Below are 44,844 nucleotides of genomic sequence, written 5' to 3'. Positions count from 1 at the left end.
CGACGAAGTAACGGCCAACGCCCGGCATGTTGAAGGAATCGATTCGATGATGATGGTGCCGCTGATCGCGATACCCGCCGGAAGACCGATGATCGTGATGACGGGGATGAAGGCGTTCTTCACGGCGTGCCGGAGGATAAACGGGCGCTCACGCAGCCCCTTGGCACAAAGGCGAGTTGCGGATGTAGTACCAGCGAAGGACCTCGAGCATCATCGTGCGTGTCATACGCATGACGCTGCCGGCAAGGGTGACGCCGAGGAGCACGGCGGGGGTCATGTAGTAGTGGGGTGGTCGATCGGGCCTTCGCCCCGTGACTTACTGTAGATGAGTGGCGGCGTCCAGCCCACGCCCGGACCAAACACGATGAGGATCGTGGCGGTGAAGAAGTAAAGGGCACCGGAAATATAGGATCGCGAAGCTGCGGCCGAAGTAGTCGGCGAAGGTATCCTGGCGGATTGCAGCGGTGACGCCGACTGGCAGCGAAATCATGAGGCCAGCGATGATGGCGAAGAGGCCGAACTCAAGCGTGACGGGCGGCGCCGCCGCAACAGCTCTTCGCCAACGGAGCGCTTCGTGAGCAGTGAATCGCCAAGGTCGCCCTGGAGGACGTCCCCCATGGTGATGAACTGCGAATAGATGGGCTTGTCGAGCCGAGTTCCTTCTTCAGCGCCTCCCGGTTTTCTGCGAACTGCTGCTCCTGGAGCATGGAATCGATGGCACTTCCGGGATCATCCGGCTGATGGAGAAGATGGCGATCATGACCAGGAGAATGGTCGGGATGGCCAGGCGAAGCGCCGCATTATGTATTCGTGCATGGGTGGCTCTGGGAGATAGCTCGGGGGCGGCACTGCCGTCCCGGGGCTTGAATCACTGGACTCCTGCGGCTACGCCTTCTTCCAGGCGGTCGCCTTGCGGCCATCGTAGAGGTCAGTCGGCCAGAACCAGCCCTGGACGTTCTTGTCGACGAAGTTGTGGTTGTTCGGGGTGTACATGAACTTCATCGGGTGCTTGGCGATGATGTCCTTCTGGATCTCCTGACGAGCGCCTGGCGCTCCGGCGTGTTCACCGTCTTCGCCTGCTTGTCGATCTTTTCCCAGATCGCCTCGTCGTGGAACTTGAAGAAGGTCGAATTGCGCCCGAAGTAGGCGGAGAGGTTTTCGTCCGGGTCTGGATTGTTGAGCGGAACGTGGTGCGCCAGCGTGTAGTCCCAGGCGTAGATCTTGTTGTAATAGGGGGTCGTGTCCATCGGCTGGAGCGTCAGATCCCAACCGATCTCCTTCAGCTGCTGCTTGAGGACTTCGGCCGTCTGGTCGTTCACCGTGCTGCCCTGGGATGCCCAGACCAGAGGGTCTCGGTGGCCACCGCTCATGCCGGCCGCGCCGAGCAGTTCCTTCGCCTTCTTCAGGTCGGTCTGTTGATAGTTGTCCTTGAGCGCCCAGAGCGGGTAGATCGGGGAGGATCGGGCCGTTCGCCAGACACCGTCGCCGGAGTGGACGAAATCGAGCGCCTGCTTCAAATCGATGGCGCGCACGACCGCTTCCCGGACGCGGACGTCGTCGGCCCCGGGCCGCCTTCGCTGCGGTACCCTTTGCCGAGTCGGCCGCGAGCGTCGGCGGCATGCGGAACTGGCGCCAGAACTGGGACGGCACTGCCCGGTAGGCCGAATCGCTCTTTCGCTTGTCGTTGACCTGGGAAAGCTCGTTGTAACCGACGATGATGGCGTCGATCTTCCGGTCGATATAAAGCGTGGCTCGCACCTGGGCATCGGTGGCGATCAGGTAGGTCAGTTTGTCGACATACGGCAGTTCCTTGACCTGGTAGTCCGGGTTGCGGTCCAGCTCGACCTTCACGTTCTTCTGCCATTCCTTGAAGATGAACGGCCCGGTACCGATCGTGGTCTCAGTGAGATCGCCCCACTTCTCCACGCTCTCGCGGTTGATCATCATCGTCCACGGACTGGCGATGTAGCTGAGGAACGGCGCGTAGGCGGTGTTCATCTTGACGCGCACGGTGTAATTATCCGGCGTCTCGATGCTGGCGATGCGCTTGAGGAAGAAGTAGGCGTGCTGGAACTTGCCGGCCTGATCGGTGGACTGGCGCTCGATCGAGTACTTCACATCTTCGGACGTGAATTCGCGGCCGTTGGCCGGCTCCACGTTCTGGAATTTCACACCCTGGGGATCTTGAACACGTAGGTCAGTTCGTCCGGCTGCTCCGGCATCGCCGTCGCCAGTTCTGTTTCGAGGCCGGTGAGGTCCGCCTTGAACCTGAGGAGGCCTTCGTTGGTGTTGTTGGTGATCATCGTGTTGGCCGGGAACGTGTCGAAGTGCACGTCCAGCGTCCGCGGTTCGCCACCCGAAACGAGCGTCAGTGAACCGCCGCGGACCGGCTTGAGGTGGTGTCCTGCGTCGGCAGTGCTTGCGTCGCTTCGGGAGTACCGCCGTCATCGTCATCATCGTCGTCCCCGCACCCTACGAGGGCCGCGGTCGCCAGGGCGCCGGAAGCCAGGCCTGCGCCCCTGAGCGTGGCGCGGCGGCTCAACCGGCGCTGCCAATAACTCCGTTCGTCGAGCATGGTCCTTTTCCCTCCATAGCCAATGCGCATCTCACACATCGAGGTTGCGAGATGGACGCTGTTTCGGGGCAGAATCTATGCTCCGGGTTTCAGGCTGTCAATGTTCGCAATCGGCTAAATGCTGATAGGTGTGACCGATTCCATCCATCGACAAGAGGCGCGGAAAACACAAAGCGGCCACTCTTTCGAGTGGCCGCTTTGGGATCCGAAACCGGGGCTGAGAATCAGACGTCGAAGTAGAGGTGGAACTCGTACGGGTGCGGGCGCATCCGCACCGGGTCGACATCGTTCTCGTACTTCGAGGCAAGCCACGTCTCGATGACGTCTGGGGTGAACACCCCTCCCTTGAGGAGGAAGTCGTGGTCATCTTCGAGCGCGTGGAGCGACTCATCGAGAGACTGGCCCACCGTCGGGATGTTGGCGAGTTCTTCCGGGCTCAGGTCGAACAGGTTGGTCTTGTCGAGCGGCGCGCCCGGGTCCCACCCGTTCATGATCCCGTCCATGCCTGCCATGAAGATCGCGGCGAACGTGAGGTACGGGTTGCCCGCCGGGTCCGGCGGACGGAACTCGACGCGCTTCTGGCGCGGGTCCGGGCTCACGAGCGGGATGCGGCATGCGGCCGAGCGGTTTCGAGCCGAGTACACCAGGTTCACCGGCGCTTCGTAGCCAGGCACCAGCCGCTTGTAGCTGTTGGTGGTCGGCGCGCAGATGGCCATGAGGGCCTTGCCGTGCTTGATGATGCCGGCGATGTAGGCGAGGCACATCTTCGAGATACCGGCGTACTCATCGCCCGCGAACAGGTTGCTCCCGTCTCGCCAGATGGAGAGGTGGGTGTGCATGCCCGAGCCGTTATCGGCGAAGAGGGGCTTCGGCATGAACGTGGCTACCTTGCCGTGGCGCTTCGCGACGTTCTTCACGATGTACTTGTAGAGGAGCGACTTGTCGCCCATTTTCGTGAGCGTGTCGAACCGCATGTCGATCTCGCCCTGGCCGGCGGTCGCCACTTCGTGGTGGTGGAGCTCGATCTGGATCCCGCTGGCTTCCATGATCTCGACCATCTCGTTGCGGATGTCGGTCTGCGTGTCATGCGGGCTGACCGGGAAATAGCCTTCCTTGTAGCGGGGCCGATAACCCTGGTTCAAGTCGCCGCGGAGCGTGGATTCAGCGCCGCTGTTCCAGATACCTTCGTCGGAATCGACCGAGTAGAAGGCCGAATGCTGGTCGCTGGCGAAGCGCACTTCATCGAAGATGAAGAACTCCAGTTCCGGCCCGATGTAGACCGTGTCGCCGACGCCGGAGTCCTTGACGTACTGCTCGGCTTTTTGCGCGACGTAGCGGGCATCGCGCGAGTACCGCGCACGCGTCACCGGGTCCTCGACGTTCGCGATCACCGAAAGCGTCGGCGACTGGATGAACGGGTCGATGAGCGCCGTCTCCGGGTCCGGGATGAGGAGCATGTCAGACTCTTCGATCTTCTGGAACCCGCGGATCGAGGAGCCATCGAAACCGTAGCCGCTCAACCAGGGGACCGGCTGTAGTCCGACCAGTCGTTGAGTTCGTGGATCGGTCGCGTGATGTGCTGCCACTGGCCGAAGAGGTCGACGAACTTGACGTCGACGAAGCGGATGGCGTTGTCTGCGCAAAACGCCTTGATTTCCTCGGGGGTCATGAGTGCTCCTCTGGTGATGGTCGCGGGGACACTGATTGTGACGCATTTCACGGCTACAGCCAGCGGCACGATCTGGAGATGGATGAAGATCGTGTTACGCGTCCCAACGCGAGTTGCCCTGCGTTGTCAGCCTAAAGCCTACGCTCCGGCCATTTCCGGCGGGTTGCACGAGTGTTACGAACAGATTTCGAGCCGGGCAAGCTCGCTGGCCTACCCCGCGGGCGAGCGTTCTGCCGCCGGAGCCTGCTCTGGTTCGCGGGCAGCGCGCCAGAGCAGTGGACCCCCGAACACCAGCACAGAGAGCAGCGTCATGACGCTCCCGATCGTGAAAGCTTCTCCAATGCCCCACTGGTCGGTGGCATAGCCGAGCCCGGGTGCGAGCGCGGCCAGGACCAGGCTCCGGAACATGCTCGTAATCGAGAGCACCGTGGCCCGGCGCTCCGAGCCGATCCGGCGGTTGATGTAGCCCGTCGCGATAGGTTCCACGCACGAGCTGATCCCGATGAGCAGTGGCAGAGCCGCATAGGCTGCCAGTCCGGGCGCCCCGGCAAGGGCCGCGAAGCAGCCGGCGCCCAACAGCGGTCCAGCGACCAGTGCCTTCGTGCCGGCGCCCCTCGAAACACGCCCGGAGAGCAGCGCTCCCCCGAGGCCCGCCACGAGGATAGGCACCTGCAACAGCGAGAAGAACACCCCGACTTCCACATTGCGGTCCACCAGGTACGGCTGGATCAGGTAGTGCACCGCCTCGATGGCCGCGAAGGCCGTACCCGCCAGGAAGATGAGGATGCGCACGTCTACAGCCCCCCACGCCTCGCGGAACGCGGCCCGAATCGATGCGAGGTAGGGCTGCTTCTCTCCCAGGTCCCGCTCATGCGGCGGCTCCCAGATGGCGAGCGCAACCGCGGCCGTGGCGAGGCATGTCGCGGCGCCGATGAATACGGTCGCCCTGGTGTCGAGCAGCGCTGCCACCGGCCCGCCGAGAAACGTCGCGATACCGACGCCCGACCAGGCGAACGCCATCCCTCGCCCGGCCAGCCGCTCGTACTGTGCCTCGCGGCCGGCGGCCTTTCAACGTGTCGAACAGGAGCGCCATATCGGCGCCGGACATGAGGGCGCTCGCGACCGACCAGAGCAAGAACGAGGCGAGCAGGACCGCGAATGACTGCGTGAACGCGAAGATCAGCACCGCCCCACCAAGCACCGCCGCCCCGAGTGCCATCGATTTCGAACGCCCGTAGCGGTCCGCTACCGCACCGGTCGGGACCTCGAGGATGAGCACGCCGATGAGGTAGAGCCCTTCCGCCGCCGTCACCTGCGTGAGACTGAAACCGCGCTCGATGGTCAGGAACACGATCCAGGCGGGTATCCAGAGCTGGAAATCGCGCAAGAACCAGTAGACGAAGAGGTCGGATGTTGCGATCGGGATGCGCGGCGTGCATCCGGGGAGCCTAGCAGGTGTCGGCGACCGAACGCCCGGCAGGCCACACGCTGCCCAGGCCCAGGGAGCGCGAAGAGGGCCCCTTGCGGGGCCCTCGCGTTGAACAGGGGGCGGATCGGGCCTAAACGGCGACGTCTCCGCGCTCGCCGGTGCGCACCCGCACTGCCGTTTCCACCGGGATGACGAAGATCTTCCCGTCGCCGATGTTCCCGGTCCGCGAAGCCGCGATGATCGCATCGATCACGCGGTCCACCGCCTGGTCCGGGACGACGACTTCGAGCTTCACCTTGGGCAGGAGGTCGACCGTCACGGTTTCGCCGCTGCGACCCTGGTGGACGATGCCGCGCTGGGCGCCCCGACCAGTCACCTGGAGGAAGTTCATACCGTGGAAGCCAAGGTCGTCGAGCGCCTGCTTCACGTCATTCACTTTTTCGGGCCGGATGATGGCCTCGATCTTCTTCATGAGTACCTTCCGGGTTCAGATTTGGGTGGGCCGGGCGTCCACGTTCCCGTGGACGCCCGGCGTCGAGGAGAGAGCCCTGCTAAGGGGCCGACTGGCCCTTGAGCGAAGCGGCGTACATCGCTGGCGGTGCGGGAAGGACGTTGCCCACGCCGAGGGGCACGCCGGATTCGTCCGTGGTGTAACCGCGTTCACCATGCTGGGTCAGGTCGAGCCCGAGCTCTTCCTCATCTTCCGAGACGCGGATGCCCATGGTGACATCGAGCAGTTTCAAGAGGATGAACGTGACGATGAACGAGTAGGCGCCGATCACTCCGATGCCGATCAGGGCGTCAGTGAAGCGGCCCCATTCGCCTTGCATGATGCCCTCGGCATACGGGATGCCGGAGACTGCCGAGTTGGCGAAGATGCCGGTCGCCAGGGCGCCCCACATACCGCCCACGCCATGGACACCAACGACGTCGAGTGAGTCATCGAAACCGATCTTGGCGCGAAGGCGGACCGCGCCGTAGCAGAGTACGCCGGCGACGCCGCCGATGATGATCGCTTCCATCGGCATGACGTAGCCGGAAGCCGGTGTCACCGCGACGAGCCCGGCCACGGCGCCGGCGGCCGCCCCGACAACGCTCGGCTTGCCACCGAACTGCCACGACGCGAGCGTCCAGAGGAGGCCTGCGGTGGCCGCGGCGACCGCGGTGTTGGTGAAGGCGTAGACGGCCTGGGAGGTGGCTCCGCCGGCGCTGCCGGCGTTGAAGCCGAACCAGCCGACCCAGAGGATGGCGGCGCCGAGAACGACCATCGTGATGTCGTGCGGCTCCATCGGCTCCTTGCCGTAGCCCTTGCGCTTGCCGAAGACGACGACGGCGGCGATGGCGGCGAAGCCGGCATTGACATGAATCGCGAGACCGCCCGCGAAGTCGAGCGAGTTGAGCCCGATGTCCGGGGCGTCGGCGTTCGTCGAGAACGCGCTCAGCCAGCCGTCATAGGCGAAGACCCAGTGGGCGACCGGCACGTAGACCAGCAACGACCAGAGGGCGGTGAAGATGAGGAAGGGGCCGAACTTCGCGCGTTCCGCGAATGCTCCCGTGATCAGCGCCGGCGTGATGATGGCGAACATCATCTGGAACGACATGAAGAGCAGATGCGGGATTCCGAAACCGTAGACGGAACCCGAAGCAAGGTTGCCTTCGGCATCGAATGAGACGTTCGGCCCCCCCGGGAGCGCGCCCACGTCCTTCAGCCCGAAGAAGTCGAAGTTGCCGATGATCCCACGGCCCTGGTCCGGACCAAAAGCGAGAGAGTACCCCACGACACACCACAGGATCGCCACCACACCCGTTGTGATGAACGACTGCATGATCGTCGCGAGCACGTTCTTGTTGCGGGTCAGCCCTCCGTAGAAGAAGCCAAGCCCCGGCGTCATGAACAACACCAGCGCGGATGCCGTCAGCATCCACGCGACGTTGCCGCTATCGAGTTCCATAGTGCCCTCCGGTCGTTTCGGGGGCCCGCCACTTCCTGCGGACGTCCCTTCGGACGGAAATTACGCTGTCCGAATTTCCGGTTCGTTTCCCATCCATTTCGCCGGTGTGTCGTGTGTGTTACGAACAGATTTCCGGGGCGAGACCACCATGGTGAGCAGCGGGGCTCCATACGAAGACCCGAACCGGGTTCGGGACTGTTGAACATCCGTTAACACTCTGCGAGCATCGCCCAACACCGGAGGGATGCCCGCATTGACCGAACTGACCCCACTGCCACCGTCGATCGAATCGCTCACGCCCGAGTGGCTCACCGCTGCCCTGCGCAGCGGCGGTGCACTCCCGGAAGGCTCGGTCACTGCGTTCGGGCACGAGATCATTGGGGAGGGTATCGGGTTCATCGGCACGGTCGCCCGCCTCAAGCTCCAGTACTCGGGCGCAGGCCCCGAAGCACCGGCGACCGCGATTGCCAAACTGCCTTCGGAAGACCCCGGCTCGCGCATGGTCGGCGTTGCCTTCGGCCTTTACGAGCGCGAGGTCCGGTTCTATTCGGACCTCGCGGGTGACTGCGGCCTGCCCGCACCGAAGCCGTACTTCTCGCACTACGATGCAGGCGCCGGACAGGCGGCCATCATCCTCGAGGACCTCACCGGCGGCGCCTTCGGAGACCAGGTTGCCGGCGCCTCCTGGCCGAGGCCGAACTCGCGATCGATGCGATCGGCGCCTTCCACGCGCGGTGGTGGGAGAGCCCGGAGTTCGCCCGGTACCCCTGGATCACCTCCGGCATCGAGACCATCCGCCAGCCCATCCAATTGATGTATGCGGCGGCCTGGCCAGTCGCCATGGAGCGCTTCGGCTACGTCTTCCCGGAGGAACTGCGCCCGCTGATCCCGGACTTCGGCCGCCGCACGATGGCCGCGCTGGACCAGATGACGCTCGGGCCGGAAACGCTCGTTCATGGCGATTACCGACCGGATAACCTCTTCTTCGGAGCCCCCGGCGGCGCCCGCCCCCTGGTTGCCTGCGACTGGCAGAGCCCGGGCAAGGCGACCGGCGTCGTGGATGCCGCCTACTTCATCACAGGCAGCATGGAGCCGGCGGACCGCCGCAAGCACGAAGACGACCTACTTCGCCGCTACCACAACCAGCTTCTCGAAGGCGGCGTGAAGGACTACTCCTTCGACCAGTTGAAGACCGACTTTCGCGGCTACTTCGCTGGTGTCATTGCCGGCGGTGTCGTCCTCCTCGGGACCCTCCCCGAAGGGAACGACCGCGGCCGCCGGCTGATCGAGTCTTCGATGAACCGCTTCATCTCCGCGATGCAGGATCACGACTCCCTGGCCTTGTTGCCCGAGTAGTCACGGCCCGAGGATCCTGAGATTTCACACAGCGCCGCGCCCTGCGAGTGCTATAGTCGCCATCTGATGCGAACCGGCCAGACGGGGTCTCTTTGTGGCTGAACCGAGCCGGGCGAGTGAGCCGCAGCAACCAGCCGTCGTGCGGAGCCGCGCCCCGGAGCGAACCCCCGGCGAGATGTCCTCCGTCGCACCGATCCTGACCGGCGATTCCCGCACTCGTTCCGTCATTGGCCTCCGCGGCGTTGTCGGCAACCAGGCCGTGACCCGGCTCATCCACCGTCGCGCTGACAACAACCTGCGGACCACCCGCGACACCATCCACCGCGCGAGTTTCGTGGGCGCGAAGGCGGCGCCTTCCAGCGCCGAATCCGCGGGATCGGCCTGCATCCAGCGCCACAGCGCATACGAACACTACCTTCTCGGCCAGGTGACCCCCGCAAAGCTCGCCGAGATCCCGCAGGTCCGCGAAATTCCGGACCTGAAGAAGCAACTGGTTACCCTCCAGGCCGAGGTCAAGAAGGCGAAGGTCATCAAAGGGGTCGACATGTCAAACGTCGCCGCTCTCGAACGCCGGATCGCGGAGGCCGAAGGGAAGAAAGAAGAGGTCCGCCACACCATCACCCAGGAGATGAACCGGCTCCTCGCCTGGAAGGACAACCCCGAGGCAGCGAGCATCGCGGAGGGTGAGAAGGGCGTGGCCAAGAAAGTCGACGATCAGTGGCAGGTGCCGTACGTGTCCATCCCCTGCCGCGATGGCGCGATCGTCGTCGCTTACAGCGAAATCAACACGCTGCCGGACCTTTTCGGCAATCCCGAGGCGATCGCGAACACGCCGAGGGCGAAGGTGCTCGGCCTGCTCCAGGGTGTGCGCCAGCAGGCCTACATCGAACTCGACAACCTCCAGCAGGAGCTCTTCGGGAAAAGCACGAACGCCCTCCACAACCGTTTCACTCCCGATGACGACTTCGAGGGTGCGCGCGGCCCTCGTGCCCAGGCCGTGAACGAGAAGGCGTACGAGATCCGGATGGAATCGCAGGTCAACTCCGATACGACCCGCAAGGGTGAGGAGAGCGACTCCTACTTCGCCGCGCTCGAACGGAACGCCTGCCACTTCTTCCCGGAAAACCGCGTCCAATGGACCGGCTACCACAAGAAAGCGCGCGACCTCGCGGACGCCGCGGCCACCGAACGCGAAGCCGCCGAGATGCTGAAAGAATCGGGGAACGCGAAGGAGGCCGAGGCGCTCGAGCAGCGCGCCGCGGACCTCGGGAACCAGGCCATGCTCCAGAACGCGTTCGGCGAACACTACCTTCAGGACGCATACGCGGGCGGGCACCTCGTGAACAAGACGAAGATCATGCAGTGGTTCGTCCAGTGGCTGGCCAGCAACGGCGGCCTTGGATCCACCGACCTCGGCGAGGCCCAGTTCGCCATGGCGAAGCACGCCGCAAGCCAGGACCTCGCTTCGAACCCCCAGCGCCTGGACGACCGCATCAAGCGCGGCGAAATGGGTTCGATGCAGGAGGCCAGTTCCGAAGTCGGCATGGGCAACAAGCCCGAAATCGTGTTCATGATGAAGTGGCGCCGCGCCGCCGCGGGCGACGATTCGATGCAGGACCTGACGCCGAAGGCCGCGCAAGAGGCCGGGCTCGCGGATCGCGACACAGCCCGCACGCACATGCGCGCCCTTGTCTCGGCAGGCTTCGCGGAACGCCAGTTCGACGAAATCACCGGGGAACGTTACTTCCACCTCAAGGAGAAGATGGTCGACACGGCGAAAGGCGCCACTTTCGCCCCCTACCAGGCGACTCAGTCCGGGAAGGAAGCGCCGGACTTCGAGGAAGAGGCCGCCGAGTTCAACCTCGCCTCCTACAACCAGTTCCTCTCCAACGCCTACATCCAGGGGGCAACCAAGTTCTTCCACGACAAGTACTGCAAAGAAGGCCTGAACGTCGTGGCGGCCAACGGGGACGCCATTTACACCGTCTACGGCGACAACAACATGCTCAAGGCCGGCGGCCAGAAGGGCGTTACCTACGGCGCGACCACCTCGCAGTGGTCTCGCGAGGCGATCTTCGAAATCCTGGCGGGCAAGGTGGAGAAGGCGCACTCCCTGGTCGAGATCCTGGGGAGGTTCCCGGCGCAGGCGGTCGAAGCGGCCGGTCCGGCAATCTCGCTCGACGACTGGAACGAGCAACTCCATCAGCGCGGCATCAACGGGCTCTTCGCAGAAGCGCGCAGCTACGGCGCCAAGGTGCTCTCGAAGGCGAAGCCTTCCGGCAGTATCTCCGGCGGCCATGCGATCGATATCCAGGCGCTTGCATCCCAGATCGAGAAAGCGCCCGAGCACGATGAGGGCACCTTCTGAACTGCGGGAACCGCCGGGGCCATCCCGGCGTCTGAAGGTTTGTGAAGAACATGCACTTCCGCCCGATCCTCGCCGTGGCAGTCACCCTGCTGCTCGTGCCGGCGTTTTCGGCCTGCCGCGACGGCGACTCCGGTGACGCGCCCGATGAGTCCCGCCGCATCGTCGATGCCCCTATCGTGTCGATTGACATCCTCGTACGCGAGAGTTTCCCGCCGGGTTACACGGCTCATGTCACCTCCGGGCTGCCCTCCGGCTGCGCGAAGTTCCACGAAGCGAAGATCACCGGACGTCGGGAGGACCTGGTCACGATCGCGGTCACGAACACCCTCCCGACAGACCCGGACGTCATCTGCTCCGCGATCTATGGCTACTACGAGTCGAACGTAGACCTCGGCCAGGACTTCACTTCCGGCCGGACTTACACGGTGAAGGTCAACGACAACACGACGACGTTCGTCGCCCAGTGACCACCGCTGCATGCACGATGCGCGAGTAGACTGTGCCGATGACCGACCAGGTTGAGTTCGGACTGGGGAAAGGCAAGGTCTTCCCCCACCAAAAGGCGCGGAGCCTGCTGCACCCCGTGCGCCGGTTGATCCAGTCGCCGCAGGCGTTGGTGCGCTGGATCGGGCTTCGCGGCGACGAGACCGTGCTGGAGTTGGGCTGCGGGCCAGGGTACTTCAGCATCGCCCTTCGCGATGCCACGCCACACGGTCGACTGGTCTTGTTCGACCTCCAGCCCGAGATGCTCTCGATGGCTGTAGAGCGGACCGGCATCCGGAGCGGGCTGGCCGCGGTAACCGGCAACGCGGTCGCGTTGCCGTTCGCAGCCGGTGCGTTCGACCTCGTGTTCATCGCCGCCGTCCTCGGGGAAGTCCCGGACCGCCTGGCATGCCTGCAGGAAGTGCGGCGCACGCTGCGCCCGGGCGGGCGACTGGTGGTCAACGAAGTACGAGGGGACCCGGACTATATCAAGGCGACCGACCTGGACCGTCTCTGCGGGGAAGCCGGTCTGCGGTTGCTCCGGCGCCGTCGCGGACGACTGCGGTGGACCTGCGTGGCGGAGTTCGCTCCGGACTGACAGTCAAGGCGATGCGAGAGAAAAGAGGCCGCCCCCATCGCGGGAAGCGGCCCCTGATTTGGTACGAATGAACCAGGCTCTCGCCTACTTCTTGTGGACCACGATGCTTCCTCCACCAAGCGCCGTCGTTGGGTCCGCGTTCTCGTCGACGCCAAGCTGGTTGTCGTAAACGGGGAGGTCGGATTCGGCATCCCAGATGCGGATCCGGAACGTGTCGGGCTTGCCGACACCCAGCTCATTCCCGTCGATGGCGGTCAACATGAACCGGTAGTTCCCGGACCCGTTGATCGTCCCGAAACCCTTGTATTGCGCCTTCGCACCAGCGACGACGAGCCAGTCGTACGACGTACTCTTGAAGTCCAGCCCAGCCGCGTGGAACTGGAATTGTGTGTTTCCAGTCGGCACGTTGGCGCCCTTCTTGTATTGCGAGACGAACCCGAACGTCGCCTGCCCGGTCAATGACGGGTCCGGCGCGTACGCGCCCACCGGCGAAGTAATCCACCCGCCGCCCGTCACGAACCCCGCGGATGGGTCGTAGACAACAATGTGTTCGTACTGTTCCTCGTCGTAAGCGCCTGCCTCGTCGGTCACCCGAAGCATAACCCGGTAGACTCCAGACTCGTGGTACTCGTGGCTATCCGAGATGACGGCCGACAAGGCGACGCCCTCGGTCACCGTTTCATCGCCCCAGTCGATCGTCCAGGAGTGGCTGTCGTCGGGAAGGTCGAGGTCGCTGAAAGTTGCACTCAGGACAACCGCCGTACCAACCGGCACGAGGGATGGCGAGACAGCCGGGCCTTCGATGACTGGTCCCGCGGTCACGGCGAACGCCGTACCACCAAGATCGAAGATGTTGGGATGAACACTGGGATCGCTCCCGACGGTGAATTGTAGACAGGTCGCCGGTGGAGTGGCGGCTAAAAGCGTGACATTTTCGATGAAATCCCAGTTCAGACCGCCGTCCGGCGACCAGTAAAGCGCCGTGCCGCCTAGCGGGTCGCAGTAGGTAATAGTAGTCGTGCCAAAGGTGCTCTCTGGCGCGACGTAGACGTCGAAGTAGCCGTTGGCCGCTGAGAAAGTTGCCGGGGTCACGCCGCCCGGAGCGCCGTCGTAATTTGCTACAGCCACCGTGCCGGTGCCTTCGCCGGTGGTGGCCTCCAAGGTCTCCCCGCCCGTGCCGGTCGTATCGACCGTAGTCACTAGCGGCTCGACGACCGTTACTGCATCGATCGAATCGATCGGAGAAGCGACGGGCGTGACGAAGAACGGAAGGATGTTCGAGCCCGCATTCCATCTCGGATTGAATGCCGTGAGTTGAAGCGTGCCCGGAGCTGCGAGAGCAACTGCTGGAAGCGTCGCCGTGACATGCGTCGCATCCACGAAGGTCGTCTGCGAATCGACGCCGTTGACGCGAATAACAGTCGTGTTCAGAGGAGCGTTTTTGAACCCCTCGCCTGCAATCACTACAGTTACGTTTTCCGAACCAACCGGAGCACTTGAGTCGCCTAACGTGTCGATTCGCGGTCCGATGAAGAAGTCGAAGAACACCGACGAACCCAGTGTGGGATCGGCATGCTTCAGGAGGATGCTGAAGTTTCCCGGCGTGCCAAGTACAGAAGACGGTAGCGTCAAATTCGCCGTGGTCGCGGAAGTCGGCGAAAGCACGGCGAGCGGCTGAAGGTTCCCGTTGGTCACCAGTGCGACAACGTCGGCTCCATCGAGTCCGGCCCCGGTGATAGAGATGGTCGGATCCCCGATGCCAACCGGGACGCTGGTGGGAAAGGTCGAATCGATCCGTAGGCCCGGATCCAAACACCGTGAAAAACCAGACGTCGACCCGGATTGAACATGAGTTGCTGTCATGGTGATTCGTGAGCCGGGAGGCCAACCGCTGAGGGCCTGGGCGTCTCCGAAGTTCGGCCCGAATCGAACGACACCGTCGAGGCTCCCGTCGTCGGCGTCGGTCTTCGTGTACGACCCGAGGTACGTCTTTCCTTCGCCGAATCCGGACGTGTCACATGTTGGCGAAGCGAAGAACTCGAACTTTGCAGTCTGCCCGAGAGAGGTCGCGGGGAATTCCCGAATGAATGCCCCGCCAACCTCTACAACTCCACCGGCAGGTCGAGACATTGTGACGAAAGCAGGTAGCTGCAGACTGGTCGAAACAATCCCGGGGCCAGTGCCCCCCTGCGAGCCGTACGCAGTTCCTCCAACGTTGTCGAATATACTGTTCTCGCTGATCAGGGTGCCATTCGACGGATTCGCCAGCACACCGTAGCCGAGCCCACTCCCTGCATTGTTCTTGGCGATGACGTTCCACCGCACAGTGTTGTTCGATGGTCCGCTTTGCAACCGTACTCCCGTGGCGTTGGCCGCCGCGAGGCCCGCCGCATCCGTGCCTATATTGTTGCATTCAATCGTCAGGCCCCCGGCGGACGATCTTATCCCCGACCCGCCGCTGAAGTTCCCAATGGCCAGTCCTCGTACGGTTGACCCACTGCCAGACTGCAGGAAGATGCCGTCGCCGGCCCCGGAAGTTCCGGAGACCTCGACCAGCGGAGTTCCACAAGCGGTTGGCCCCTGAGTGAGACCGTCGATGACGACAGCATCGAGAATGAAAGGAAGAGCGGATGAAACGTTGATAGTCTTGACGCCACCACCAGGGATGGCGAAGTTGATTTGATCCGGACCGCCCGAGTTGAGGTGACCGTTAGCAGCATCAATTGCTTCGCGTAGGGTGCAGTCCTCGCCGCCGCACATGCCGTCGTTCGAGTCCTCCGCCGAGCCGACAACGTAAACTGTCAGCGCGGATGTCACAGAAGGCGGCGCCGCGAACACCGCCAACCCCGCGACTACAACCGCCACTAACGCCAGCGCCATGCGCCTCAGGCTCGTACTCATATCGTCACCCCGCAGGCCCCGCTCGACACGGCGCCCACACCATGAGGCGCATCCTGCGGATGCTTACCCCGTATCCGCAATGGAAACCGCGCATACACCTGTACGACTCCTGCGTACTCCAACGCAATCCATACAAAAGGCCCCCGGGCTACGGCAAGAGCACCAGAGCATCGACGTGCCGCGGGCGAACGGTGCCGAAGTGACGACGGTCCAGTGTGGCCACCTTCGGCTCGTTCAGCCGTTCAACGACCGCGATAACCGCGGCATCGACGAACCCAATGTCAGAATCCGCGTAGCGGTCGCACACTTCGCGCACCCGCCGGTAGTCGGAGGCAACCAGGTCCACCACTCCATACGCGCCCGCCGCGATGTCGTCGAGCAGCGCCACAAGAACTCCGGGATGCAGTCTCGTGTGTATCCAGTAATCCACTTCAACCAGCACGGGTGCCGGGATGACCAGAGGCTCGGACGTGTTCTCGATCAGCCGCCGGCATGCGGCGTAGTCGGCGTCACTACGGTCGAGCGATGCGTAGAGCGGACCAGTATCGAGGATCAGCGCCACGTGCGGGGCTCGGGGCGCTCGTCGACCGAACGCCTCGCCGTATCGGGGTAGCCCGATGCGCCAATCCCAAGGCTTCGCGGGCGCGGTCGATGGCTCGAGAGAGTATGTTCGACCGCCTCTCGAACAAGCGCCGCGATTGACACGCCGCGTTCAGCCGCGAGTTTGTGTAGCTCTCGAAGCATCGGATCGTCCAGTGAAATAGTGGTGCGCCTCATGTCTCCATGATAGCACTCATGATGCACCCTCGTGGGCAAGAAAGAGGCCGCCGACCTCTCGGCAGACGGCCCCCTCTGAAACGTGCTCCGTGAACCCGAAGAAACCTCCGTGTCCTCAGTGCCTCCGTGGTGAATCACACTTCCCGGAATTCGCCCTCGACGGTGCCTTCCTGGGCTGCTCCCGACGGTTCCCCGTCCGGACCCTCGGGCCCGGCTCCATCCACTCCGGCTGCACCGTAGACGGCCTCGCCGATCTTCGAAAGCGAGCTGCTGAGCGCGTCCAGCGCGGTCCGCATGCGGTCTGCGTCGTCCGCCTCAACGGCGGCCTTCACGTCGGCAATCTTCGCTTCCACATCGGCCTTCAAGTCCGCGGGGACCTTGTCGGGATTGTCGCGAAGCGTCTTCTCGGCCTGGTAAGCCATCGAATCGGCCGTGTTCTTCAATTCGATCGATTCGCGCTTCTTGCGGTCCTCATCCGCGAAGAGTTCGGCTTCGCGCTGCATCTTCTCGATCTCGTCCTTCGAAAGCCCGCCGGAGGACTGGATCGTGATCTTCTGCTCACGCCCGCTCCCCTTGTCCCGAGCGGCCACGTTTACGATGCCGTTCGCGTCGATGTCGAAGGTGACTTCGACCTGCGGAACGCCACGCGGCGCCGGGAGGATGCCATCGAGGATGAACCGACCGAGCGACTTGTTGTCGCCCGACATCGGCCGCTCACCCTGGAGGACATGGATCTCGACGCTCGGCTGGTTGTCGGCGGCGGTACTGAAGGTCTGGCTCTTGGCGGTTGGGATGGTGGTGTTGCGCTGGATGATGGGGGTCATCACGCCGCCCAGGGTTTCGATACCGAGGGTCAGCGGGGTGACATCGAGGAGGAGGACGTCCTTCACCTCGCCCTTCAGGACGCCGGCCTGGACCGCCGCGCCGATCGCCACGACTTCATCCGGGTTGACGCCCTTGTGCGGCTCCTTCCCGAAGTAGTCGGCCACGATCTTCTGGACCGAAGGCATGCGCGTCTGACCGCCGACAAGGACGATCTCGTCGATGTCGCCCGGCTTCTTGCCGGCGTCGGCGAGCGCCTTCTTCACCGGCTCGAGGGTGCCGCTCAGGAGGTCGCCGACGAGCTGTTCCAGTTTGGCCCGCGAGAGGCTGATGTTCAGGTGCTTCGGGCCGCTCGCGTCAGCGGTGATGAACGGCAGGTTGATCTCGGTCTGCTGCGCGCTGGAGAGCTCGATCTTCGCCTTTTCGGCTTCGGCCTTCAGGCGCTGAAGGGCCTGCCGGTCCTGCTTCAGGTCGATGCCCTCGGCCTTCTTGAACTCCTCGATCAGCCAGTCAATCACGCGCTGGTCGAAATCGTCGCCGCCGAGATGGGTGTCACCATTGGTGCTGAGCACCTGGAAGGTGCCCTCGCCGAGTTCGAGGATCGAGATATCGAACGTGCCGCCGCCAAGGTCGTAGACGGCGATGAGTTCGTCGTGCTTCTTATCGAGGCCGTAGGCAAGCGAAGCGGCCGTCGGTTCGTTGATGATGCGCAGCACTTCGAGGCCGGCGATCTTGCCCGCGTCCTTGGTGGCCTGGCGCTGGGCGTCGTTGAAATACGCCGGGACGGTGATCACCGCTTCGTTTACCGCTTCGCCCAGGTACGCTTCGGCGTCGGCCTTCAGTTTCTGGAGGATCATGGCGCTGATCTCCGGGGCGCTATACGAGCGCTCGCCGACCTTCACCGAGACATCGCCGTTGCTGGCCGCCGCGACGTTGTACGGCACGAGCTTCAGGTCACGCTGGACTTCCGGGTCGTTCAGCTTGCGGCCCATGAAACGCTTGATACTGAAGACGGTGTTCTCGGGGTTCGTGACGGCCTGGCGCTTCGCGACCTGCCCCACGAGACGTTCGCCGGATTTCGTGACCGCCACGATGGACGGCGTGGTGCGCGCGCCTTCGGCGTTGGGGATTACGACCGGTTCGCCGCCCTCCATCACCGCGATGCAGCTGTTCGTGGTACCGAGGTCGATGCCAATTACCTTTGCCATGGTTGCTCCTTTGCTGGCTGGTCTGGGAGTTGGTCTCAGGAACCTTCGCCGACGATGACCATCGCCGGGCGGATGACTTTGCCCTGCAGTTCGTACCCCTTCTGGAGCACGTGCAGGACCTTGTTTTCTTCGCCGGGCTGCTGCCCGACCGCTTCGTGGCGGGCTGGATCGAAGGTCAGACCCTCGGCCTCGACCTCCTTCACGCCCATGGCGTCGAGCAGGCGCCCGAACTTCTGGTGGATGGCACTCACACCCTGGACCCAGTTGAGGCCCGCGAGTGTCGAATCCACCGAAGTCACTGCCCGGTCGAGGTCGTCGTAGACGGGCAGGAGATTGATGACGACAGCGGCGTTGGTGAGCCGGGCGTTCTCGCCACGCTCCTGCTCAACGCGGCGCTTGAAATTGGCGAAGTCAGCGGCAGTCCGCTGCCAGTTTTTGAAGTACGTCTCCGTCTTCTCGCGCTCTGCGGCCAGCTCATCGACGGGGGCGCTCTCGGCCGCCGGTGCTGCTTCGCCGGGAGCCGGCACGTCATCACTCATTCGCGCCGCCGCGCGTTTGTCGACGAAGCGCTCATCGGTTGAATCGCTCATAGACACCTCCTGTCCAGGTTCCTGGCTGTTCAGTCTTCGTTGTTTCCGTAGAACTCGCGCATGAGCTCGGTGAGCACGGCACTGACGTAACGGACGTTGGCGACGGCCTCGCCGTACTGCATCCGGGTCGGGCCGAGGACGCCGAGGATGCCGCCGGCTCCACCGTGCGGCCCGTAGCGGGCGAGCACGAAACTCATGTCCTGGTAGGGGCCGGCCCGGTTTTCGTCTCCGATAACGACGGCGACCGCCTCGTCTTCGAGCGAACCCGAGGGGATGGCCTCGCGCAGGCGGCGCTCATCGACGGCTTCGAGCGTGTCGAGCATCCGGTCGCTGTGGCCGAACTCCGGCTGGCGGAGCATTTCGCGGACGCCCTCGATGATCGGTGACTCGACCCGGGCCGCCTGTTCGCGCAGCATCAGATCGGTGAGGCCGGCGATAATCGCCGATTCGACCGGCCCAGGCGGCTCGGCACCCGGCTCGGGCTGAGGGAACTCGCCAACCGTCTTCCCGCCAAACTCCCCGTTCAAGCGCACGGCCAGCCGCGTCAGTTGGTCCTGGTGAACCGGGACCGGGAAGTCGACCGTCCGCTGATGGACGCCGCTGTCACTGGTGACCGCCACGAGCAGCGCGCGGTTTTCGAGGAGCTCGACCAGCTGCAGCTGCTTAAGACGTACTTCAAGCAGACGCGGCTGCGTAACCAGCGCCACGTTGTGCAGGTTGTTCGCAAGCACACTGGCGGCAAGACCGATCCACTCCTCCAGCTGGCGCGAGGCCTGGTGAAACTGGTGGAGGATCGTGAACTGCTCCTGGTTCGTCAGGTTCCGTTCGGGCATCAAGCTCGAAACGTAGTAGCGGTAGCCGCGGTGGCTCGGGATCCGGCCGGCCGAGGTGTGCGGATGCGTGATCATGCCCTCCTCTTCGAGCGCGGCCATCTCGTTCCGGACGGTAGCGCTGGAGAGGGTGAGTTGATGTCGCTCGACCAAAGACTGCGAGCCAACCGGCTGGGCCGACCCGACGAAGTCATCAACAATGAGGGCGAGGATGCGCGCGCGGCGCTCTGATAACGACATTATCAACCCTATACTGCCACATTGGCACTCGCCTGTGAAGAGTGCTAACGCGGCTCCCGGCATTGTACCACGGGCTCGACGCTGCGCGGCATGTCCGCCACCACAGGCCATCCACGGCTGGACCGCGCTCTACGTCGCCTCGCCGATCTCCCACCGCTGGAGCGCCCGCACCGACAACCAGGTGGCTCCGACCGTCACCAGCACCGCGAAAAGGACCGCCGGGGCCACGTTCAAGCGCGGGTCGAAAATCTCGTCCGGGGCAGTGATGAACGCCTTCGCGATCCCGAGCGCGTACTGGCTGATCGAGAAGTACCGGACGCCCGAAAAGAGCGAAACCACCACGCCCTGCCAGATAAAGACGTACAGCAAGCCGACGATCAACGCGCGGCTCGTGGCGATGCTCAACCAGAGGAAGGCCGCGCAGTAGACGAGGCTCCCCACCACTGCCGCGGCGACGAACCCGGCGATGATACCTTCACCCGGTTCGCCCGAGAGGCCGATGGCGCCGGTCAGGGCCGCCGAAACCACCACCACCGCAGTGGTCGCGGCCCAGGCGACGACGAGTTTCGAAAACACGATCGTCGCCCTGGGAATGGGTTTCGCCAGCAGATACACGGCGGTCCCATCCTCGAACTCCTGCCCGAGCGCGGCCGTCCCGAAGACCAGTGCCGTGAACGGCAGCACCAGTCCGATGACGAGGCCGCCCAGTGCCACTTTTGCCGTCCACTCCTGTGCGTCGCTGCTATCGTTTTCAAGCGCGTAGAGCACCGCGAGCAGCACCGGAAGGAGGGCGAAGAGCACCATCACGATAGAGCGGCGCTGGCCGAGCAGCTGGCGCACCGTCAACCGCAGGATCGTGGGGTCGATCATCGCTTCACCAGGTACGAGAAAACACTCTCGAGCGACTCATCGGTCGGCCTGATCTCGTAAATGGAGACGCCGGCCCGCCGTGCGACTCCGGCCACCGCCTGCGTGAACGAGGCGAACTCGGAGGTGCTCACCCTGAGGTCGTCCCCTGCCAGTTCCACGCCGTAGACCGAGGCGTCGGCGACGAGACTGGCCGCGAGCCGCCGGTTGTCGCTCGCCCGCAAGAAGAACGAATGCGGCCGGTCGGTCATCAGCTTGCGGATCTCGTGGAAGTCGCCCGAAGCGGCCAGCCGCCCCGCCACGATCACGAGCACGTCATCGGCAAGCCTCTCCACTTCCTCCAGGATGTGGGACGAGAACACGACCGTCCGGCCCTCCTTCGCCATCGCCCGAAGCATGTCCATCAGCTGGAGCCGCTGGCGCGGGTCCGCGCCGTTGAAGGGCTCATCGAGGAGCAGGACTTGCGGCTCATGCACGAGCGCCGCCGCGATCTTGATCCGCTGCTTCATCCCCTTCGAGTAGCCGCCGGTAGCACGGCTCATCGCGCTCTCCAGTTCGACCATGTGGATGGCCTTCAGGGCGGCCTTCTCCGGCTCGGCGATGTGATGGAGGCGGGCGCTGTCGAGAACGAACTCGTACCCGCTCAGGAACGGATAGACCGACTCGCGCTCCTGCACGAGCCCGATTCGCCGGTACATCGCGGGGTTCTGCCAGGCGGGTTCGCCCAGCACTCGCACTCCACCCGCGGAAGGCCGCAGGAACCCGGCGAGCATGTGGAGCAGTGTCGACTTGCCGGCGCCGTTCGGTCCGAGCAGCCCGGTGATCCCGCCATTGAGCGCGAACGAGATATCGTTCACCGCGACGATGTTCCCGTACCAGCGCGAGACGTGATCGACCTCAACCGCCGGCGACTCCTGGGTCACGCTGATACCCGTGCGAAGCGGCGGACCACCAGCGCCGCCCCGGCGCCGATGTAGGCGAGGACCGCCACGAAGTAGGTCCAGAGGCCGAACCCGGCCTCTTCCTGGACGCTTTCGAACTCCGCGCCAACCCCGAAAATCCAGAGCGTGCACCCGTAGATGAAATCGAACGGGCTGGCAAAGACGGCGTAGCGGCCAACGCCACCAATGGCGAAGACGAGGATGTTGGCGATCGGGAACGAGATCAGGAACCACGCAACCACGCCCACCGTCGCATAGGCGCGCCGCGGCGTCTGGCTCGCAATCGCGAGTGACCCCGCCGCACACAGGACTGCGATCAAGAGGCCGGCCGCGAACGTCCGGGGGACATCCGCCCAGTTGTCCGAGATGTAGCCCGTGACGTCATTCGTCGCGAGGCCGTTTCCGAAGACCAGGAGCACCTGGGGCATCAGGGTCAGCAGCGTGAGCGCGGTCGCGAATGCGGCAAGCTTCGCGAGAGCGTAATCCCGCCGCTGGAGGGCCCGCGAGAAATACAGCGAGAGTGTCCGCTGGCGCATGTCGCGGCCGGTGATCTCCGGCGCGATCGCGGCACAGAACAGCGCGATTGGCACCTCGACGAACCCGAAGTATCCCTCGGGCGTGATGATGTCCACCTCATCGGATACCAGCGCGGCGATGGCGAGTTGCGCGACCGCCGGGAGGAACGCGATTACGGCGATCACGATCGGGATGATCTTGCTCGAAGTCCGCCGCCCGAGCCCGAAAGCGCCGCGGAGTGTGTAGAAGTAGAGCGCGAGCACGGCGTGGCGACGCCCGAGCCGTTTGCCCGTGTAGTTTCGATAGCCGAGGTCGTAGATGTTCCCCGTCCGGGCGTCAGCTGGCTGCATGGACGCCCTCCCCGGCCCGCTCACGGAAGATGTCTTCGAGGTTCCGGCGCAGCAGTTCGATGCGGACGAGCCCCACGCCGAGGTCGTCGCACGCATCGCGGATGATGTCGTAGGCGGCTTCACCATCCAGCGCGACAAGGACCTGGCGGCCTTCGTGCGCCGCTTCCAGGCCCGCCTCGCGAAGCCGCTGGTGGAGGGCTGAAACGTCGCCATCCACCTCCACGGCGAGCGTACCGGTGGTCGCCGTGAATTCGCGGATCGGGCCGCTGCGCATCAGGTGGCCGGCATCGATCACCACGAGGTGCTCGCAAACGCGCTCGATTTCGCCGAGCAGGTGCGAAGCCATGATGATCGAGATGCCGAACTCGTTTCCGGTCCGCCGGACCAGGTCCAGCATTTCGTCGCGCCCGGCCGGGTCGAGCCCGTTCGTTGGTTCGTCGAGGAACAGGATCCGGGGATCGTGGACGAGCGCCTGGGCGAGCTTCACGCGCTGTTTCATGCCGGTCGAGTAACCCCGCATCTCGCGGTAGCGCTCCTCGAAGAGGCCCACGTGGCGGAGCGTTTCGGCCGTGCGTTCCCGCGCCGCCGAACGCGACAGGCCATTGATCTGGGCCATATGCGCGACGAACTCCGTCGCGCTCACATCGCCCGGCAGGCAGTCGTGTTCCGGCATGTAGCCGACGAACTGGCGAAGGAGCGGACCCTGCGCGACAACGTCGTAGCCGATGACCTCGGCCGTGCCGGCGGTCGCGTCGATGAGGCCAAGCAGGATCTTGATGAGCGTGCTCTTCCCGGCACCATTCGCGCCCACCAGGCCAATCACGCCGGGTTCGAGCGAAAGGTCGAGTCCGCCGAGGGCGGTAACGCTTCCATAGCGCTTCACCAGGCCGCGCGTTTCGAGGATTGGCACGGGCACAGTCTACGCGAGGAGCCGTGAAGCGCCCCCCTCGCAGGCGAATCGGGGAAACGCCCGGTAAGAATTGGGCGGCGTCTCTCTGGCCACTCCCGTCCGGATAGCCGATTGTGAAGAGGATGCGCAGGCTGGTTGGGAGGAAGTTGCCGGGGACGCACGCCGTGCGGATCATGCTCGGAGCGACGCTGTTGGCAGGCGTTGCCGCCGTCGTCGCCGCGCGCACCCCGGGCGATGGCGCCGGAGACGAGGGAGTCGCCGAAGCGGCCGGCGTTCCCATGGGGCACGCTGTTACGGCAGCCAACACGGCCGGGAGCACTGCCTCCGCCCAGCCCTACACCACGGAAGAAGGCGCAGTCCCCGAGCCCCAGCCGGAGCAACTGCCGGACACAGAGCAGGTCTCGGCTGCGGCGAAGAACCGCTTCAGCATGCCCCTCCGGGCATGGAGCAAAGTGACGGACCGGTATGGCGCAAAGAACCGCGGGGCGGGGCTCATCCACGGCGGCATCGACCTGGCCCTCGACGGCCTCAGCCACTCGAACGTCTACGCTGCCTGCACGGGCACGGTTTCCGATGCCAGCTACTCTTCGGCCTACGGCAACCACATCTTCGTGGACTGCGGTGATGGCTGGAGCACGCTCTATGGGCACCTCAGCCAGATGCTCGCGAAACAGGGCGAGGCGGTAAACCCGGACACGGTCATCGGGATTACCGGAAGCACCGGTTTCTCCACCGGCGAACACCTCCACTTCGAGATCCGATGGCGCGACACACCGGTGAACCCCGAGGACTACCTGGAGTTTCACATCGCACCCGGCACCCCACTCAGCGACGGCCCGCTCTGGTTCCCAAATTCCGGCGCCGCCTCCACGCCTTCCGGCCCACCGCCCACACCGACCGACACGCCGACGCCCACGAACACTCCAACGATCACCCCGACGCCGACCATCACACCGACACCGACGTGGACTCCTACGCCCACGGCGACGCCAAGGCCTCCGACAAAGACACCCACGCCGAAGCCCGTCTCCAAGTAGTCTGCCCGGCTACGACGAACCGCGGTCGCCGGCGAGCGCTGCGTCCCCGTCCAGGTGCGAATGGTCGTTGAAGCCCGCGAGCGTCATCCGGCCGCGTTTCGAGAAGATCAGCCGCGTGATCGAAGTGTTGGTGACCGCGAACGACCAGCTGCTTTCGTTGGGGACGTTCAACAGCTCCGCGATCATCGCCATGATGGCGTTCCCGTGCGAAACCACGAGGAGCGTGCTCTCGGGGTGGGCTTCAACGGTGCGGCGCAGTGCCGCCGCCGTCCGCGCCCGGACCTGCTCCACCGATTCGCCCCCGGGCGCCGGCACCTTGCAGCGGAAGAACTCGCGCAGGAGGTCCGGGTCGCGCGCGCCAATCTCGCCGCCTTTGAGCGACTCCCACTCGCCGTAGTGCATCTCGCGCAGGCCCGGGTCCAGCACGGGTTCGATCGGCTCAGCATGGTGTTCGAGGGCATAGAGTGCGGTGCGGTGCGCGCGAGAGAGGTCCGAAGAGTACGCCGCGTCGAATCGCTGGCCGCGCAGCCGGCGCCCCAGGGCCTGTGCCTGCTCGACGCCTTTCGGCGTCAATTCTGTCTCCGAATGGCCGCAGAAGCGGCCCTCAATGTTGCCGAAAGTCTCGGCGTGGCGGACAAGGAAGACGGTGGTGGGCATAGGCGCCAGTGTAAAGGACACGCCGGTTGTCTATTCGTGAAGGGCCTTTTTACGAAGGTTTTACAGCGCGGTGGCAACTCGCCCGACTGCGCAAGCGTTTCTGTTGGTGCATGTATATGTCACGGTTGCTAGGGTAGTGAGACTGCGCCGCAGTGTTGCGCGGGAGGAAAAATGAGCTGGATTCATCGGAAAGCACTTGCGGTCGTCGTCGCGGGCGCCGCGATCGCAACGATCCTCGGGGCCACGCTGGGTATCGCCGTGGCAAAACACACGAGCACCGTCGGCGGTGTCTGCTCCGGCGGCTCGCCGGGCTGCAACATCCACTACGTGGGCGCCATCAAGTCCGGCAGCGTCAGCCCGGACCAGTTCACCAAGTGCATCCCGCCCGCCAACTGGCAGGCAATCTACATCTGGGACGGCCCCAACCAGCGCTGGCAGCACTTCTTCAACACTGCCAACGGCGTCCCGACCTACGTCAACTCCACTTCCGCCGGCGGTATCTCCGCGATTCCCGGCTTCTCCGGAGTCGTCCTCATCATGACGCCCGGCGCACCCACACAGGAAGTCACCCTGCTCGACTTGAACAACGAGTCCTGTAACTAACAACCCAATCCGGGATCACTTTCGAGAACCCCTCGCCGCCCGCGAGGGGTTCTCGCGTTCCCGGCTGGCCCGTTACTCGAGCCCGGCCGATCCGGCACAATGAGATCATGACCACTGCGGAGGCCGGGATGACGGTTGCCATACGCCTGAAGCGCGAGCACATCGATGCGATGGTGGCGCACGCCCTCGAGGACGCACCCATCGAGTGCTGCGGCCTGCTGGCTGCGAAAGATGGCGTCGTTGCCGCCGTCCGCAGGGCGAAGAACAAGGAAGCAAGCCCCTACCGCTTCAGCATCGACCCCCTCGAAACCCGCAAACACGAACAGGCGATCGATGACGCCGGCATGGAGCTCGTCGGCTTCTACCATTCCCACACCGGCAGCCACGCGGTGCCTAGCCCAACCGACATCCGGATGATGGGCCCGTTCTTTGGCCCGCCATTCGTCCACTTCGTCATTGGTGTCGCCGATCGCGAAAAGCCCGAGGTACGCGTCTGGCACATCGACGGCAGCGAGCGAGTCGAGCGCACATTCCAGGTCGTCGACTAATGGCCCCCAGGCGCTCCTCTGGTTTGCCCACGGCGCCGGCGAAGCGGCCGCGCTTCGAGTCCTGACGCGTGTCCTCCCGGGACGCCGCGCCATCTCTCGAGCTACGCGGCCGTGAGTTCCGCTGGGGCTCGCGCACCTTCATCATGGGCATCCTCAACGCGACGCCGGACTCGTTCAGCGGCGACGGCCTCGCCGGGGACCTGGATGCGGCCGTCGCTCTCGCAAGACGCATGGAGGCCGATGGCGCCGATTGGCTCGATATCGGGGGCGAATCCTCCCGCCCCAGCGCCCAAGAACTCGAACCGGCCGAAGAGGCGCGACGGGTCGTGCCCGTCATCGAGGCGGTGCGCGCCGCAACGCAGCTCCCAATCTCGGTCGATACCTGCAACGCCGCCGTCGCGCGGGCTGGTATCCGGGCCGGGGCCGACGCCATCAACGACATCTGGGGCCTGCGCGGGGACGCGGACATGGCGCGGGCCGCACGGGAGACCGGCGCCGTCGTCATCGCCATGCACAATCAGCGCGGGCGCGGCTTTCGCGACGTCGTGGGCGACATCCGGGCCGGCTTCCTGGCGACGCTGGCGATCTGCGCACGAGAAGGCATCCCCCGGGAGCGCATCATCCTCGACCCCGGTTTCGGATTCGGCTGGACGCCGGGACAGAACCTGGAGATGCTTCGCCGCCTTGCTGAACTCCGGAGTCCCGGATTGCCGCTCCTCGTCGGGACCTCACGCAAGTCGACCATCGGCCACGTCCTCGGGGGAGCACCGGTCGATCAACGGCTCGAAGGCACGGCGGCGACGGTCGCCCTCTCCATCGCGAACGGCGCCGATATCGTCCGCGTCCACGACGTAGCTGAGATGGTGAGCGTTGCACGCATGAGCGACGCTATCGTGGGCCGGGGGCCGATGGTCCCGCCGGCCGTCTCAGCCCTCGTCGCGCTCGGCTCGAACCTCGGCGACAGACTGGGCAACCTGCGGGCCGCCGTCCGCATGCTCGCCGAACGGGGCACCGAGGTCACTGCGAAGTCATCCGTCTGGGAGTCCAGTCCCGTCCCGGAAGACCAGCCCTCCTATCTGAACGCGGTCATCCGCGTCGAAACGCGCCTCGGGCCGGCGGAACTCCTCGCCCGCCTCAAGGAGATCGAACGCGCCCTCGGGCGCCGCCCCGGGCGCCGTTGGGGTCCGCGACCGGCCGATCTCGACATCCTGTTCTACGGTCGGGAGGCCGTGAACCTGCCCGAACTGCAGGTCCCGCACCCGCGCATCCTCGAACGCGGTTTCGTACTGGCGCCGCTCGCGGAAGTACTCACCGGCGAACTGCCGCTCCTCGGGATGACGGCAACGGAGGCACTGGCAGCCGTGGGCGTCGCGGGCCTCAGCCGCTGTTCCAACCTGTAGACCCGCCGAATCGAGTACCGAACCTTTACCTTCCCCGGGAACCAGCGGGCGGCCGCGGGCGTTCTGTCGGCATGGACGGCATTGGCTGTCCCTGGAGGTGGGAAATGAAGATCAGATGGATGGTTGCAGGCGCCCTCGCGGCCGGCCTCGTGCTGGCGGGATGCGGCGGCGACGACGACAGCGACGGGCCGTTCGTGGCAGGCGACTCAGTCGCGACAAACGAACGGGATGCCGCCAGTGCGAACAAGTACAGCTCGACGGCCGACAGCGTTCCCGGCGCGCCCAGCACCGGTGGAGTCGCACTCGAAAGCCCGAAGTCGACGGGCACCGGCGATGAACCTCTCCCGTCGGTCACCGACCGGAAGATCATCTTCACCGCAAGCCTTTCCGTGAACTCCGAAGACGTCGGCCGTTCCTTCGGCGATGCGACCGCGCTCGCGCGGAGCAACGGAGGGTACGTGGAGAAGTCTCAGTACGCGAACGACGCGGGCGACAATGAGAAGCGGTCCGCCAGCCTGACAATCCGCGTACCCGTCCAGAACTACGACTCGCTCGTCGCCAGCCTCAGGACGATGGCCGGCGTCACGGTCGACACTGAGGGTTCGAATTCCAATGAAGTCACCGAACAGTACACCGACCTGCAGAGCCGGATGCGCAACCTGCAGCGGACCGAGGAGCAATACCTCCTCCTGTTGAACCAGGCTAAGAGCATCCAGGAGATCCTGACTGTCCAGGATCGATTGAGCACCGTCCGCAGCCAGATCGAACAGATCCAGGGCCGCCTCAACGTCCTCGACGCGCTCACCGATTTCGCGACCGTGAACCTGACCGTGGCTCCCGTCATCGCCAAAGTCGAGGAGCCCAAGAGCCAGGGATGGCAGCTCAGCGAAGTCTTCGCTGAAAGCTGGGAGGCCTCGCTCGAAGTCGTCAGGTACGTCGCGGCCGGGGCGATCGTGGTCCTGGTCGCCGGGGTCTGGCTGGTCATTCCGGTGGCACTCGCCATCTTCGGCGCGCGGCGATTCCACAGGAAGAGTCCTCCGGCCGTCACGCCGCTTGCCGAAGCCTGACCCGCAGGAAACGGCGATGCCGGGGCTGGCCATCGGCCAACCCCGGCATCCGTAGGAGACCGTTGGGACTACCGGGAGCGGCGAGCCGCGAAGACCGTCCCGCCGGCGGCGGCGACCGCCATCAGCAGGCCGCCAAGGAGCACGGCGATCGGGGCCATGGAGCCACTATCGACCGCGGCAATCGTGTCACCGGTCGAAGGAGCGCCCGGGGCGGCCGGCGCCGGCGCATCGACCAGCGGGACCACCTTGAGCGAGCCGTTTCCGGCCAGGCCAACCGCAACCGCGGTGTACACGGTGCGGGCATCGAGCTTGAGGTTCGGGATGGTCAGGACCGTCGCACCGGACGCGTTGACCTTCACATCAAGGCTATAGGTACCGGCATCGACCGGGGTGTAGGGGCCGAAGTTGCGGTAGGCAACGCCGGTGAAGACGTTCGTGTTGGTTCCGGCGACGGCAACGTTCACAGGCGGTGCATCCGGAGAGGCATGGATGAGGCGGATGTGGGCCTTGCCTGCGGCCGGCGTGGCGTTGTTGTCCTCGAGCACATAGAGCCCGAGCGTACTCTTGGCGAGCTCGCCCACGGCGAGGACGGTGTAGTCCTTGCCGGCGCCGATTTCGAGATTGGCCTCGAGGACGGCCGCGCCGCTACCATTTGAGGGCGAAGCGAACACCTTCACATTGTGGCCGCCAGCGGGCAGCGATACGTATGGGGTGTTGTTCGGAAATGCGAGTGCGGTGACAGCCTTGGCGCCATCAACAAAGATGTCGACTGCCGGTGCGTCGGGCGAAGCGTGCATGACGCGGACGCGGCCGGTATCCGCTGCCGCGGCTTCGCGTGGGCTGAGGCTAATGATGCCCGCGAGGGCGGCTGTCGCCGCCGTTGCCGCCAACAGAAGGCCCCTTCCCCGGGTGAACGTTGCGCTGAGAGACATTGGACTGACCTCCGAAGAGCTTGATGATTTCCCACCATCGCGGCGGGTTTCGTGCCATATACGGAAACCTCGACAATTTTCGATCACAATGTGGACAAAATTTTGACAACACCCGTGGTACCGACGCCTTTCCAGCGCTTCCGGGCTGGCGATCCCTCCGCATTCGACCACTTCGTCGCGGAGTACACGGGCCCTGCCTACGCGACTGCCCTGCAGGTGCTGAAGGTCCCGGCGAGAGCTGAAGAAGCCGTCCAGGATGCCTTTGTGCGGCTCTGGCAACGGGCTGGACAGTTCGATCCTGCCCGCGGCCACGAACGCAGCTGGGTGCTCGCTATCGCCCGTAACTCCGCCATCGATGCGCTCCGTAAGCAAGGCCGAACCTTCGAACGATCGATTGACGACGCTCCCTCCGTATATGCATTGCGCGACCCCGACGACGTCTGGCAACAGGTCCTCGAAGGGCTCACGAGCATCGACGTCCGGGCAGCGCTCCAGCAGCTCCCCGCGGAGCAGCAGGACATCGTGTTGCAGGTGTACTACGAAGGGAAGCGCCCGGTGGAAGTGGCACGGGAACTCGGGATCGCGGAGGGGACGGTGCGCAGCCGCCTCCGGCTCGCGCTGGCCAAACTCCGCGAAGCACTCGGCCCGGTCCGCGAGGATCTGCAATCATGAAGCACGAAGCCGCACAGGACCTGCTCGCCGACTTCGCGCTGGGGCTCCTCGATGGCCAGGACGAGGCTGCCGTCCAGGCCCACATCGAAGGTTGCGGTGACTGTCGGGGTGACCTCCAGCTCTTCCTCCAGGCGGGCGAAGCCCTCGCGTTCGCTCCGACCACCGTGGAACTGCCTGCCGGAACAGCGGGACGCATAGCTGCCGGCGTGAGGGTGCGTCTCGATCCGCCACACCCCCAGACCCTCCGTTCGAATGTCATCATCGGGCCGTGGCGGAACCTCGCCCTCGGGGCCGCCGCCGCAGTCTTCCTGCTCGCCGTCGGGCTGACGGCGGTGACTATGGCCTGGCTGGATGCCCGCGACGAGGCCGACCGTCTCGAGGGACAACTGGCCGCCCGCGCGATCGAACTCCCGCTCAGCGGAGACAGCGCGACCGGGACAATCTATGTCGCGGCGGACTTCACGAGCGGCGTCGCACGCTTCACCGGCCTCGGAAAGGCGCCTGCCCAACACCACTACCAGGTCTGGAGTGAAGGCCCCGGTGGTGCAACATCGGCGGCGGACTTCACGGGCTCCGAAGGAGAACTCCTCGTCCGGCTGCCCGAGCTGCCCAGGGACATGACGCGAATGTTCGTCACCATCGAACCCGATGGTGCAACGGGCAAAACACCGTCCGGCCCAGAAGTTCTCTCGACGCCCCATTAACAACGACTGTTTGGCCCTTGGGGGCGGGCGGTCGTAGCATGGTGGCACGAGTCGCCCGCTCTGGCGCCCCGGGAAGCAGATGCGCACCGCGAACTACGTTTTCTCCGTCATTTCGATTGTCCTCGGGTTCGCGCTGATCTTCTTCGTGCTCACGCAGACCACGAACTGGAACATCGGCTTCGCCATCGGCATCGTCCTCGTCCTGAATGGGGCCATCCGGCTCTGGTTCGCGCAGGACGATCATTGATGCGGGTCTGCCGGCCCTCCCAGCCTTTCATCCCGAACCGGCCCGCCGCGGAGGTTGACTGACCCCCATGGCCACGCCGCGCGTCATCCTCGTCCCCATCGTCGCCAACCAGGCCAGCCTCGATGCGGTCACCGTCGCTGCCACCGTCGCGAAACCGCGCAAAGGGCGCGTCTACGTCGTCCACATCATCGAGGTGACCCGCTCGCTCCCGCTAAATGCGGAGCTCGATGCCGAGGCGCGGCGTGGCGAACAGCTCATCCGCCAGGCCGAAGAAGTCGCCGCCGCGGCCGGCTACCCGGTCTCGGGCACGCTCCTCCAGGCGCGCGAGGCCGGCCAGGCCATCCTCGACGAAGCAGTTGATAACGCAGTCGATACCATCATCATGGGTGTTGAATCCTCCGGGAACACCGGGACGGTCCACCTGGGCCGCACCGTCGAACACGTCCTTATGAACGCCACCTGCGCGGTCTGGGTGGTGCGGCAATCGATGATCCCCCAAGCGGATCATCACCACGAATGAACTGGCGGCTGGCATGAACGTCATCGTCATGGGGTGCGGGCGCCTCGGCTCCCGCATCGCCGGGATCCTCGATTCTGAAGGCCACTCGGTCACCGTCCTCGATGTGAACGAGAGCGCGTTCCGGCGCTTGCCCGAAGGCTTCCACGGAAAGCGCGCCGTGGGCAACGGCATGGATGCGCACACCCTCGAAAAGCACGGCATCCAATCGGCGGACGCCTTCCTCGCCGTTACCCAGGGCGACAACCGCAACTACTTCGCAAGCCAGATGGCCCGCGAGGTCTACGGCGTCAAGCGCGTCCTCTGCCGTATCTATGACCCGGTCCGGGAGGATATCTTCCGCGACCTCGGCCTCGAAACCTTCAGCCCGACGAGCTTCGGAGCGCAGATCATGGTCGACATGCTGCGCAAGGAACCCGGGAGGAAATAGCCATGTACATCCTGATCGCCGGCGGCGGCAAAGTCGGTTTCCACCTCGCGGAAGAACTGCTTCGGGAACACCACGAAGTGCTCGTCATCGAGCGCGAATCGGCGCGCGCCGCCCAGGTGCGCGAAGAGCTCGGCGGCAATGTCATGGTCGGCGACAGCTGCGAGGCCACCACCCTCGACGCCGCCGGCGTTTCCCGCGCCGACCTCGTCGCGGCGGTCACCGGCGACGACGAGGACAACCTCGTCATCTGCGACATCGCCCACTACCGCGGCGTGGGGCGCACGATCGCCCGCATCAACAACCCGAAAAACGAGTTGCTGTTCTCCAAGCGCGGGATCGAAACCACGATTTCCGCCACCCAGGCCGTGCTCGCCCAGATCGAACAGGAGCTGCCCACGCAGCAGATGATCCCGCTCCTCCAGCTTCACAGCGGCCTCGAGCTCGTCGAAATCAAGCTCCCCGAGACCTCGCCTGTCGCCGGCCGTTCGGTGCGCGAAGTGCTCCTGCCGGCCGAGTCGCTCATTTCCCTCATCGTCGACCCGGGCGGGGTGCCGCGCATGCCCAGCGGTGATACCCGCCTGAGCGCCGGCGACGCGCTCGTCATCGTCAGCCGGAAAGAAAGCCTCGGCATCCTCAAGGAACAACTCATCGGCTCGACGCACGGGCTGGACACGTGAAACTCGCCTTCCTCGGCCCCGCGGGCACGTTCGGCGAAGAGGCGGCGATGCGCTTCGCCCCGGGGGCCGAGTTCCTGCCGTTCCCATCCCACCCGGCCGTGGCCGCGGCGGTGGAATCGGGTATGGCCGACATGGGCGTCGTCGCCATCGAGAACCTCATCAACGGTTCCGTGCCCGAGACGCTCGATATCCTCATCCATGAAACGACCCTCCACATCCAGGCCGAGATCATCCTCCCCGTCGTCCTCAACCTGGTGGTGAAGCCGGGCACAGGCGCCGGCGAGGTCCGGGTCATCTACTCCCACGCCGTCGCCCTGGGCCAGTGCCGGAAGTTCGTGGAACGCTGCTTCCCGAAGGCTCAGCTCGAAGCCGCACTCTCGACAACTGAAGCGGTGGACCTTGCCCTCGCCCGCGATGGCGACGCCGGCGCGATCGCCACCGCGCGGGCGGCCCAGCTGCGCGGGGGCGAACTCCTCGCACAGGGCATCCAGGACAGCGAGTCGAACGTCACCCGTTTCGTGGTCCTCGGGCGGGGCGAGCCCGCTCCCACCGGCCACGATCGGACGTCGATCGCGTTTACGTTTTCCGCGGACCACCCCGGCGCCCTCGCCAGCGTGCTCGATGAGTTCGCGAAGGCCGGCATCAACTGCACCAAGATCGAAAGCCGCCCAACCAAGGCGACGTTCGGCGAATACGTCTTCCTCATCGATTTCGAAGGCCACCAGGCCGATCCGCCCGTGAAAGCCGTGCTCGACCGGGTCCGGCCGCTTTGTGGCGTCCTCAAGGTCTTCGGCAGTTACCCGCGCGCATAGCGGGGACAAGCCTCACGGGTAATACGTCTCGCAGCTTGTGGGCCAGTTGAGGAAGCCCGCGCCATAACAGGTGTCGTTGCCTCCGCCCCCGTTCAGGAAGTCAATGAACCCCGGGCCGCTAATGAGGACATCATTCCCACCCTGGCCGTTGAGCGTGTCGCTCCCCGCCCCGGCGACGATGCAGTCGTCCCCACCGCCGCCGGAAAGCGTTTCGCTCGAGGACGACCCGAGGATCAGCGCGTTCCCGCCGCCGCCGCCGCCGCCGCCAACCTGGATCCGGGTCAATCCCATCCCTGCGCACTGAGGGGGCGCGATCTGGCTGATGAGCAGCGCCGTGTCGGTCAGGCCCGCATTGGTCGGCGGAACCGTGTTCGTCGCCGCGGCCGCGTTGAAGATGCTCACCGCGACGAGGGCGACGAGGCTGCCGGCCGCCAGCCGTGGCAACCTCCGCGCGCTCATGCCACCCGCCTCGTGATCTTCGGTTCAGTCGAATGTTCGTCGGCGGTCCCCTCCGCCTCAAAGCGGTAAGTCACCTCGAGGTCGTTGACGAAGAACGCGTGGTAGCCCGGCCGCGCTTCCTGGAGGACAACCGCCCCGAGCCGGGCCGCGATCCTGCCGAGGTCATCGAGGCTCGCGACATCGATGACGCGCGTCGAGCCGGGCGTGGGTACGCTGCCGCGCACGTTCACCAGCGGTGTCCGGAGCTTCCGGCCGGGGCCAAGGCTGCTTTCTGACGGAGAACGGCCCTGGTTGACGGCGGCCACCGTGAGCAGCCCCGCCGCAGCGAGCAGCAGTCCCAGGCCGGCCACCGAGATGGCCCTCGCCGCCGAAACCGGCAACGAGATCATCAGCAGCTTGATCGTCATGCTCTTCGTTTCGAGCGTGTTCACCATGCCATCGAGGCGCGGGTTCAACGGGTCCTTCTCGTCCGAACGTGGGTCCATCTTCAGCTGCAGCTTGTCCAGGTCCATCGCCAGCTCGGGCTTGAACGTGTCGTCGAACGGTGTCCCGCCGACCGCACCGCCGACGGTGACCTCCGGCCGGATCGTCACGGAGTACTTCTCGTTCTTCACACCCGACTGTTCTTCCAGGATGGAAATCAGCGTTTGCGCCTCGGCCAGGTCGAGCGTGCCTTCGGCCGTGAACTTCTTGCCTTCGAAGGCGGTCTCGGGGGTCAACTCCATCGTCCGCCGCCAGCCGTTCTGGTCGCCGAGCTCAGCGACCATGCGGTAGCTGCCTGCCGCCGAGAGCGTCTTCTGCGAGCCGAGCAGGTACTCGAACCGGAATGCCACCTGGTCGCTCAAACGCCGGTAAACCGGCTCGCCCGAAGTTGCCAGGCCGGTGTCGTACACGCGCCCATCCGCGGGGACGGCGCTATAGGCGAACGTCCCGGACTGCGAGTACGGGATGTTCGCCGGCACGTCGTGGTGGGTTGGCCGGTTGAATGCGACCCAACCGAGGCCGATCAGCGCTACGCCTGCCGCCGCAAGGACGGAGACGGTGTCTTGCCAGTTGCGAAGCATCTGGTTCATGGGTTGTCCCCCCGTGTTCTCTGCCCCTGTCGGAGCATGATTCGCGAGCCGCCCCGCGCGGCCTGTCTTTCCCGCCTGCTTCTTCGCCGCTGCACCGCCCAGGCCGATGAAGGCCACGAAGAGCAACCCGAACATGTAGACAGGGTGGCGGAAGCGGGCCAGCCAGCTTCCAAACCCGGGTACGTGGACCCAGAGCTCGCCGATGAGTTCGTCCTGGGCCGGATGGTAGGGGTCAATGAAGTCGTTGTGGTCACCCTGGAACACATAGCGGGCCCCATCGCGTCCGATGATGCGATGGATGACCGGCCCGATCTGCGGATGCTGGTAGGTGACGACATCGCCGGTCTCGTAGCGGTCGGCCTCTCGCACAATGGCGAGGTCGCCGCGGTGCATCCCCGGCTCCATGCTGTTGCCGTTGATGATCACGTACGACGTTTGCCCGCCGAGTTGGGGCGGGGCGAACAGCACCCACGCCGTGAGCACTGCCACGAAAACGAGGGCCGACGAGAGCGAGGCGGTGAGCCTGCGCCTGGGTTTCATTGATATCCCCCACTGGTGGACTCGCGCCGGCGCCTGACCTCGCCGTGTGGCACGAATCCGCGTTCGTTGATTACTGAGCTGAAACGACTCGCAGGTTGCCGAGCGAGAGGACCGTGGTGCCCACCGGTGGCGTGCACGTCACGGCGCTAGAGCCGACGCCCGGGACGAACGCGCAGGCGCCCGCGGGCCAGTAGCTGACCGGAGTCGCTACGGACACTCGCACGGCGCCGCCGGCCGGGATGCCGGGAGCCACCGTGAAGGTGAGGGTCGAGATGTTCGAAGGGGTGGTCGTGTCCAGCCCGTAGTGCACGTTGGACACCGTGTAACCCGAGATGGCAGCCTCGCCGTCACCGGCAACCGAGGCTGGCACAGTGTTCGCAGCCGCGAAGCCGTACGTGAGCACGGACATGAGACCGAAGATGCCGAGGAGGATGAGTCGCCTGGGCGTGATGGTGATGGTCTGGTTCACAGCGTGACCTCTGGTGTGGTGTCAGCCGGCGGCGCAAGCGCCGCCGGCTGACTCGTTTGGCCTGGACTGGTTAAAGGTGTTGGTTGCCGCGAAGCCGAAGGCGGACATCGCGACGATGGCGAAGACGGCCACGGCCGCAAGGCGGCGGGGGCTCTTCATGCTCTTGATCATGAGATTCTCTCCTGTTTGGCGGGTCCTCCCCGCCCCTTGGTGGGTGTGAGCCCCATCACGGGGTCTCCACTCGGGAGTTCGGCCGGGGAGACATCGCGTGAAAGCCTCATGAACGGGAATTCGTCATATTGCGTTCCTGCAGATACCGCTTCCGCTATCAAGTTCCGGCCGAACCTGCCGATTTGGCATCCCCGGGGCATATCAGGGAAAACCCTGACGTCCTGTGAACCACCGTCGGGAAACGAGTTGCGGTTGCCAAACCGGCGAGAACCCGCAACGATCGATCCACATGCAGGATGAGATCTACCGGGAAATCCTCTCCGCGGTTGAGCGCGGCGAACCCGTCGTGCTGGCCACAGTCGCCCGCACCCGCGGCAGCACGCCACGCAAGACGGGCGCGAAGATGGTTGTCCGCAAAGACGGCACGTTCTTCGGCACCATCGGCGGCGGCTGCGGGGAAGCCGAAGTCTGGCAGGAGGCGATGGACGTCATCGCCGATGGCAAGCCCCGCATCGTCACTGTCGACCTCACCGAACCGCTCGACGGCGAAGACAAGATCTGCGGGGGCGTCATGGATGTCTTCGTGGAGCGGGTGGGCTAAGACTCCCGGCCAGTGCTCAGGCGGCGTTGGGAGCGGCGATGCGCCGGCGCCGGCAAGGGTTCGCGCGTAACCCGAACTTGACCTCGGTTACGTGGCGCGTTCGCGGGGGCGTCCTATCCTGTACCATGAAACACAGGTCCTTCCGAGAGGGACCGGGAGTACATCGTATGTTGGGACCGTTGGGTGGCCCGGAACTGGCGATCATCGCCGTCGTAATCATCCTGATTTTCGGAGTCGGGAAGTTCAGCAGCCTGGGCAAAGACCTCGGCTCTTCGATCAAGGAATTCCGCCGCGCCGTCAAAGACGACGACGCCGATGCGAGCAAGAACGTCCAGCAGGCGAGCGCGCCACCCCCGGCGCAGACGCAGTACACCCCGCCGGCCCCGCCCGCGGCACAGCCGCCTCAGCAGCCGGGAGACCAGAAGACCAACCTCTTCTAGATCCCACTCGATGCCAGGCCATGAAGCCCCCGGGAGACCGGGGGCTTTTCTATTTGTGCCCGATGGGTCATCCCGAAAGAACCCTTCGAGCCTGACGGTGCTGCAAGCCCACCACTAGGCTCCGCTCTACGATGGACTATGTCCTCATGGTGGCTATCGGCTGCATCGCGCTCGCAGGCGTTTTCGGGGGCATTTGGCTTGCCGGGGGACTCGATTGGAGCCGCGGAGCTTTCCTCTGGGCCGCGCTCCTGTCCCTCCTGCTGGCACCTTTGCTGGGCTTCATCGTCGGCAGGATCCTGCGCGCCTCGACGAACCGCCCGGACATGCCATGGGCCATCGTCTGGGGTGCGATCCTGGAACCAGCCCTCCTGTTGGCGTCCGTCTTTTTCGCGCTCGCCATCACGGGGTCGCGCAGGCCGCACCCTGGACACTTCTTCGGGAAGGCTCTTGCCGGCACCGCGTTGGCGTCGTTCCTGATGCTTCTGACGTGGTTTCCGGCCCTGGTAAGCTCATGGGCGATTGCGGGCAGGTGACGATGCCGGTGCGCACCTTCGGCCCATTTTGAGACCCAATGTTGTCGCTCTCGGGAGTGTTTGTGCTCCGCGCATCGCGAGTCGGCTCGCGCTTCTCCTAGCCTCCGGCCACCGCCGGCACGATGCTCACCTCGTCGCCATCCTTCAAGGGTGTGCCGAGGCCGTCGCTGAAGCGGACATCGTCGCCGTTCACGTAGATATTGACGAAGCGGCGCAGCTGGCCGCTCTCGTCGAGCACCCGCTCGCGCATCCCGGGGTACGAACCTTCCAGGTTGGCGACGAGCGATGCGATGTTCGCCCCTTCGCCAGAAACCTTCGAAAGGTTGCCAGTGAGCGATCGGAGCGGCTGTGGGATAAGGACAGTGACAGGCACGGGAATTCTCCAGTTCAGTTGTTCGGCGAATGCGAGGCTCAGCCCTCGATGACGTCTCCGCCCACGGGGTCGACGCGCACGCCCTTGCCCAGGGCCCACGCGATGCTGCGGTCGATCTCGGCCGGGTCGCCTTCGAGTTCGAGCAACACCCAGCCCGTGTTCTCATCGACATCGGCCATGCGGACGTTGGTGATCACCCGGAACTCGTGCCCCAGGTTGTAAATCAAGGGCTCCTTGATCAGGTTCTCCGGGAACGTGAACTTCACGCGCTTGAGCGACATTTCAGGCGACTCCCTGCGCCACCGGGGCGCGATACGCGGCTTCGAAACTCTCCATCGTCGCGTCGATCTCCAGCGGCGTCTCCAGGTGTCCGGCGACCGCTTCCGCCGTCTTGAACCCGGCACCGGTGATGAACGCGACCGTGAGCTCGTCGGGGTGGATTCTACCCTGAGCGGCAAGTTGCTTCAGCGACGCCACCGTCACGCCACCGGCCGTTTCGCCGAAGATCCCCTCGGTCTCCGCGAGCAGCTTCATCCCATCGATGATTTCCGGGTCGTCGACCATGCCGCAAGCGCCGTCCGTCTCCGCGAGCTGGACGAGGCTGTAGTAGCCATCCGCCGGGTTCCCGATGGCGAGCGACTTCGCGATGGTGTTCGGCCGCTGGGGCCGGAAGTTCGTCGTGCCTTCTTGCCAGGCCACCGCCACCGGCGAACATCCCGTCGCCTGGGCGCCGCTCATGCGCGGGCTGGGCTTGTCGATCAGGCCCGCCTTGTACAGCTCCTCGAACCCCTTGCGGATCTTCACGAAGAGCGAGCCGCTTGCGATCGGCACGACGCAATGGTCCGGGGCGCGCCAGCCGAGTTGTTCGGCCACTTCGAAACCAAGCGTCTTCGAGCCTTCCGCGTAGTACGAGCGCACGTTCACGTTCACGAAGCCCCAGTTGTAGGAGCCCGCGAGTTCGGCGCAAAGGCGGTTCACGGCGTCGTAGTTGCCGCGCACCTTCACCAGTGTCGGGTTGTAGATGCTCGAACCGAGGACCTTCCCGGCCTCCAGGTCGTGCGGGATGAAGACGACCGCCTCCATGCCCGCCGCGGCCGCATGGGCGCTCACGCTGTTCGCGAGGTTGCCGGTGCTTGCGCAGGCCAGCTTGTCGTATCCCAGCTCGCGCGCCCGGCTGGCAGCGACGGCGACGACCCGGTCCTTGAACGACCAGGTCGGGTTCACCGTGTCGTTCTTGATGTACAGGTTGTTCAGACCGAGGGCTTTGCCCAGGTTCTTCGCGCGCACCAGCGGCGTGAACCCGGCGCCGATATCGATGGCGTTCTCGGCATCGCAGGGCAGGAAGTCCTTGTAGCGCCAGAGGCTGGCGGGGCCGTTCCGGATGGTCTCTCGCGAAACGTTCTTGCGGATGCCGTCGTAGTCGTAGGTCACTTCGACCGGGCCGAAGCAGAAGTCGCACACGTGGCGCGCTTCCAGGGGGTATTCGCGATGACACTCGCGACAGCGAAGGTTGGTGGCGAAACTCATGCGTGGTCTCCGAAAGCGTCCATCCCTGGGGGAAGGACGGGCACTGGCCCGCGCGGAGCGATGCCGCGGCGGAATGGCGCAATGACGGGTTCGGGGAGGCCCTTCCGGGGAAGGGCTAACGCATGACCATACGGCCCAAAGAGGAAACCATCTGACACTCCTCGTCCGCGTGGGCCGTTCGAATTCGAGCGTTAGTCGCTCTCATCTTTCTCCCGGCGCGCCGGGAGTCCGGATTTGGCACCTTGTCTGATGAGACAGGTTGCCGGGGTTTCAAAGGGCCGGTCCCTCAACCCCATCTTGATAAGCGCGGCCACGTTCGCGGTGATTGAAGACATAGTAGCAGGGAACAGGAAAAAGGGAACGCAGGGGGGGGAGCCTTACGGCTCCCCGCGCTTCTGCTCTGCTGGCAGCTGGCCGCTAGTTGCTTGTCCAGTGATCGTTCTGGCCGAAGCCGGGCGTAGGCGTCTTGAACTGCAGCCCATGCACACCCCCGGCGGGGTCGTTCAGCACTTCCTGGATGATCGTGTACTGGCCCCACAGGTCACCGCCCGGGCCTACCCAGACGATCTTGTCGAACAACGTGAAGTGCGCATCCTGCGAAGTATCCGCGTCCAACGGGTCCGAGTCGTAGTCGCCGTTGATGTGGTTGGTCAACCAACCCAGGCTGATACCGCCAGCGACACCGTTGACGAGCCCCCGGTCGAGCTTCCCGTCGCCATTGCAATCGACGTTGGCGAGCCATGAGTCGCTCCACTTCATGCTTAGCGCGTCGTCGACAAAGTCGCCGGTATTGCCCCAGTACGTGCCGTCGAGCACGCGGTCCGAACTGTCGTACGTCCCGTTGAACATGTGTGCCTGGTAGTTGTATCCGAACTGGTCGTAGCCGGTGCGAATGACGTTCCCAACGGAGTCAGTGATCGTCCCGCCCTTGATGGTTGCACAGGCCTGGGCAGCGTCCACGCCCGTGGAAGCCGTTCCCAGGCCGACGAGTGCTGCCGCGAAAGCGACAGCTCCCAGCAATGATGCCCTGAACATGATGAATCCCACATCCTCGTAATTTCCCGAACCGCGTTCGGGTTGCGTATGGTTGCCGATCGGCGATTAATTCGTCAAGAGAGAATTAATTGGGCTCGCCGCGCCCGTTCACTTCGAGAAGATCGCAACCCCGCTGAATTCGTACTTCACCGGGCGGTCCCCCGGCTGGGTCGGCTTTGGCGTTGGTGTGGAGGTCGGCGTGGCCGTCGGCGTCTTCGTTGGGGTCGCGGTCGGCTTCGCCGGTGTCGTCGTCGCACCGGGCGTGACGGTCCCGGTGGCCGCCGAGGGCGTTTCCGTTGGGTCGGCACTGCCGCTGGACGTCTTCGCCCCGGCCGACGGAGTCGGCGACCCGCCCGATGCGGTTGTCGTCGTCCGGTGCCCGCCCTCGTCGCAGTCGCCGTCGTCGCCGTGGTCGCGCCACCAGCGCCGCCGGTCAGGCTGCCGGACTCCCGGTCGCCATCGCAGCACTCATCTTCATCGTCGTCTTCGTCGCCGTGGCCGGAGCCGCCGCCAGCACCGCCAACGAGGGCATCGCGGTGGTGACCATCGCAACCGCCGCCGGAATCCGGCTGCTCGCCATTGAACACCAGTTCGCAGTTCACGATCGTGTCCTGGCCTTCGCCGCCGATGCAGATATCGAAGCCTGGCCCGCCATCGAGCACGTCGTCGCCGTTGCCGCCGAAGAGCGTGTCGGACCCGTTCCCGCCGAGGATGACGTCCTTCGCGTTGAACCCCTTGAGCAGGTCGTTGCCGTCGCCGCCGTCGATGCAGTCCTTGCCGTTCGCCCCGGAAACGATGTCGTGCCCGCCGAGCGCCAGTGCCAGCTGCCCCTGGTTGCCGAGGAGGAGGAAGTCGGGCCCGGCCGTCCCGTTGACGGTGTTCGCGGGGGTGTAGGCGAGGCCGTTGGCGGTGCAGAGGGGCGGGGTGGGGTCGACTGGGACCCGGTAGGGACCGAATGCCGCAACCGCGGTGTCGGCCGGGGTTGCCATGAGCGCAGGCGGGCTCCAGATGCCCAGACTGATGGCAATCACCCCTAACAGCAGCAAGCCCGCGCGCTCAGGCATAGCCCAACCCCTCATCTCTCAAATCCTCAGGAAACCAGCGAAGTCCGTCGCCGCCGGCGAAGTTCCGCGGCAGCCTCAGTCAGCTCCCAAGCAACGTACGCCGCGATTGCTAACACCCCGAACGCGATGAGCGTCTCCCGTGAGAAGGAGGTGGCCGCCCAACTGAACGGGCGCGGCACTTCCAGGGATTGCCGACCGATGATCTGAGACTGCTGAACCACGTCACTGTCGTCGGCGGGATTGTTGTCGCCGCGGAAGACAAATTCCCTCGGCTGCCGCTGCGTCACTTCGCTCTCTACGGTGCCGTCTGGCTTCTTGATATTCGTAATAACGTCGTAACCGACCCACCGGCCCTCCGCAACGCGGTGGACGACCGGGACCCCATCCTTCACGTAAGCGACGACGTCGCCCTCTTCGATCTCCCACGGGTCGACTGCCCGTATCCCGACTACGTCACCGGGCGATAGACTCGGCTTCATGCTCGGCGAGTTGATTGTGTAGATCGAGATGCCCGCGAATTGCAGACCGAAGTAGATCGCCGCGGTCGTGCAAACGACGCCAAGCACCGCGAAGAATGCCATGTTCTGGGCGACCTTCCAAAGCTTATTGCCTGTCATCGAAACCTCCGCAGCATCACTGGACCAGTTCCGGAAGGGACGGCGTGCCGCCCCTTCCGGAACTGGAGACGGTTAGATGAGGTCCTGTTCGGCCGTTACCGTTACCGTGCCGTTGAACTGACACGAGTTGGTGATGTCCGCATGAGGGCCAAGCTTTATTTCGAATCCCGCCGAGACCGACGCCCCGCCACCCGCGATGTCTGTTGGACTCACTGGCGGGTTGAACTGCGCATCGAGACCTGGCACGACTCCCGGTGTGGGGGAGCAGCCGGCCTGGGCCACGGCAGTGACCTGCACGTCCGTCACAGTCACGCCGTAGGACGTGTTGTTCGTCACCGTAAGCGTGCCCGCGGAATGAAACACGCCGTCAGGGGCGATCGTGTACTGGGAGTACAGGGGGATGGAGATCGAAGCCGAGATATTCGGGACCTCAATGACGTAGTTACCGTTCCCATTGGGGCCGTAAGGGCCGGTCGCGCTGTTGGCGGTCGCGGTATCAGATGGAGTGGCGAAGGCGCCAGAAACCATGACCGCGCCGAAGGCGGCGAGGGCCGCGATCAGAAGCATGCGCTTCTTAAGCATGAGTTTGTTCCTCCAAGAAGAACGTGTGGGCCGCCAGCGGCAGGCGCCGCCACGGCAAAGGCGTTGTTGGGTGTGTTGAAAGCAGGGGAACGCTCTAGCGCTCTTGCCCGGATCGACGCTCCTTTCCGGGCCACAGGAAGAACATTTGTAGGAAAGCCGTATGAAGGGGCTTTCCCGTATGCGACGCAAACCTGGCGGATGCTAGGATTTGCGATCGCAAGGTGGGCTCGACGTTCTCCTTGCGACCCGCCCCGGGGTGGTTGCCGCCATTCCCGGGGCTCTCCTTTTGTCAGGGTTTTCCCGAATAACCTTCGGGAACGGCATAGTGGCCGAGCGGTTGCTAACGCGTCAACACCGGAAGAGACCGAAGTCACTTAGCAGTCACTAGAATCGTCAGCATATGTCGCGAAAATACACGGTGTTTGCGACAAAACCCTGTCGTTCATGAGAGATGAACAAACGGCTCGAATCTGCACTCAACGATAATGTTAGAGTTTTGTAAGAATCCGGCGGCCGCAGTGCGGTGTGCCGGGATTGCCCCGTGAAGCGGGCCAGTCATGGCCTGCGTAGTGGAATCACCGCCGGAGCCCGGCGCGAACCCCGGGGCGTGAACGAGACGCCGGGCCACTGCCGACACGAACGCGCCCTGCCGGACGCGCCTCGGAGGTTGCTTTCTACCCCTCCGGGACGAGGTCGAACGCGACGATGGCGTTTGCGAACACGCCGCCATCCACGGCGAGCGAGAGCAGCTCATCCAGGTACGCCAGGTCGAACGGGTTCTTCAGTTCGACGCCGATGGCGGCGGCGAGGAGGCTCGTGTAGGCCGTCGCCACGGTTTCCGCGGGGGTCGGCGCGTTGGGCAAGCCGCGGTACGCGTTCGCCACCAGTTCCGCGAACGACTTCGAGGCATTGTTCGTCAGCGGGAGCACGGCATCGACGCCGGGGCTGGGGAGAATGCCGATGGACTCCGGGTAGCGCTGCCCACTGTTGATCATCGCCACGGCATCGATGTTCAGTTCACGTGCCACCCGCGTCCGCGCCGCCGCCAGCTCCGGGTCGACGGCGAGGAGTTGCAGGTAGAGGAAGCCATCGAACGCGGTCGCCGCGATCTCCTCGGCGATGCCGTCCTCGGTGTCGCAGTGGACCGCTTCGTGGGCGAGGATCGGCATCAGGTACTCGAAGCGCTCGCCCTCGGCGAAGGGGTTCACCGAGATCACCCGCGCCCCTCGCGAGAACGTCACCCGGGCGACGAGCGCCTCGTTGCCCTCCGGGACCTCGAAAGCGACCTTCGCGACCGGGCGGCTCGTGCAGTTGTCCGAGGTCATCAGCGAGGTGATGGCCGGCTCCGCGAACGTCCCTGTCAGACCGGCGATGGCCGCCCGCAGCTTCGGCGAAGGCACGACCGCCGTCGGTATGCCGTCGAACACTGCCAGTGCCGCCCCAAGGGACTCGCTGCCGCCGCCGGGGCGGGCACGCATGTGCGCCTCGAGGAGCCCCCGCTGGACTGCGGCGTCGCGGTCGGCGTCGGTCACGGGTGCGGTCACCGGCGCGTCATAGAACACGTCGTTACCCACGACCAGCGCCTGCGAAGCGAGCACCACGCTGGCCTCGTCCAGGTCCGAGGCGATCTCCTGGGAGATAGTGCCGCTTGCCTTCCGGTCGAAAGCCTTCTTCT

At 64.9% G+C, this 44,844-nt stretch carries 51 protein-coding genes, 1 pseudogene and 1 riboswitch (1 of these 53 running past the window's edge); of the genes and pseudogenes, 20 read left to right on the top strand and 32 right to left on the bottom strand.

The features are described 5' to 3' along the window. Window positions 1–148: 148 nt before the first annotated feature. The 9 genes and pseudogenes from IPG14_RS17310 to IPG14_RS17270 all read right to left on the bottom strand — a co-directional run bounded on the left by IPG14_RS17310 (window position 149) and on the right by IPG14_RS17270 (window position 7,625). On the bottom strand, window positions 149–277 hold the full coding sequence (locus IPG14_RS17310) for a hypothetical protein (protein WP_343392651.1): 129 nt from the start codon (window positions 275–277) through the stop codon (window positions 149–151). 721 nt (window positions 278–998) lie between these two features. Next, window positions 999–1,766 carry an ABC transporter substrate-binding protein gene (locus IPG14_RS17305; protein ID WP_343392650.1) on the bottom strand — a complete coding sequence of 256 codons (768 nt, stop codon included), beginning with the start codon at window positions 1,764–1,766 and terminating at the stop codon, window positions 999–1,001. 402 nt (window positions 1,767–2,168) lie between these two features. Continuing rightward, a complete protein-coding gene (locus tag IPG14_RS17300; RefSeq protein ID WP_343389657.1) occupies window positions 2,169–2,333 on the bottom strand; it encodes a hypothetical protein in 165 nt (54 codons plus the stop codon). 35 nt (window positions 2,334–2,368) lie between these two features. Further along, complete coding sequence (locus tag IPG14_RS17295) at window positions 2,369–2,575, bottom strand: hypothetical protein (RefSeq protein ID WP_343392649.1); 207 nt, start codon at window positions 2,573–2,575, stop codon at window positions 2,369–2,371. Window positions 2,576–2,799: 224 nt separating this feature from the next. Beyond that, window positions 2,800–4,244 (bottom strand): annotated as a pseudogene (gene glnA / locus IPG14_RS17290) (type I glutamate--ammonia ligase). A gap of 210 nt (window positions 4,245–4,454) precedes the next feature. After that, a complete protein-coding gene (locus tag IPG14_RS17285) occupies window positions 4,455–5,213 on the bottom strand; it encodes an MFS transporter (RefSeq protein ID WP_343392648.1) in 759 nt (252 codons plus the stop codon). Beyond that, window positions 5,113–5,631, bottom strand: coding sequence for an MFS transporter (locus IPG14_RS17280; protein WP_343392647.1), 519 nt, complete (start codon window positions 5,629–5,631; stop codon window positions 5,113–5,115). The genes IPG14_RS17285 and IPG14_RS17280 overlap by 101 nt, the downstream gene beginning before the upstream one ends. 172 nt (window positions 5,632–5,803) lie before the next feature. Beyond that, a complete protein-coding gene (locus IPG14_RS17275; RefSeq protein WP_343385730.1) occupies window positions 5,804–6,145 on the bottom strand; it encodes a P-II family nitrogen regulator in 342 nt (113 codons plus the stop codon). Between the two features lie 79 nt (window positions 6,146–6,224). Beyond that, the gene (locus IPG14_RS17270; protein WP_343392646.1) at window positions 6,225–7,625 is read right to left on the bottom strand and encodes an ammonium transporter; all 1,401 of its coding nucleotides are present in this window, start codon (window positions 7,623–7,625) and stop codon (window positions 6,225–6,227) included. A 253-nt stretch (window positions 7,626–7,878) separates the two neighbouring features. Here IPG14_RS17270 and IPG14_RS17265 point away from each other — a divergent pair, with 253 nt between their 5' ends. From IPG14_RS17265 to IPG14_RS17245, 5 genes are all read left to right on the top strand, one after another. After that, window positions 7,879–8,439 (top strand): hypothetical protein, encoded by a 561-nt coding sequence (locus IPG14_RS17265; protein ID WP_343392645.1) that lies wholly within the window; start codon window positions 7,879–7,881, stop codon window positions 8,437–8,439. Further along, a complete protein-coding gene (locus IPG14_RS17260; RefSeq protein WP_343392652.1) occupies window positions 8,331–8,981 on the top strand; it encodes an oxidoreductase family protein in 651 nt (216 codons plus the stop codon). Before IPG14_RS17265 ends, IPG14_RS17260 begins: the two co-directional genes overlap by 109 nt. A 94-nt stretch (window positions 8,982–9,075) precedes the next feature. Continuing rightward, entirely contained in the window at window positions 9,076–11,349 is a 2,274-nt protein-coding gene (locus IPG14_RS17255; protein WP_343392644.1) for a hypothetical protein, read from the top strand. A gap of 50 nt (window positions 11,350–11,399) precedes the next feature. Then, window positions 11,400–11,816, top strand: a complete 417-nt coding sequence (locus IPG14_RS17250; RefSeq protein WP_343392643.1) for a hypothetical protein — start codon at window positions 11,400–11,402, stop codon at window positions 11,814–11,816. Between the two features lie 38 nt (window positions 11,817–11,854). Continuing rightward, a complete protein-coding gene (locus IPG14_RS17245; protein WP_343392642.1) occupies window positions 11,855–12,430 on the top strand; it encodes a methyltransferase domain-containing protein in 576 nt (191 codons plus the stop codon). Between the two features lie 84 nt (window positions 12,431–12,514). Here the strand turns inward: IPG14_RS17245 and IPG14_RS17240 are convergent, their stop codons facing one another. The 9 genes from IPG14_RS17240 to IPG14_RS17200 form a co-directional block, all read right to left on the bottom strand. Beyond that, window positions 12,515–15,310 carry a post-COAP-1 domain-containing protein gene (locus tag IPG14_RS17240; RefSeq protein ID WP_343392641.1) on the bottom strand — a complete coding sequence of 932 codons (2,796 nt, stop codon included), beginning with the start codon at window positions 15,308–15,310 and terminating at the stop codon, window positions 12,515–12,517. Between the two features lie 169 nt (window positions 15,311–15,479). Then, window positions 15,480–15,893, bottom strand: a complete 414-nt coding sequence (locus IPG14_RS17235) for a VapC toxin family PIN domain ribonuclease (RefSeq protein WP_343385737.1) — start codon at window positions 15,891–15,893, stop codon at window positions 15,480–15,482. 349 nt (window positions 15,894–16,242) lie between these two features. After that, window positions 16,243–18,138, bottom strand: coding sequence for a molecular chaperone DnaK (gene dnaK / locus IPG14_RS17230; protein WP_343392640.1), 1,896 nt, complete (start codon window positions 18,136–18,138; stop codon window positions 16,243–16,245). A gap of 35 nt (window positions 18,139–18,173) precedes the next feature. Further along, window positions 18,174–18,728 carry a nucleotide exchange factor GrpE gene (locus IPG14_RS17225; protein ID WP_343385738.1) on the bottom strand — a complete coding sequence of 185 codons (555 nt, stop codon included), beginning with the start codon at window positions 18,726–18,728 and terminating at the stop codon, window positions 18,174–18,176. A gap of 29 nt (window positions 18,729–18,757) precedes the next feature. Beyond that, window positions 18,758–19,798, bottom strand: coding sequence for a heat-inducible transcriptional repressor HrcA (gene hrcA / locus IPG14_RS17220; protein WP_343385739.1), 1,041 nt, complete (start codon window positions 19,796–19,798; stop codon window positions 18,758–18,760). Between the two features lie 129 nt (window positions 19,799–19,927). Further along, on the bottom strand, window positions 19,928–20,668 hold the full coding sequence (locus IPG14_RS17215; protein WP_343385740.1) for an ABC transporter permease: 741 nt from the start codon (window positions 20,666–20,668) through the stop codon (window positions 19,928–19,930). Continuing rightward, window positions 20,665–21,588, bottom strand: a complete 924-nt coding sequence (locus IPG14_RS17210; protein WP_343389652.1) for an ABC transporter ATP-binding protein — start codon at window positions 21,586–21,588, stop codon at window positions 20,665–20,667. The genes IPG14_RS17215 and IPG14_RS17210 overlap by 4 nt, the downstream gene beginning before the upstream one ends. Next, a complete protein-coding gene (locus IPG14_RS17205; protein ID WP_343385742.1) occupies window positions 21,585–22,472 on the bottom strand; it encodes a hypothetical protein in 888 nt (295 codons plus the stop codon). Before IPG14_RS17205 ends, IPG14_RS17210 begins: the two co-directional genes overlap by 4 nt. Continuing rightward, entirely contained in the window at window positions 22,459–23,382 is a 924-nt protein-coding gene (locus IPG14_RS17200) for an ABC transporter ATP-binding protein (protein ID WP_343389651.1), read from the bottom strand. Before IPG14_RS17200 ends, IPG14_RS17205 begins: the two co-directional genes overlap by 14 nt. 122 nt (window positions 23,383–23,504) lie before the next feature. On the opposite strand from IPG14_RS17200, the gene IPG14_RS17195 reads away from it, so the two are divergent. Continuing rightward, window positions 23,505–24,419, top strand: a complete 915-nt coding sequence (locus IPG14_RS17195) for a M23 family metallopeptidase (RefSeq protein ID WP_343385743.1) — start codon at window positions 23,505–23,507, stop codon at window positions 24,417–24,419. 9 nt (window positions 24,420–24,428) lie between these two features. On the opposite strand, the gene IPG14_RS17190 is transcribed toward IPG14_RS17195, so the two are convergent. Beyond that, window positions 24,429–25,076 (bottom strand): histidine phosphatase family protein, encoded by a 648-nt coding sequence (locus IPG14_RS17190; protein WP_343385744.1) that lies wholly within the window; start codon window positions 25,074–25,076, stop codon window positions 24,429–24,431. A gap of 171 nt (window positions 25,077–25,247) precedes the next feature. Between IPG14_RS17190 and IPG14_RS17185 the strand changes: the two genes are divergently transcribed. The 4 genes from IPG14_RS17185 to IPG14_RS17170 all read left to right on the top strand — a co-directional run bounded on the left by IPG14_RS17185 (window position 25,248) and on the right by IPG14_RS17170 (window position 28,694). Further along, a complete protein-coding gene (locus IPG14_RS17185) occupies window positions 25,248–25,679 on the top strand; it encodes a hypothetical protein (protein ID WP_343385745.1) in 432 nt (143 codons plus the stop codon). Window positions 25,680–25,786: 107 nt separating this feature from the next. Next, window positions 25,787–26,227, top strand: coding sequence for a M67 family metallopeptidase (locus IPG14_RS17180; RefSeq protein ID WP_343385746.1), 441 nt, complete (start codon window positions 25,787–25,789; stop codon window positions 26,225–26,227). Window positions 26,228–26,295: 68 nt separating this feature from the next. After that, the gene (gene folP / locus IPG14_RS17175; RefSeq protein ID WP_343392639.1) at window positions 26,296–27,627 is read left to right on the top strand and encodes a dihydropteroate synthase; all 1,332 of its coding nucleotides are present in this window, start codon (window positions 26,296–26,298) and stop codon (window positions 27,625–27,627) included. A gap of 104 nt (window positions 27,628–27,731) precedes the next feature. Then, entirely contained in the window at window positions 27,732–28,694 is a 963-nt protein-coding gene (locus IPG14_RS17170; RefSeq protein ID WP_343389649.1) for a DUF4349 domain-containing protein, read from the top strand. A 68-nt stretch (window positions 28,695–28,762) separates the two neighbouring features. Here IPG14_RS17170 and IPG14_RS17165 read toward each other — a convergent pair whose 3' ends face one another. Then, window positions 28,763–29,626, bottom strand: a complete 864-nt coding sequence (locus IPG14_RS17165) for a DUF4397 domain-containing protein (RefSeq protein WP_343385749.1) — start codon at window positions 29,624–29,626, stop codon at window positions 28,763–28,765. 102 nt (window positions 29,627–29,728) lie between these two features. Here IPG14_RS17165 and IPG14_RS17160 point away from each other — a divergent pair, with 102 nt between their 5' ends. From IPG14_RS17160 to pheA, 7 genes are all read left to right on the top strand, one after another. Continuing rightward, complete coding sequence (locus tag IPG14_RS17160) at window positions 29,729–30,298, top strand: RNA polymerase sigma factor (RefSeq protein WP_343389647.1); 570 nt, start codon at window positions 29,729–29,731, stop codon at window positions 30,296–30,298. After that, on the top strand, window positions 30,295–31,002 hold the full coding sequence (locus IPG14_RS17155) for an anti-sigma factor (RefSeq protein WP_343385751.1): 708 nt from the start codon (window positions 30,295–30,297) through the stop codon (window positions 31,000–31,002). The genes IPG14_RS17160 and IPG14_RS17155 overlap by 4 nt, the downstream gene beginning before the upstream one ends. Before the next feature lie 79 nt (window positions 31,003–31,081). After that, a complete protein-coding gene (locus IPG14_RS17150) occupies window positions 31,082–31,249 on the top strand; it encodes a hypothetical protein (protein ID WP_343385752.1) in 168 nt (55 codons plus the stop codon). A 67-nt stretch (window positions 31,250–31,316) separates the two neighbouring features. Continuing rightward, window positions 31,317–31,769: a universal stress protein gene (locus IPG14_RS17145; protein ID WP_343389645.1), complete on the top strand. Its 453-nt coding sequence runs from the start codon at window positions 31,317–31,319 to the stop codon at window positions 31,767–31,769. Window positions 31,770–31,782: 13 nt separating this feature from the next. Further along, window positions 31,783–32,196, top strand: a complete 414-nt coding sequence (locus IPG14_RS17140) for a TrkA family potassium uptake protein (protein ID WP_343392638.1) — start codon at window positions 31,783–31,785, stop codon at window positions 32,194–32,196. A 2-nt stretch (window positions 32,197–32,198) separates the two neighbouring features. Then, the gene (locus IPG14_RS17135; RefSeq protein ID WP_343385755.1) at window positions 32,199–32,873 is read left to right on the top strand and encodes a TrkA family potassium uptake protein; all 675 of its coding nucleotides are present in this window, start codon (window positions 32,199–32,201) and stop codon (window positions 32,871–32,873) included. Next, window positions 32,870–33,685 (top strand): prephenate dehydratase, encoded by an 816-nt coding sequence (pheA, locus tag IPG14_RS17130; protein ID WP_343385756.1) that lies wholly within the window; start codon window positions 32,870–32,872, stop codon window positions 33,683–33,685. Before IPG14_RS17135 ends, pheA begins: the two co-directional genes overlap by 4 nt. Window positions 33,686–33,697: 12 nt before the next feature. Here the strand turns inward: pheA and IPG14_RS17125 are convergent, their stop codons facing one another. From IPG14_RS17125 to IPG14_RS17110, 4 genes are all read right to left on the bottom strand, one after another. Next, a complete protein-coding gene (locus IPG14_RS17125; protein ID WP_343392637.1) occupies window positions 33,698–34,144 on the bottom strand; it encodes a hypothetical protein in 447 nt (148 codons plus the stop codon). Next, window positions 34,141–35,757, bottom strand: a complete 1,617-nt coding sequence (locus IPG14_RS17120) for a signal peptidase I (RefSeq protein WP_343392636.1) — start codon at window positions 35,755–35,757, stop codon at window positions 34,141–34,143. Before IPG14_RS17120 ends, IPG14_RS17125 begins: the two co-directional genes overlap by 4 nt. Before the next feature lie 70 nt (window positions 35,758–35,827). Then, window positions 35,828–36,226 carry a hypothetical protein gene (locus tag IPG14_RS17115; RefSeq protein WP_343385759.1) on the bottom strand — a complete coding sequence of 133 codons (399 nt, stop codon included), beginning with the start codon at window positions 36,224–36,226 and terminating at the stop codon, window positions 35,828–35,830. 21 nt (window positions 36,227–36,247) lie between these two features. Next, the gene (locus IPG14_RS17110; RefSeq protein WP_343392635.1) at window positions 36,248–36,397 is read right to left on the bottom strand and encodes a hypothetical protein; all 150 of its coding nucleotides are present in this window, start codon (window positions 36,395–36,397) and stop codon (window positions 36,248–36,250) included. A 289-nt stretch (window positions 36,398–36,686) separates the two neighbouring features. On the opposite strand from IPG14_RS17110, the gene IPG14_RS17105 reads away from it, so the two are divergent. From IPG14_RS17105 to IPG14_RS17095, 3 genes are all read left to right on the top strand, one after another. Then, window positions 36,687–36,998: an XdhC family protein gene (locus IPG14_RS17105; RefSeq protein WP_343392634.1), complete on the top strand. Its 312-nt coding sequence runs from the start codon at window positions 36,687–36,689 to the stop codon at window positions 36,996–36,998. A 167-nt stretch (window positions 36,999–37,165) separates the two neighbouring features. Further along, complete coding sequence (tatA, locus tag IPG14_RS17100; RefSeq protein ID WP_343385762.1) at window positions 37,166–37,438, top strand: twin-arginine translocase TatA/TatE family subunit; 273 nt, start codon at window positions 37,166–37,168, stop codon at window positions 37,436–37,438. A gap of 131 nt (window positions 37,439–37,569) precedes the next feature. Continuing rightward, window positions 37,570–37,971 (top strand): hypothetical protein, encoded by a 402-nt coding sequence (locus tag IPG14_RS17095; protein WP_343392633.1) that lies wholly within the window; start codon window positions 37,570–37,572, stop codon window positions 37,969–37,971. A 97-nt stretch (window positions 37,972–38,068) separates the two neighbouring features. Here IPG14_RS17095 and IPG14_RS17090 read toward each other — a convergent pair whose 3' ends face one another. From IPG14_RS17090 to IPG14_RS17055, 8 genes are all read right to left on the bottom strand, one after another. Beyond that, on the bottom strand, window positions 38,069–38,344 hold the full coding sequence (locus IPG14_RS17090; RefSeq protein ID WP_343392632.1) for a ubiquitin-like small modifier protein 1: 276 nt from the start codon (window positions 38,342–38,344) through the stop codon (window positions 38,069–38,071). Between the two features lie 38 nt (window positions 38,345–38,382). Beyond that, entirely contained in the window at window positions 38,383–38,625 is a 243-nt protein-coding gene (locus tag IPG14_RS17085; protein ID WP_343385765.1) for an NIL domain-containing protein, read from the bottom strand. Between the two features lies 1 nt (window position 38,626). Beyond that, window positions 38,627–39,871, bottom strand: coding sequence for a threonine synthase (gene thrC, locus IPG14_RS17080; protein WP_343385766.1), 1,245 nt, complete (start codon window positions 39,869–39,871; stop codon window positions 38,627–38,629). Window positions 39,872–40,069: 198 nt separating this feature from the next. After that, window positions 40,070–40,178, bottom strand: a riboswitch (SAM riboswitch). A 110-nt stretch (window positions 40,179–40,288) separates the two neighbouring features. Then, entirely contained in the window at window positions 40,289–40,906 is a 618-nt protein-coding gene (locus IPG14_RS17075) for a hypothetical protein (protein ID WP_343392631.1), read from the bottom strand. A gap of 146 nt (window positions 40,907–41,052) precedes the next feature. Continuing rightward, a complete protein-coding gene (locus IPG14_RS17070) occupies window positions 41,053–41,970 on the bottom strand; it encodes a calcium-binding protein (RefSeq protein WP_343392630.1) in 918 nt (305 codons plus the stop codon). 26 nt (window positions 41,971–41,996) lie between these two features. Further along, entirely contained in the window at window positions 41,997–42,587 is a 591-nt protein-coding gene (locus IPG14_RS17065; RefSeq protein WP_343392629.1) for a signal peptidase I, read from the bottom strand. A gap of 72 nt (window positions 42,588–42,659) precedes the next feature. After that, window positions 42,660–43,169: a hypothetical protein gene (locus IPG14_RS17060; protein WP_343392628.1), complete on the bottom strand. Its 510-nt coding sequence runs from the start codon at window positions 43,167–43,169 to the stop codon at window positions 42,660–42,662. Between the two features lie 674 nt (window positions 43,170–43,843). Next, window positions 43,844–44,844 carry the 3' portion of a hypothetical protein gene (locus tag IPG14_RS17055; RefSeq protein WP_343392627.1) on the bottom strand. Its footprint extends 370 nt past the window's final position, so only the last 1,001 of its 1,371 coding nucleotides appear in the window; its start codon lies off the right edge, out of view — the gene reads right to left on this strand; its stop codon occupies window positions 43,844–43,846.

The organism is Candidatus Amarobacter glycogenicus (assembly GCF_016704105.1).
Classification (GTDB): domain Bacteria; phylum Chloroflexota; class Dehalococcoidia; order Tepidiformales; family Tepidiformaceae; genus Amarobacter; species Amarobacter glycogenicus.
The sequence above is the reverse complement of the archived record's forward strand: the minus strand, read 5'-3'. Positions and strand labels throughout refer to the sequence as shown.

Coding starts and splice junctions, on each gene's coding strand:
- IPG14_RS17085 (WP_343385765.1), bottom strand. CDS start 38,625: ATGTCGCTCAAGCGCGTGAAGTTCACGTTCCCGGAGAACCTGATCAAG.
- IPG14_RS17110 (WP_343392635.1), bottom strand. CDS start 36,397: ATGATCAAGAGCATGAAGAGCCCCCGCCGCCTTGCGGCCGTGGCCGTC.
- IPG14_RS17150 (WP_343385752.1), top strand. CDS start 31,082: ATGCGCACCGCGAACTACGTTTTCTCCGTCATTTCGATTGTCCTCGGG.
- IPG14_RS17310 (WP_343392651.1), bottom strand. CDS start 277: ATGACCCCCGCCGTGCTCCTCGGCGTCACCCTTGCCGGCAGCGTCATG.
- hrcA (WP_343385739.1), bottom strand. CDS start 19,798: ATGTCGTTATCAGAGCGCCGCGCGCGCATCCTCGCCCTCATTGTTGAT.
- IPG14_RS17165 (WP_343385749.1), bottom strand. CDS start 29,626: ATGTCTCTCAGCGCAACGTTCACCCGGGGAAGGGGCCTTCTGTTGGCG.
- IPG14_RS17065 (WP_343392629.1), bottom strand. CDS start 42,587: ATGACAGGCAATAAGCTTTGGAAGGTCGCCCAGAACATGGCATTCTTC.
- IPG14_RS17275 (WP_343385730.1), bottom strand. CDS start 6,145: ATGAAGAAGATCGAGGCCATCATCCGGCCCGAAAAAGTGAATGACGTG.
- IPG14_RS17270 (WP_343392646.1), bottom strand. CDS start 7,625: ATGGAACTCGATAGCGGCAACGTCGCGTGGATGCTGACGGCATCCGCG.
- IPG14_RS17125 (WP_343392637.1), bottom strand. CDS start 34,144: ATGAGCGCGCGGAGGTTGCCACGGCTGGCGGCCGGCAGCCTCGTCGCC.
- IPG14_RS17245 (WP_343392642.1), top strand. CDS start 11,855: ATGACCGACCAGGTTGAGTTCGGACTGGGGAAAGGCAAGGTCTTCCCC.
- IPG14_RS17180 (WP_343385746.1), top strand. CDS start 25,787: ATGACCACTGCGGAGGCCGGGATGACGGTTGCCATACGCCTGAAGCGC.
- IPG14_RS17190 (WP_343385744.1), bottom strand. CDS start 25,076: ATGCCCACCACCGTCTTCCTTGTCCGCCACGCCGAGACTTTCGGCAAC.
- IPG14_RS17215 (WP_343385740.1), bottom strand. CDS start 20,668: ATGATCGACCCCACGATCCTGCGGTTGACGGTGCGCCAGCTGCTCGGC.
- tatA (WP_343385762.1), top strand. CDS start 37,166: ATGTTGGGACCGTTGGGTGGCCCGGAACTGGCGATCATCGCCGTCGTA.
- IPG14_RS17135 (WP_343385755.1), top strand. CDS start 32,199: ATGTACATCCTGATCGCCGGCGGCGGCAAAGTCGGTTTCCACCTCGCG.
- IPG14_RS17070 (WP_343392630.1), bottom strand. CDS start 41,970: ATGCCTGAGCGCGCGGGCTTGCTGCTGTTAGGGGTGATTGCCATCAGT.
- IPG14_RS17140 (WP_343392638.1), top strand. CDS start 31,783: ATGAACGTCATCGTCATGGGGTGCGGGCGCCTCGGCTCCCGCATCGCC.
- IPG14_RS17105 (WP_343392634.1), top strand. CDS start 36,687: ATGCAGGATGAGATCTACCGGGAAATCCTCTCCGCGGTTGAGCGCGGC.
- IPG14_RS17170 (WP_343389649.1), top strand. CDS start 27,732: ATGAAGATCAGATGGATGGTTGCAGGCGCCCTCGCGGCCGGCCTCGTG.
- IPG14_RS17295 (WP_343392649.1), bottom strand. CDS start 2,575: ATGCTCGACGAACGGAGTTATTGGCAGCGCCGGTTGAGCCGCCGCGCC.
- dnaK (WP_343392640.1), bottom strand. CDS start 18,138: ATGGCAAAGGTAATTGGCATCGACCTCGGTACCACGAACAGCTGCATC.
- IPG14_RS17060 (WP_343392628.1), bottom strand. CDS start 43,169: ATGCTTAAGAAGCGCATGCTTCTGATCGCGGCCCTCGCCGCCTTCGGC.
- IPG14_RS17205 (WP_343385742.1), bottom strand. CDS start 22,472: ATGCAGCCAGCTGACGCCCGGACGGGGAACATCTACGACCTCGGCTAT.
- IPG14_RS17225 (WP_343385738.1), bottom strand. CDS start 18,728: ATGAGCGATTCAACCGATGAGCGCTTCGTCGACAAACGCGCGGCGGCG.
- IPG14_RS17250 (WP_343392643.1), top strand. CDS start 11,400: ATGCACTTCCGCCCGATCCTCGCCGTGGCAGTCACCCTGCTGCTCGTG.
- IPG14_RS17305 (WP_343392650.1), bottom strand. CDS start 1,766: ATGCCCAGGTGCGAGCCACGCTTTATATCGACCGGAAGATCGACGCCA.
- IPG14_RS17075 (WP_343392631.1), bottom strand. CDS start 40,906: ATGTTCAGGGCATCATTGCTGGGAGCTGTCGCTTTCGCGGCAGCACTC.
- IPG14_RS17120 (WP_343392636.1), bottom strand. CDS start 35,757: ATGAAACCCAGGCGCAGGCTCACCGCCTCGCTCTCGTCGGCCCTCGTT.
- IPG14_RS17185 (WP_343385745.1), top strand. CDS start 25,248: ATGAGCTGGATTCATCGGAAAGCACTTGCGGTCGTCGTCGCGGGCGCC.
- IPG14_RS17095 (WP_343392633.1), top strand. CDS start 37,570: ATGGACTATGTCCTCATGGTGGCTATCGGCTGCATCGCGCTCGCAGGC.
- IPG14_RS17240 (WP_343392641.1), bottom strand. CDS start 15,310: ATGGCGCTGGCGTTAGTGGCGGTTGTAGTCGCGGGGTTGGCGGTGTTC.
- IPG14_RS17155 (WP_343385751.1), top strand. CDS start 30,295: ATGAAGCACGAAGCCGCACAGGACCTGCTCGCCGACTTCGCGCTGGGG.
- IPG14_RS17195 (WP_343385743.1), top strand. CDS start 23,505: ATGCGCAGGCTGGTTGGGAGGAAGTTGCCGGGGACGCACGCCGTGCGG.
- IPG14_RS17145 (WP_343389645.1), top strand. CDS start 31,317: ATGGCCACGCCGCGCGTCATCCTCGTCCCCATCGTCGCCAACCAGGCC.
- thrC (WP_343385766.1), bottom strand. CDS start 39,871: ATGAGTTTCGCCACCAACCTTCGCTGTCGCGAGTGTCATCGCGAATAC.